Annotated in this window: 36 protein-coding genes (1 of these 36 running past the window's edge); 32 read left to right on the top strand and 4 right to left on the bottom strand. The window is 43.0% G+C overall.

What is annotated here, in order from left to right; translation table 11 throughout:
• The 6 genes from AB5642_RS05650 to AB5642_RS05625 form a co-directional block, all read left to right on the top strand.
• Window positions 1–579, top strand: the end of a protein-coding gene (locus AB5642_RS05650; protein WP_118577679.1) for an L-fucose/L-arabinose isomerase family protein. The gene continues 822 nt to the left of window position 1, outside the view; only the last 579 of its 1,401 coding nucleotides appear in the window; its start codon lies off the left edge, out of view; its stop codon occupies window positions 577–579.
• Window positions 576–1,415 (top strand): transketolase, encoded by an 840-nt coding sequence (locus tag AB5642_RS05645; protein WP_368366228.1) that lies wholly within the window; start codon window positions 576–578, stop codon window positions 1,413–1,415. Before AB5642_RS05650 ends, AB5642_RS05645 begins: the two co-directional genes overlap by 4 nt.
• Entirely contained in the window at window positions 1,408–2,340 is a 933-nt protein-coding gene (locus AB5642_RS05640; RefSeq protein ID WP_148461454.1) for a transketolase family protein, read from the top strand. The genes AB5642_RS05645 and AB5642_RS05640 overlap by 8 nt, the downstream gene beginning before the upstream one ends.
• A gap of 148 nt (window positions 2,341–2,488) precedes the next feature.
• On the top strand, window positions 2,489–3,964 hold the full coding sequence (locus AB5642_RS05635; protein ID WP_173718644.1) for a glycerol kinase: 1,476 nt from the start codon (window positions 2,489–2,491) through the stop codon (window positions 3,962–3,964).
• Between the two features lie 355 nt (window positions 3,965–4,319).
• Entirely contained in the window at window positions 4,320–5,750 is a 1,431-nt protein-coding gene (locus tag AB5642_RS05630) for a sialate O-acetylesterase (protein WP_148461456.1), read from the top strand.
• Window positions 5,751–5,816: 66 nt separating this feature from the next.
• Window positions 5,817–7,244 (top strand): alpha-L-fucosidase, encoded by a 1,428-nt coding sequence (locus tag AB5642_RS05625; RefSeq protein ID WP_148461457.1) that lies wholly within the window; start codon window positions 5,817–5,819, stop codon window positions 7,242–7,244.
• Window positions 7,245–7,314: 70 nt separating this feature from the next.
• On the opposite strand, the gene AB5642_RS05620 is transcribed toward AB5642_RS05625, so the two are convergent.
• Genes AB5642_RS05620 through AB5642_RS05610 form a run of 3 tightly spaced genes read right to left on the bottom strand, consistent with a single transcriptional unit; the run spans window position 7,315 to window position 11,622 of the window.
• Window positions 7,315–8,967 (bottom strand): extracellular solute-binding protein, encoded by a 1,653-nt coding sequence (locus tag AB5642_RS05620; RefSeq protein WP_237925744.1) that lies wholly within the window; start codon window positions 8,965–8,967, stop codon window positions 7,315–7,317.
• Window positions 8,960–9,739, bottom strand: a complete 780-nt coding sequence (locus AB5642_RS05615) for a helix-turn-helix domain-containing protein (RefSeq protein WP_368371488.1) — start codon at window positions 9,737–9,739, stop codon at window positions 8,960–8,962. Before AB5642_RS05615 ends, AB5642_RS05620 begins: the two co-directional genes overlap by 8 nt.
• Before the next feature lie 14 nt (window positions 9,740–9,753).
• Window positions 9,754–11,622 (bottom strand): sensor histidine kinase, encoded by a 1,869-nt coding sequence (locus AB5642_RS05610; protein ID WP_237925749.1) that lies wholly within the window; start codon window positions 11,620–11,622, stop codon window positions 9,754–9,756.
• Window positions 11,623–11,843: 221 nt separating this feature from the next.
• Between AB5642_RS05610 and AB5642_RS05605 the strand changes: the two genes are divergently transcribed.
• The 25 genes from AB5642_RS05605 (at window position 11,844) to AB5642_RS05485 (ending at window position 56,290) form a co-directional block, all read left to right on the top strand.
• Window positions 11,844–12,800 (top strand): sugar ABC transporter permease, encoded by a 957-nt coding sequence (locus AB5642_RS05605; RefSeq protein ID WP_148461461.1) that lies wholly within the window; start codon window positions 11,844–11,846, stop codon window positions 12,798–12,800.
• A 12-nt stretch (window positions 12,801–12,812) separates the two neighbouring features.
• Entirely contained in the window at window positions 12,813–13,718 is a 906-nt protein-coding gene (locus AB5642_RS05600) for a carbohydrate ABC transporter permease (RefSeq protein WP_148461462.1), read from the top strand.
• Window positions 13,719–13,816: 98 nt separating this feature from the next.
• Window positions 13,817–15,526, top strand: a complete 1,710-nt coding sequence (locus tag AB5642_RS05595) for a hypothetical protein (protein WP_237925750.1) — start codon at window positions 13,817–13,819, stop codon at window positions 15,524–15,526.
• Window positions 15,527–15,730: 204 nt separating this feature from the next.
• Complete coding sequence (locus tag AB5642_RS05590; RefSeq protein ID WP_237925752.1) at window positions 15,731–18,277, top strand: alpha-L-rhamnosidase; 2,547 nt, start codon at window positions 15,731–15,733, stop codon at window positions 18,275–18,277.
• Complete coding sequence (locus tag AB5642_RS05585; RefSeq protein ID WP_173734807.1) at window positions 18,261–21,485, top strand: hypothetical protein; 3,225 nt, start codon at window positions 18,261–18,263, stop codon at window positions 21,483–21,485. The genes AB5642_RS05590 and AB5642_RS05585 overlap by 17 nt, the downstream gene beginning before the upstream one ends.
• A 56-nt stretch (window positions 21,486–21,541) precedes the next feature.
• Window positions 21,542–23,914: a glycoside hydrolase family 2 TIM barrel-domain containing protein gene (locus AB5642_RS05580; RefSeq protein ID WP_237925755.1), complete on the top strand. Its 2,373-nt coding sequence runs from the start codon at window positions 21,542–21,544 to the stop codon at window positions 23,912–23,914.
• Window positions 23,911–27,408 carry a glycoside hydrolase family 2 protein gene (locus AB5642_RS05575; protein WP_256144076.1) on the top strand — a complete coding sequence of 1,166 codons (3,498 nt, stop codon included), beginning with the start codon at window positions 23,911–23,913 and terminating at the stop codon, window positions 27,406–27,408. The genes AB5642_RS05580 and AB5642_RS05575 overlap by 4 nt, the downstream gene beginning before the upstream one ends.
• A gap of 28 nt (window positions 27,409–27,436) precedes the next feature.
• On the top strand, window positions 27,437–28,468 hold the full coding sequence (locus AB5642_RS05570) for a hypothetical protein (protein ID WP_237925760.1): 1,032 nt from the start codon (window positions 27,437–27,439) through the stop codon (window positions 28,466–28,468).
• A gap of 69 nt (window positions 28,469–28,537) precedes the next feature.
• Window positions 28,538–31,186 carry a hypothetical protein gene (locus AB5642_RS05565; RefSeq protein ID WP_173718634.1) on the top strand — a complete coding sequence of 883 codons (2,649 nt, stop codon included), beginning with the start codon at window positions 28,538–28,540 and terminating at the stop codon, window positions 31,184–31,186.
• An 89-nt stretch (window positions 31,187–31,275) separates the two neighbouring features.
• Window positions 31,276–33,291 (top strand): beta-galactosidase, encoded by a 2,016-nt coding sequence (locus AB5642_RS05560; RefSeq protein ID WP_237925762.1) that lies wholly within the window; start codon window positions 31,276–31,278, stop codon window positions 33,289–33,291.
• A gap of 27 nt (window positions 33,292–33,318) precedes the next feature.
• Complete coding sequence (locus tag AB5642_RS05555; protein ID WP_237925763.1) at window positions 33,319–35,373, top strand: beta-galactosidase; 2,055 nt, start codon at window positions 33,319–33,321, stop codon at window positions 35,371–35,373.
• 199 nt (window positions 35,374–35,572) lie between these two features.
• Window positions 35,573–36,238: an aspartate/glutamate racemase family protein gene (locus tag AB5642_RS05550; protein WP_237925764.1), complete on the top strand. Its 666-nt coding sequence runs from the start codon at window positions 35,573–35,575 to the stop codon at window positions 36,236–36,238.
• Window positions 36,239–36,285: 47 nt separating this feature from the next.
• Window positions 36,286–38,247 (top strand): glycoside hydrolase family 127 protein, encoded by a 1,962-nt coding sequence (locus tag AB5642_RS05545; RefSeq protein WP_237925767.1) that lies wholly within the window; start codon window positions 36,286–36,288, stop codon window positions 38,245–38,247.
• 88 nt (window positions 38,248–38,335) lie between these two features.
• Complete coding sequence (locus AB5642_RS05540; protein WP_173718631.1) at window positions 38,336–39,763, top strand: four-carbon acid sugar kinase family protein; 1,428 nt, start codon at window positions 38,336–38,338, stop codon at window positions 39,761–39,763.
• 15 nt (window positions 39,764–39,778) lie between these two features.
• The gene (locus AB5642_RS05535; protein ID WP_173769397.1) at window positions 39,779–40,579 is read left to right on the top strand and encodes a 3-keto-5-aminohexanoate cleavage protein; all 801 of its coding nucleotides are present in this window, start codon (window positions 39,779–39,781) and stop codon (window positions 40,577–40,579) included.
• A gap of 14 nt (window positions 40,580–40,593) precedes the next feature.
• Window positions 40,594–43,263 (top strand): alpha-L-rhamnosidase, encoded by a 2,670-nt coding sequence (locus tag AB5642_RS05530; RefSeq protein ID WP_195477162.1) that lies wholly within the window; start codon window positions 40,594–40,596, stop codon window positions 43,261–43,263.
• 33 nt (window positions 43,264–43,296) lie between these two features.
• Complete coding sequence (locus AB5642_RS05525; RefSeq protein WP_195392109.1) at window positions 43,297–45,030, top strand: sensor histidine kinase; 1,734 nt, start codon at window positions 43,297–43,299, stop codon at window positions 45,028–45,030.
• Window positions 45,031–45,064: 34 nt separating this feature from the next.
• The gene (locus AB5642_RS05520) at window positions 45,065–46,135 is read left to right on the top strand and encodes a response regulator (protein WP_195392110.1); all 1,071 of its coding nucleotides are present in this window, start codon (window positions 45,065–45,067) and stop codon (window positions 46,133–46,135) included.
• Between the two features lie 297 nt (window positions 46,136–46,432).
• On the top strand, window positions 46,433–47,737 hold the full coding sequence (locus AB5642_RS05515; protein ID WP_195392111.1) for an ABC transporter substrate-binding protein: 1,305 nt from the start codon (window positions 46,433–46,435) through the stop codon (window positions 47,735–47,737).
• Window positions 47,738–47,893: 156 nt separating this feature from the next.
• Window positions 47,894–48,772: a carbohydrate ABC transporter permease gene (locus tag AB5642_RS05510; protein WP_173715719.1), complete on the top strand. Its 879-nt coding sequence runs from the start codon at window positions 47,894–47,896 to the stop codon at window positions 48,770–48,772.
• 14 nt (window positions 48,773–48,786) lie between these two features.
• The gene (locus tag AB5642_RS05505) at window positions 48,787–49,614 is read left to right on the top strand and encodes a carbohydrate ABC transporter permease (RefSeq protein ID WP_195392112.1); all 828 of its coding nucleotides are present in this window, start codon (window positions 48,787–48,789) and stop codon (window positions 49,612–49,614) included.
• A gap of 4 nt (window positions 49,615–49,618) precedes the next feature.
• Window positions 49,619–50,929: a trehalase family glycosidase gene (locus AB5642_RS05500; protein ID WP_195392113.1), complete on the top strand. Its 1,311-nt coding sequence runs from the start codon at window positions 49,619–49,621 to the stop codon at window positions 50,927–50,929.
• Window positions 50,930–51,126: 197 nt separating this feature from the next.
• Complete coding sequence (locus AB5642_RS05495) at window positions 51,127–52,872, top strand: glycoside hydrolase family 43 protein (protein ID WP_195392114.1); 1,746 nt, start codon at window positions 51,127–51,129, stop codon at window positions 52,870–52,872.
• 281 nt (window positions 52,873–53,153) lie between these two features.
• Window positions 53,154–54,770, top strand: a complete 1,617-nt coding sequence (locus AB5642_RS05490; protein WP_195392115.1) for a DUF5605 domain-containing protein — start codon at window positions 53,154–53,156, stop codon at window positions 54,768–54,770.
• Between the two features lie 149 nt (window positions 54,771–54,919).
• Complete coding sequence (locus tag AB5642_RS05485; RefSeq protein WP_195392116.1) at window positions 54,920–56,290, top strand: MATE family efflux transporter; 1,371 nt, start codon at window positions 54,920–54,922, stop codon at window positions 56,288–56,290.
• A 391-nt stretch (window positions 56,291–56,681) separates the two neighbouring features.
• On the opposite strand, the gene AB5642_RS05480 is transcribed toward AB5642_RS05485, so the two are convergent.
• Entirely contained in the window at window positions 56,682–57,524 is an 843-nt protein-coding gene (locus tag AB5642_RS05480; protein ID WP_195392117.1) for a NifB/NifX family molybdenum-iron cluster-binding protein, read from the bottom strand.
• A gap of 2 nt (window positions 57,525–57,526) precedes the next feature.
• Between AB5642_RS05480 and AB5642_RS05475 the strand changes: the two genes are divergently transcribed.
• A partial coding sequence (locus tag AB5642_RS05475) for a DUF6783 domain-containing protein (protein ID WP_368371489.1) occupies window positions 57,527–57,671 on the top strand: 145 nt, incomplete at its 3' end.

Genomic DNA, 57,671 nt, shown 5'->3' with positions numbered 1-57,671 from the left:
ATTATGCCGTGTGCAGCAAACGCACTTCTCAATGAAGAGGGAATTCCGGTTGTATGTGAGACAGATATTCACGGTGCAATTACCGCTCTTCTTGTTGAGGCAGCAGCACTTGATGACACAAGAAGCTTCTTTGCAGACTGGACTATCCGCCATCCTGACATTGAAAACGGCGAGCTCCTTCAGCACTGCGGACCATGGCCGATCTCTGTTGCAAGAGAGACACCGAAGCTTACTTATCCGCTGGCATTCAGCCATCCGGGAAGCATTACAGCAGAAGCAAAGCATGGCGAAGTGACATTGGCACGTTTCGACGGTGATAACGGAGAATACTCCATGCTCCTTGGAAAAGCAAAAGGCGTTGACGGACCGAAAGGTATGGGAACTTATCTCTGGGTTGAGGTTGAGAACATCAAACGTCTGGAAGCCAAGATTGTAGAAGGACCATACATCCATCACTGTGTAGGTATCCATAAAGATGTAGTTCCGGTACTTTACGAGGCATGCAAATACATGGGAATCACTCCTGATTTATATGATCCTATTGAAGAAGATGTGAAAGCATATTTAAGAGGTGAATGAGAATGGAAAATTTAAAGGCAAAATCTTTTGACTTGAGAAAAGATACTGTAGATATTATCGTTGCCGGAAAGGGCGGTCATATCGGCGGCGACATGAGTGTGATCGATACTTTGATGAGCCTGTATTTCTGCCAGATGAACATTTCTCCGGAAAACATGGATGACCCGAATCGTGACCGTTTCGTACTCAGCAAAGGTCATTCTGTAGAGGCTTACTACGCTGTACTTGCAGCAAAGGGCTTTCTGGACCTGGAAGATATTAAAGCACATTTTTCAAAATTTGGCTCCAAATATATCGGACACCCGAACAATAAGCTTCCTGGAATCGAGATGAACTCCGGCTCTCTGGGACATGGACTTCCTGTATGCGTAGGCATGGCTCTTGCAGGCAAAAAAGACAACAGAGATTACCGTGTTTACACCGTAATGGGTGACGGTGAGCTGGCAGAGGGGTCTGTATGGGAAGGCTTCATGGCAGGACATCAGTACAAATTGGACAACCTTTGTGCAGTAATTGACCGTAACCGTCTTCAGATTTCCGGAAATACAGAGGACGTTATGGGACATGATGATCTCCATGAGCGTATCCGTTCTTTCGGATGGCATGTGATCGATGTAAAAGACGGAAACGATATTGACCAGTTAAATGCTGCTTTTGAAGAAGCAAAAACTGTAAAAGGCAAACCAACCGCTGTAATTGCCAACACTGTAAAAGGCTGTGGCTCTTCCGTAATGGAGAACAAGGCAAACTGGCATCACAAGGTTCCAACACAGGAAGAATATGATCAGATCATCGCGGATTTTGCAGCAAGAAAGGAGGCCGCTCTTCATGAATAAGATTCCAAATAGACAGGCCATCTGTGAAGTTTTGATGGATAAAGCAAAAGAAGACAAAGATATTATGGTGCTTTGCAGCGATTCCAGAGGATCCGCTTCCATGACACCATTTGCAGATAATTTCCCGGATCAGTTTATTGAGACCGGTATTGCAGAGCAGAATCTGGTAAGTATTTCCGCAGGTCTTGCAAAATGTGGAAAGAAACCATTTGCATGCTCACCAGCCTGCTTCTTATCCACAAGAAGCTACGAGCAGGCCAAAGTTGATGTGGCATACTCCAATACAAATGTTACTCTTATCGGTATCAGCGGCGGCATCAGCTACGGCGCACTTGGAATGAGCCATCATTCTGCACAGGATATCGCAGCTATGTCCGCAATCCCGAATATGAGAGTTTACCTTCCAAGTGACCGTCATCAGACAAAGCATCTGATCGAGGCTCTGTTGAAGGATGAGAAACCATCTTACATCCGTGTAGGAAGAAATCCGGTTGAGGATATTTATACAGAAGACAACTGCCCATTTGAAATGGACAAGGCAACTGTTCTGAAAGAAGGAACAGACGTGGCAATCATTGCCTGCGGCGAGATGGTTCGTCCGGCATTTGCAGCAGCAAAGTTACTGGAGGAGCAGGGAATTTCCGCAACTGTACTGGATATGTACTGCGTGAAACCTCTTGACACTGAAGGCGTTATCAAAGCTGCCAAGAATGCAAAGGCAGTGATCACGGTAGAAGAGCACGCTCCATTTGGTGGACTGGGTTCTATGGTTGCACAGGTTGTTGGTGCTAACTGCCCGAAGAAAGTGCTGAACATGGCTCTTCCGGATGCTCCGGTTATCACAGGTAACTCACAGGAAGTATTTGATTACTATGGATTAAATGCTGAGGGTATTGCGAAGAAGGCTGTGGAAGCTCTGAAATAATAATTAAATAAGAAACAAATTTAAGCGTGACTGACAGACTGCAAAGTGCAGATCCGGTCAGGCACGCTTATTATTTAATTACAAAACAGACTTAAGGTACAGAGATGTTGATTTTAGAGAATATAAAAGTTTTAAGAGGATAGTAAACATGGCAAAATATATTATTAGTATTGATCAGAGTACCCAGGGTACCAAGGCGCTCCTTTTCGATGAAACAGGAAGCATTATGCGCCGTACAGACCGCCCTCACAGGCAGATCATCAATGAAAAGGGCTGGGTTTCCCATGATCCAGAGGAAATTTACAGCAATGTTCTGGAGGTTGTGAAAGAACTTCTGGAGGGAGTAGAGAAGGAATATGTAGTTGGTCTGGGAATCAGCAACCAGCGTGAAACCTCTCTTGCATGGAACCGCGTTACAGGCAAACCTTACGGAAATGCAGTTGTATGGCAGTGCGCCCGCGCAGTAGATATCTGTTCCCGCGTGGAAAAGGCCGGCGCAGCAGAAATGATCCGCCAAAAAACCGGGATGAATCTTTCTCCTTATTTCCCGGCTTCCAAGATCGCATGGCTTCTGGAAAATGAAGAGGGTGCAAAAGAGGCGGCAGAACGTCACGAAATCTGCCATGGCACTATTGACAGCTGGCTGGTTTACAAGCTGACAGGAGGCAAAGAATACAGAACCGATTATTCCAATGCTTCCAGAACGCAGCTTTTTAATATTTTTGACCTGAAATGGGATGAGGAAATCTGCGGATTATTTGGCATTGATCCGGTAAATATGGCAGAGGTTACAGATTCCGATGCCTGCTTCGGCGAGACGGATTTCGAGGGACTTCTTCCTCATAAAATCCCGATCCATGGTGTACTTGGAGATTCCCACGGCTCTCTTTTTGGCCAGGGATGCCTGCAGCCTGGCATGATCAAGTCCACTTATGGAACCGGTTCTTCTATTATGATGAATATTGGCGAGAAGCCAATCCTCAGCACCCATGGTGTTGTTACTTCTCTTGCATGGAAAATCGGCGGCAAGGTTAACTATGTGCTTGAAGGCAATCTGAACTATACAGGCGCTGTGATTACCTGGCTGAAGGACGATCTTCAGATTATTTCTTCTCCTGGAGAGACCGGTAAACTGGCGAAAGAGGCCATTCAGGAGGACAGCCTGTATCTGGTTCCTGCATTCAGTGGTCTTGGCGCGCCTTACTGGGACAGCGAGGCGAGAGCTTCTGTTGTAGGCATGAGCCGTACTACCCGCAAGGCTGAGTTTGTAAGAGCGGCACTTGAATGTATTGCTTATCAGATTACAGATGTTGTACAGGCTATGTCTGAGGATGCTGGTGTTCCGGTGAAGGAGCTTCGCGTAGATGGCGGTCCGACCCGAAACGACTATCTGATGCAGTTCCAGAGCAATATTGCAGATGCCGGAGTTCTGGTTCCGGATTCCGAGGAGCTTTCCGCTATTGGACCGGCCTATGCGGCAGGATTGCAGCTTGGTGTCTGGGATGAAAGTATCTTCGGAAAATTGAACCGGGTTTCCTATAAGCCGGACATGGATGCCAAGAAACGAGAACAGAAGTATGCCGGATGGAAGAAGGCTGTGGCTTCGGTGATCACAAATAAATAACAATTGGTATTTAAGATGGTTTAGTCCGTCTCCTATATGCAAGCCCCATGAACAAGCTGACCTATAAAGGGTCAGGACAGTGCTCATGGGGCTTGTCCTATGTCCATAAAATTCTGGTTTCTGACTACTTGTAAGAGGCGCAGGCAGTTTCATTTATCTGAAAAATTTACATAATGGTCTGAAAAATGAATATACCAATGAAATTGAAAAGACTTTATAATGAAAAACAAGACGAAAGAGCAAGCTCCTTCTGATAAACTGCGAAGCAGTTATTCAGTTATGAGCAAGTAGCGAAGCGGACCTGGAATATCCGCTTGATATAGATTATGTAGCTGGAAAGAGAGGTTGAATTAAAATGCATGGAATTACGTTGACGAAGGCTCCTGCAGATTGGGAAATTTTGCAGCAGGAGAATGGTAAGGCATCTGTAGCTTTAAAGGGAAACTTTCAGGTTCATCCGGCAGCAATTGAAGTGGGTGTTGAAAGGGTTACTCCGGTTGTGAGAGTTATGCGTGAGGATGACAATATGACGGTGATTCCCTGGACAAATGCAGATCATTTTACATGTAATGAGAAATTTCAGGGGGAATTTGAGGTGACACTGGAGATTCCGGCCGGGGGACCTTACAGGATTGACACCAGCCTGGAAACAAAGAGCACTGTTCCGGATCTTACATGGCTCTATCGTGGAGATTGTGTGCTCCATCTGGGAGTAGGAAACCTGTTTATTATTGCAGGTCAATCTAATTCAGCGGGATACAGCAGGGATTTTTGCATTGACCCACCTAGCATGGATGTGCATTTGTATCGTAACAGAAACAAGTGGGATATTGCAAGCCACCCTATGAATGAAAGCACTTTTGCCGGATCTCTGGCCAATGAAGAGATGGGTGTGCCGGGAGTATCTCCTTATCTTGCGTTTGGAAAGACTTATGGGAAAATGACGGGAATGCCTGTGGGATTGATTCAGACCTCTCTTGGCGGTTCTCCTATGGAAAGATGGAATCCAAAGGACGGAGATTTGTACTTAAATATGTTGGACAAGATTCATCAGACCGGGGGAAAATATGCAGGAGTGCTCTGGTATCAGGGATGCTCAGACACCAATCCGGGACCGGCAGAAAAATATCTGGAGCATTTTAGGGAGTACGTGGAAGCAACCAGAAAAGAACTGGGATATGAGATCCCGTTTTTTACCATGCAGCTGAACAGACAGATCAATGGAATCAATGACGAGTGCTGGGGAATGGTGCGTGATGCTCAGGCAAGAGCAGCGAAGGAGATACCGGGAGTTTCTGTTTTGACAACTTCCAATTTAAGCCTTTGCGATGGAATCCACAATACAGCACAGGCTAATGTAGCGCTTGGAGAAAAGCTGGCGAAGCAATGTGCCCATGTGTTAAATGGAAAGGAAGAGTATCAGCCGCCTGAGCTTGTAAAGGTTGAAAGAGCAGACGAAGCGGAAAGAAAGAGCTTCCAGCTGGAGGGAAGCGGAATCTGGCTGAAGCTTACCTGCGATCATGTTAAGAATTGCTTCCTGGTTTACTCAGCAGTGGGAAAAGACAGCGGATTTACTTTGACAGACAGTGAGGGTGAGGTGGAGATCCTTCATATTCGCGGAAACAGAGAGAACAAAAATCATCTTTATCTGGAATTGGCACGAGAAGTGGAGGATGAAGCAGAGCTTTCCTTTGTATGGCAGGCAGATCCGGTTAAACAGCCACCAGTGGACGAAGTGACCTTTTTGCCGCTTCTGTCTTTCTATAAGAAGTCAATAAAATTGTAATAAATTCAGCCTGCCCATGGCAGTGCAACAAAAAACGCCTGCGGGCAGAATGGAGTATTGGAAAACATGAGAGAGGTCAATTGGAACAATGTAAAAAGAGAAGCACCAAAGTGGTTTCGAGATGCAAAGTTTGGATTATTTTTTCACTGGGGACCATATAGCGTTCCGGCATATCAAAACGAGTGGTATTCCAGAAATATGTACTGCAAAGGCTTGGAGCAGAACCAGTATCATGAGAAAACCTATGGAAGTCTTCATGACTTTGGCTATAAGGACTTTTATGATATGCTCAAAGGAGAAAAATTTGATCCGGATCAGTGGGCTTCTCTTGTAAAGCGTTCCGGCGCAAAATATGCCGGTGCAGTTAGTGAGCATGCAGATAATTTTTCCATGTGGGACAGCGCAGTTAATCCAATTAATAGTATGAATTATGGTCCTCACCGTGATATTGTGGGAGAATGCACAGAGGCCTTTCGCAAGCAGGGAATTCGTACAGTGGCAACCTTTCACCACCAGTGGTTGTGGGGATGGTTTATGTCAACGGATAATGAGGCAGATGTGTATATTCCGGAAAATGAAAAATATTACGGTCCTGCACTGCCTCTTGAGACAAATCGCTATATTCCTTATCGCTATCCTGACGAAGCATTTTGCAAAATCTGGCGGGATAAGGTGTTGGAGGTTATCGACAAGTATGAGCCGGATGAGGTGTATTTTGACAGCCGTACCTGCATTATCCAGGAAGACTATCGCTATGATGTAGCCGAATATTATTACAACACCAGAGAAATTAAGGACGGAATCATTACATACAAACAGGAGGATTATCCTAAGGATATCGGCGTTTATGATATTGAGTGCGGAAGATTTTCTTCCCCAAAGGACTTCCCATGGCAGTCTGACGACCGGCTGGAGGATAACATTACCTGGTGTATGGTACAAAATCCCAAATATAAATCAGCAGAGCGGATTATCCATCAGCTTTGCGATATTGTTTCCAAGAATGGAAATCTTTTGCTAAATGTAGGTCCATATGCAGACGGTTCCTTCCATCCCGATGCAGTGCGTATTTTGGAAGAGATCGGGGACTGGCTGGCTTTAAACGGTAAGGCAATTTATGAGACAAGGCCATTTAAGGTGGCAGCAGAAGGTCCTACTACAGTAGATGATGCCAATTATGATGTGGGAAAAATCCAGGAGCAGCTTGATAAGGGCGATGCTGTTGATGTGCATAGTGATACTCTTACTGCTCAGGACTTCCGTTTTACCACACATGGCGATGCTCTTTATGCGATTGCATTTGGCTGGCCAGAGGACGGAGAGTTCTGTATCCGTACACTTCGTAAGGGTGGTGCTTTTGACGGTGAGATTAAGAAGGTAACTATGCTGGGAAATGAAGGTGAGCTTGCTTTTTACAGAAAAGAAGACGGGCTTTATGTAAAAGCACCGAAAAAGAAGCCTTGTGACTGTGCTTATGTTTTGAAAATCAAATAAATTTATCTATATAAAATCCCCATCTGAGATTATTGCTGTATAAGCAAAGCTTCAGGTGGGGATTTTTAAATTAATTTTGTGATTTTGCGAAATTTTCATTTTGCCTTTGAATATATTCGTCCAGTCCGTCAGATCGCATTTGCTTTAACACATTTTCCCACATGTCTACGGCATCGTCATTTCCGATAATACAGCTTATGAATTGTTTAAATGCATTGGAGGTGCTAAATTCCTCTGTTGGTTCTTTTGGATAGCTCATGAATGCATAAGGGCGGCTGACCTGCGTAGTGTGCTCCTTGCAGTAATTGGCGGATTCAGAAGCAAGAATAGTTGCAAATTTTCCATAACGGAGGGTATTCATATCATTGACTTCAAAATCTTTCCAGCTTCCGCCCCAGGTTGCAATACCGGAAAACAAAATAGAAGATGGATATTTTCTGGCAAGAGCTGTGGTAAGGCTTTCTCCTTTTGTATCCAGAAGGCAGGAATAATTTCCATCTTTATCCTTTTCATAATCAATTCCCTCTAATCCATAATGACAGAAATCCTGTCCTTCATCAGAAAGAAGAAATTCAAATAGAGCAAGAATGCGCTCTGCTTTTGTATCGTCTACATCTGAGGAAATATAAGATTCCGACCAGAAGATGCTGGAGGAATTACTGTATCGAATCCCGTCTGGTGCGGGAAAAACAGGAAGCACATCCACACAGTCCTCGAAGGACTTATCATTCAAGGCATCCCATCTGTTTTTTAATTCCATAAGTGAAGAAGGGGAGGATTTATATTCCAGGGCACCGAGCCGTCCTGCTGCGAAGTCATCCATAACAGCAGAGGGGGATTTGGTGTAAAAATCAGGGTCCAGACCACCCTCTTCGTACAGCAGGCGATAATCCTTTACTACTTGCTTGAATGCGTCCGTGGACCAGGAAGGAACATAGAAACCGTTATTTTCCGTCCAGGAATAAACATTGCATTCAGGAGCGATGCCAAGAATCACCCATTTTCCAAGTGCATTTATGGAATTAACATTGTAACCGAGCGTATCATCAATGCCATTTCCATCCGGATCATTTTTTGCAAAAGCAATCGTCATGTCTGCAAAATCCTGAAAGCTTTCCGGATTGGAAATCCCAAGGCTATCCATCCAGTCCCGGCGAACCAGCATAGCAGCATCTGTAGCACCAAGAACTGGATCCAGAAAGGAAACACGGGGAATGGCATAATACTTGCCATTTGTATATCGGGTATAGGATACAGAATTCAAAACCTCATTCAGGCGCGGATAGTCTGTCAGATCCTCAGGCAGAGCACGGATGACTCCGGTATTGATAAAATCAGAAAAGGTTGCGGAGTCATTATTGTCGTTGGAAGAAAGTGTTAATGTGGCAAAAACATCAGGAAGGCTTCCGGTAGCACTCAAAATCTGATAACGCTCTTTGTAATTTGACCAGGTTACAGCCATCGGTTCCAGCGTAATATTAAATAAATCTTCAATATACTGAGTCATAGCGTCTGGTTGGGCTGCTTTTTCCATCTCTTCAATATTCCAATAGCCAACACTGATATTTAAATGTTTATCAAAGGACAGATTCTGAATGGATTCAGGAAGTGCCTGACGGCTGATTTTTGTAGTAGTTGAAGAGGAATCACAGCCGGTGGCTGTGAAAATCAAAGCGGCTGCAATGGAAACCCCCAATAACTGTTTAGAAATAAGATCACACATGTTCTTCAGAATCCTTTCGATAAGCGGTAGGTGTGCATCCTTTTACTTTTTTGAACACCTTTGCAAAATAAAAATAGTCACTGTAGCCAACCTGAGTGGCAATGGCAAATACGGTTTGGTCACTGTGTGCAAGAAGCCATGCAGCATGTTCAATCCGCAGACTGGTCAGATAGCTGACAAAGGTTCCTCCTGTTTCCTGACGAAAAATCTGACTGGCATAATTAGGATTGATACTGCAGTATTCTGCAAGATTTTGTATGGAAATATCTTCCTGATAATGCTTTTCTGTATAATCAATCATCATCTGCACAGATTTGTGGGAAGAAACAAGATGCTGAGGATGAAAAATGTTTGGCTGCTCTTCCAAAGAAACTTCTTGATTTTCTGCTTTTTGTTCCTGCTCCTGAAGAAGCTGATAAGCCTTTTTCATGGAATCCATAAGCTCACTTCTGGAAAATGGCTTTAGACAGTATCCGATCGCATTGTGAAACATTGCTTTCTGAGCATATGCAAATTCAGCATGTCCGCTTATCATAATGAAAAGAGTTGATAAGCCTTCCGCATGAGCTGCCTGCAGAATTTCTAGTCCACCCATGCCAGGAAGTCTTACATCCACAAATGCAAGGGCCGGTTGATGAATACGGATATATTCAAGACCGGAAAGGCCGTCATAAAATTCTGTGGTGATTTCAAAATAGTCCTGATTTTTGATGGTAGCAATCAGACTTTTTACAACCCATTTTTCATCGTCAATTACAATTGCCTGATACATATAAATATTCTCCTTTAGATGCCCTGATGAAGGGGTGAACTGTTGTGATGTTTGTGAAAATCATTTGTCTGATAAGGGACCCGCAGCTGAATATTAGTTCCCACACCTTCCTCAGAGTCAATGAGAAGAGTGTAGTCAGCTCCATAATAAAGCACCATACGGCTATTGACATTTAGAATTCCGATGCTGTCGTGATTTTGCGCATCCATTTTTGCCAGATCAGCAGAAGCATCTCCGGTTTTGTCATGAACGGAAGCCGCAATGGAATGGCGCAGTTCCTGTAATTTTTCCGGAGGCATTCCCACACCGGTATCAAAAATCCAGATGGCCAGATAACCGTGCCGGGGATTTCGTCCGGCACCGATCAGAATAGAACCGGGTTTCAGACTTTTTTCCAGTCCATGGACAATTGCATTTTCTACCAGTGGCTGGATGACCATTTTGGGTATCAGGCAGTCATAGGCATCATCAGAAAAATTATATTCAATGGTGAAGCGGTCTGCGAAGCGTTCCTTTTGGATCATCAGATAAGATTTTACGATTTCCAGCTCTTCCCGCAGAGAAACCAAGTCGTTCCCTTTAATGCTGTATCGAAAAATCTGGGAAAGTGCACCTGTAACCAGAATAATCTTATCAGTCATGCCTTCTGCAGCCATACCGCAGATCATGGTAAGCGTATTGTAAAGAAAGTGCGGATTAATCTGGCTTCGCAGAAATGCAATTTCTGTTTTGCGGTTGTTGGCTTCCAATTCATACATTCTGGTATAGGAATCAAAAATGGTATGATTCAGTTCTTCGGTTTTGATCAGCATTTCGTTAAATGCGTTAAAAATATCGTTGATTTCAGTAGACCCAATTAAGCCCTGATGAATCTGGGCACCTTTTCTGATTGCTTTTCTGTTTCCGGCGGAAATACTTTTCATAAAATCGATCAGCTGTTTCAGCGAATCCAAAAATGGCTTGTAAAGGAAGGTTACAAAGAGGAAAACCAGCAGAAGTATAGCACCTGTAGCGAGAAACTGACGCTGGGAAATAGTTTGGATCTGGCTGGTTAGCTGACTTTTGTCTACAAGCACATAAAGGGAAAGTCCAAGCTTGCGAAAGGAATAGCATTTTGCGATATAGGTTACCGGGGAGCTGTTTGCTTTTACTTCGTAGGTGTCTGCTTCAGACTGAGGTGCGGGGGTGCTAAGAACGGTACGGTAAAGGCTTCTTGTTCCATAAATCAGCTCTTGCTGTGCATTTGCAAACAGGATTTCCGGTTCATAAAGCTTCTGGCTATTCATATTGGTCATAGAGTTGCTAAGCAGATGATTAATGTCAATGGCCAGAAAAAGGATGCCAAGGCGCTGGCTCTGTCCGGTACCTAAGGTACAGATCGGCATGGCAAGGATATGGCAGTTGGTTCCGTTTATTAAGGAGGTGCCAACGGTGCAGTAGGGAAACGAGGTTTCCTCAAGCTTATCGGCAAAGGGCTTGTAGCTGAAAGCAGATCCTCCAAGGGAGGCAAAGGTACCATCCTGTCCGTAAACTGCAATATCAGAAATATATGGATTCAGAAGGAAGGTGTTTTCCAGCTGTGTTCGCAGCTCCTGATAAGCTTCATAGGAACTCTGCCTGTTCTTACTGCTGAGAAAATCCTGAACTACAGAGCTGTATGCAACGCTATAGCATATGTTTTTGTAGCTATCGTAGGCTTCCAGGGTATTTTTGGCAAGCTGCGAGGAATAAGAGTCCAGACTGCTGCTAAGAAAGTCGGTCTGTACCCGAACGTAATCCTGAGTGTTGTATAGTGTAATGCCTGCCGTGCAGACAATAAATAATACTAAGATAATAGAAAACTGCCGTCCAAGGGGAAGCAGGATTGTTTTGTGCTTTTTCATATATAATGCCTGTCCTTTCTTAATCATATTTTACAATAAATTCTTTACAGGGTGTCATGGAAAATTATTGGACAAACCTGAGAATATTCCATGTTTAGCGGAAAAACTCTGAAAAAAATGTAAAATATACATGAAAAAATTATGAATCTTCCATTCAAACACTGCGATTTATACAATACAATAATTACATCAGAAACACAAGACCGGAAGGAGAGAGAAATATGGCGAAAAGGTCAAACACCACATCCATTCCATATGCGGCAAAGAAAAAAACATTCTGGCAACTGCTATGGAAACAGAAAGCCCTTTGCATTATGGCACTGGCACCGCTGATCATGCTGATCATTTTCAAATATGTTCCAATGTATGGAATTCTGATCGCATTTAAGAATTATAAAGCATCAAAAGGTGTCTGGGACAGTAACTGGCTGGAGCCTGTACTGAAAAATTTTATCAAATTCTTTAAAAATGTAAACAGTGGACAGATTATATGGAATACGCTGAAAATTGGAGTTCTGAATTTGTTATTTACGTTTCCGGCGGCAATTATCTTTGCTATTCTGCTGAATGAGTTAAGAGGAAAGGTATTTAAAAGTGCAGTACAGACAATTTCCTATATTCCTCATTTCCTTTCTGTAGTAGTTATCTGCTCTATGTTAAACGGATTTGGTTCTACCAGCGGACTTTTCAACGATATAAGAAATCTTTTGGGAATGGCGAGAGTGGATATGAATAATGGAAGTCAGTATTTCCTTCCTTTATATCTCGGTTCGCAGGTATGGCAGACAGTAGGATGGAGTTCCATCATGTATTTGTCTGCATTATCCAATGTAGATGTAACCTTGTATGATGTAGCAAATATTGACGGTGCAAACCGCTGGCAGAAAATCAAAAATATTATCTGGCCGACTATTAAGCCAACTACTACGATTCTTCTGATCATGAATCTTGGAAATGTGCTGAACAGTGATTATACCAAGATCCTTCTGATGCAGAACGACACAAACAGAAGTCAGCTGGAAGTAATCGGAACCTTTGTTTACCAGAAAGGTATCGTGGAAGGTAAATTCTCGTATGCAACAGCCGTAAACCTGTTTATTTCAGTCATTGGTTTTGCTCTGGTATTTGGAGCAAACATGATTACCAGAAAAATCAACCCGGAAAACAGTTTGTGGTAGGAGGAAAAATTCATGTCATTTGGAAAAGCAAAAAAACAGAATAACAAAATACATATTGGCAGCAGAGCATTTGACGTGTTCCTCATTGTGTTCATGATCATTGTAGCGATTATATTTCTATATCCGTTCCTGAATGTAATTGCCACTTCACTGTCTAGCAACCGCATGATCACAACCGGTCAGGTTACCTTCTTTCCAAAGGAATTTCATCTGGACGGATACAAAGCCTTATTCAAGGATGAGAATATACTGGGAGCTTACTGGAATACGATTGTAATTGCAGTGGGAACTATGATTGTCAGCCTGGTTTTGAATTCTCTTATGGCTTACGTTATGATGGCACCGGAATTCGTACTGAGAAAACCATTGTCCATTATCCTGCTGATCACTATGTTTTTCAGTGGTGGTACAGTTCCTGCTTACCTGTTGATTCAGAATCTGGGCTTGTATGACAGCTGGTGGTCACTGATTTTGCCAAATGCGGTAAGTGCTTATAATATTTTCATTTATCGTTCGTTCTATCAGGGAATTTCCCCGGAGATCAGGGAAGCCGCCCGAATTGACGGAGCCAGTGAGTTCCAGATTCTTACAAAGATTTATGTGCCCCTTTCAAAAGCATTGTACGCAACCTTCGGTCTGTTTTCCGTTGTTGGCGTATGGAACAGCTACTATGAAGCACTTCTTTACATTAAGGATCCTGCAAAACAGCCGATTCAGATGCTTCTTAGAAAAATTGTATTTACATCCAATACTTCAAACATGAGTAATGCACAGCAGATGATCAGTAATGGTAACCTAAACAGTCTGAATGTACAGTATGCCTGCGTAATCGCAACCATAGGACCAATCCTTCTGGTATATCCGTTCATCCAGAAATACTTTGCACAGGGCGTACAGGTAGGAGCTGTTAAGGGCTGATATTCAGATTATATGGAAGCTGGGGGACAGCTTTCCTTATAAATAAAAGACACACGTTTACTATTCAACAATGTCTACAAAAGAAAATGGAGGAAATTATGAAGAGAGAAACCACCAAAAGACTTACCGCTATGGGAATGTCAGTAGCAATGGCTGCAGGACTTTTCACAACCATAGGAACAACTGCTGTATGGGCAGAGGATTCAGCACCAAAAGCAACAGCTGCAGATAACGGCATTGAGCTTCCGGAGCTTGAGGACGGAACCTTACATCTGGAAGTAAGCATCGCAGATTATCAGCAGTCTTCTGATGGAACACTGGTTCAGGAAAAATGGCAGGAGGCTATGGAAAATTACCTTGGCTGCAAGCTTGACATCACATGGACAAGAACAGCTGCAACGGACTATACGGCAAATGAGCTGGTTGTACTTCAGTCCGGTTCAGTTCCGGATATTGCCACTGTAACAAAGGGATCAGCTGTCAATGAGTACGGCGAGGACGGAATCTTATTAAATCTTGCTGATTATTCCGATTATATGGTTTACTATCCGGAATATATGAAAGAGACAAACGGTGGCGAGGATTTCGCAAAGAATGAGGACGGATCCATGTATTACTTTATGGACGGCTTCTATAACCCGGATGATATCCAGGGAGCACAGTCCTTCACAGCATTTGCGTATCGTTTTGACCTTCTTAAGGAAAACGGCTGGCAGCCGGCTGCTACACTGGATGAGTTTACACAGCTTTGCTCTGACATGCAGGCAAAGATTGACGATGGATCACTTGATCTTGATTATGTTATTATCAACAACACAAAGGATTACTCCCTGTACCGTGGATTTGTTGGAATTTTCCACACATGGGATTGCCTGTACTACAACGGTGAGGAATGGGTATTCGGACCGATTGAGGATAACTTCCGTGAGTGCCTGAAATATCTGAACAGCTTATATGAGGCAGGATATATTGATCCTGAGTTTGCAACAGCAGACTTCAATCAGGGTCAGACAAAAGCTACCACAAATGTTGGCGGTATTTGCCCGACACTTTGGTCTGGATCTGTAGCGAGCTGGAATACTGCTAAGACAGATGAAAATATGGAATGGGGGCTTGCATATCTTCCGGAGAATACAGAGTATGGTACTGCCTGGAAATGGGGTTCCAGACAGGCTGCAAAATCTCTGAATGCAAATATGGGTATTTATATCAGTGCAGAAACCGAGCATCCGGAATATGCAGTAGCAATGATTGACTATCAGTATTCTGATGAGATGGTAAACCTTATGAACTGGGGTGTTGAAGGCGAAACCTATACAGAAACTGATGAAACTAAGACTTTCGTAGATGATATTTTGAACGATGCAACACCTGCAACAAAATCCGCTGAGTATGGACTTACCTCTTCTAGCGTTTGCAGAACCGGTATTCCATTTAACCCGCTTGATTTCAACGCAATGCTTGAGGTTGCTTGTAATCCGGAGCCATGGTGGAATGCTGAAAAAGGTTACTATGAAGGAAAATACTGGGTTGAGTCTGCTGCCAACGGCGGAGAGGATTCTGTTTCCCCATACGACAGAGCACCGGTTACTTATCTGACTGCTGAAGAGTCTTCTGCAAAAGCAGAGCTTGGATATGACGGAACCTGCGAGACACGAGCAAAAGAGCTTGCGCTTCAGTTTATCACAGGTGAGAACGACATTAATGATGACGATGCATGGGAAGATTACATTGATGACATCAAGAGCCAGACAGATGAAGACTTTGATGAAATCCTTGAAACTCTGAATGAGAAAACTGTTAAATAAGACAAACAATAAAGCTTTAAAAATTCTGCTTTCATAAAGAGAAGCCCTCTTCAGCGGAAAGGCACAGGTTATGTGTTTTCGCTGGGGAGGGCTTTTTAATGTGGGGGATATGAAAAATCTACATAGGAGATATACGTTTTTTCCATTCAAAATATATCAGGTAAATTTTATAATAAATTATCCATAAAGAGGGAGGAATTTGCAATGAAACTGTACGATCTGATGACAGATAATCGCCGGGAAAATATCCTGGTAGGAAGTAAAAAACCTGTATTTAGCTGGAGAGTTGAGACAGAAAAAAGGAATGTGCACCAGGAAAGCTATCGGGTGCAGGTCTGGGATGAGCAGGGAAATTCTGTTTGGGACAGCGGAACTGTAGAAGCTTCCCGGATGGCTGGAATTCAGTATGAAGGAAAGGAACTTCAGTCAGGAAAAAGAATGACCTGGCATGTAAGCTGTATATTTTCCAGCGATGAGGGTGTGATAACTGCAGAGGAAGAGAGCTCCTTTGAGACCGCCTATCATAATCGCGAGGACTGGAAAGGGAAGTTCATTGGTGAGACAAAGGACCATGAATATCACCTGTACCGGAAGAAATTTGGCTGTAAAAAGGCGGTGAAGCTAGCCAAGCTTTATGTGTGTGGAATGGGGGCTTTTGAGTGCTGGATTAATGGAGAAAGAGTGTCTGACCATGTAATGGAACCGGGCTGGACAGATTTTCGAAGGACCTGCTTTTATACGGCTTATGATGTCTCGGAATATTTTGCAGAAGGGGAAAATACGGAGAATATAATTCTGGTAAAGCTGGGTGACTGTATGTTTAATGTTCCGGGAGGACGCTATGTGTATTTCCAGCGTTCCTATGGAAAAGCCAAGCTTCTGTGCCAGCTGGAGCTGGTTTATGAAGATGGCAGCAGAGAATATGTGGTGACAGATGAATCCTGGAAGAGAGCCAAAAGTCCGATTGAATTCTGCTGTATTTACGGTGGAGAGGATTTCGATGGAAAACGGTGGACAAGGGAATATTTAACATCAGAAGCGTCGGAAATCTGGGAAGCTGCAGTGTGTGTAGAACCACCTTTAGGGGAACTGAAACCGGCACCAATGGAACCTTTAAGGGTAAAGGAAATCTATCAACCGGTTAGTGTGAGAGAAGTGGAAACAGGGGTATGGCAGTATGATCTGGGAAAAAATTTTTCCGGATGGGCAAGGATTTTCCTGAAAACAAATGGCAGCAGAGCAGGACAGAAGGTGGTGCTAAAAACTGCGGAAAAGTTGGATGAAAACGGACGGATTGATCAGTCTGTAACAGGAAAAGATTATGCCTGGACATACGTTTTAAATGACAAAAAAGAACAGGAATTTGCACCGGATTTTACGTATACAGGGTTCCGTTATGTGGAGATGACAGGTGCTGTGCCGGGAAAAGAAATTTCTTTACAGGGGGAATTTATTTACCCTGATGTAGATCAAGCTGGTGATTTTTGCTGCTCCAACACCTTGTTTAATCAGATACATAAGATTATTTTGCAGGCAATCAAAAGCAATACAAAAAGTTATTTCACAGACTGTCCACATAGGGAAAAGCTAGGCTGGCTGGAGCAGACACATCTGATCGGACCTTCCATTATGTATAATCTGGATGTGCATAATCTGTATACAAAAATTGAAGGAGATATGGCAGATTCCCAACGGGAAAATGGTCTGATACCGGATATTTGTCCGGAATATGTGACTGGATTTGATAAGTGGCATAAGGGATTTCTGGATTCACCTGAGTGGGGAAGTGCCTGTGTGCTGGCTCCCTGGTATGCATACAAACGTTACGGAGATCTTGCATTGCTGGAAAAATATTTCCCGGTAATGAAGAAATATGTGGAGTATCTTTCGTCTAAAACACACCATGAAGTGCTTCATCACGGGCTTGGAGACTGGCTGGATATTGGTCCTTGCACCCCGCATTCCCAGAACACTCCGGTTCCCGTTGTGGCGACTTGTATTTATTATTATGACCTTCAGATTATGGCAAAAATAGCACAGCTTCTCGGGAAAAAAGAGGTTGCAGAAGCGTATCAGAAGAAAATGAAACTGGTATTTGAGGAATACAATCTGCAGTTTCTGGATGACCAGACCGGACGTTATGCAAACGGCAGTCAGGCGGCACAGGCCATGAGCCTGATCGTGGGACTGGTGCCGGAGGAATATCAGGATAAAGTGGTTTCGCAGCTGAAGGATGACGTGGTAAAAAGAGGCTATGCCATCACAGCTGGTGATGTGGGACATCCGTTTTTGATTGCTGCACTGATGAAATATGGCATGTCAGATGTGCTCAATGAGATGACGAATATTACAGATAAACCAGGATACGGCTATCAGGTCGTAAATGGAGCAACAACCCTTACTGAGGAATGGGACGGACCAGAGCCTGGAAACATTCACGGTTCCCAGAATCACCTGATGCTGGGAAGTATTGAAGAGTGGTTTTATGGATCTCTTGGAGGGATGGAACTGGTTCGCGACGGGCTTTCATTTGAAGAAATCCGAATTCAGCCACACCTGGAAAAAGCCGTGGACTGGGTAAATGCCTGGACCATGCATCCGTATGGAAAAATCAATGTAAAGTGGAAAAAGGAAAATGAGAAAACCAGGGTTTGCTGCCAGATTCCGCCGGGACTTACAGCGCATTTGGAATCACCGGATGGGAAGGAAATCATGACTGTGGGAAGCGGATATTATGAGTATGAATTCTGAGAAAACATTATATAAAAAGAATACAGAACCTGTGCTTACGAAAGAATTATTTCAAAATCCAACCAGTGAATATAGGGGAACTCCCTTCTGGGCCTGGAACTGTAAAATTACAAAAGAGCTGATTGACAGTCAGCTGGACTGCTTTGAAAAAATGGGATTTGGAGGCGCCCATCTGCATGCCAGAACTGGTCTTGAAACGGACTATCTGGGAGAAGAATTTCTGAATCTGGTGCGTTATACGGATGAGGAAATGAAAAAGAGAAACATGCTTTGCTGGCTGTATGATGAGGATCGTTTTCCTTCCGGAGCAGCAGGGGGAATCGTCACAGAGAATGTGGATTACCGTGCCAGATATCTGCTTCTTACCAGGGAACGCAAGGAAAATATGTGTGCTTCCCGGGAAGAATTTCAAAGAGAAGCAGCCAATGGAAAAAAGCCTGCAGGTTATTATGTGTGTGCCTATCGTGTGTTGATTCAGGAAGGATTTCTGAAATCTTATAAAAAAATAGATGGTCCATGTCCCTTATACAACAGTAAAAAAGAAGAACAGGAACAGGGAAAACTGTGGTTGGCTTACATAGAATTAATGCCGGAAAGTCCATGGTTTAACGACCAGACTTATGTGGATGTATTGAATAAAAAAGCAGTAGAACGGTTTATAGAAGTGACTCATGAACGTTATTATGAGACACTGGGAGATGAATTTGGAAAGTCCATCCCAGCCATTTTTACAGACGAACCGCAGATGAAAGGAAGTATGGTATTTTACAACGGAGATTGTGAGGAAGATATTACCCTTTCCTTTACAGATGACCTGGGAGATACCTATAAAGAGAAATATGGAGTAAATCTTCTGGAAGTTGTTCCTGAGCTTTTGTGGGAACTGCCAGGGGCAACTTATGGAGCGTACAGTGTACACCGTTTGCTGTATCATGACCATCTTACAGAACGCTTTGTGTCTGCTTACTGTGATACCATTGCAGATTGGTGTGAAGCTCATAATATTGCCATGACAGGACATTACATGTCAGAACCAACCTTATACTCTCAGACACTGCGCCTTGGAGAAGCAATGCGCTGCTATCGAAAACAGCAGCTTCCAGGTGTGGATATTCTCTGCGGAGACCCGGAATATTCCACAATCAAACAGGCGGTAAGCGTTGCCAGACAAAATGGCAGAGAGGGCGTTGTAAGTGAGCTATACGGAGTAACACATTGGGATTTTGATTTTAAAGGGCATAAGCTGCAGGGAGACTGGCAGACTGCGCTTGGGGTTACGATAAGGGTTCCTCATCTGGCGTTCATGTCCATGGAAGGGGAAGCGAAACGTGACTGGCCCGCATCCATCAACTATCAGTCCCCCTGGTGGGAGCAGTACTCCTATATAGAAAATTATTTTGCAAGAGTAAACACTGCACTGACCAGAGGAAAAGCACTGGTGCGGGTGGCTGTGGTGCACCCGATCGAGTCTTATTGGGCTGCATATGGAAATACAGTGCAAACTGGTGAGATTCGAGAGCAGATGGATGAAGACTTTAAAAATGTGATTCAATGGTTGTTATTTGGCCTGGTGGATTTTGATTTTCTTTCAGAATCTCTGATGCCGGAACAATATCCAGATGGAGAACAATTACCGTATGAAATGGTCATTCTTCCAAATCTGCAAACGATTCGAAGCAGTACGCTTGCTATTTTAAATACTTTTGTAAAAAATGGAGGAAGAGTTGTTTTTCTTGGCAGCATTCCCATGCTGATTGATGGAGTCCCGGGAGATAAGGCGAGACGATTTGCTCAGAAAGTGGAGCAGATTCCGTTTCAGAGAAAGGCACTTCTGGATATTACAGAAGACTGCCGGGATATTGAAATTCGTCTGCAGAATGGCAGGCGAAGTGACAATCTGTTTTATCAGATGCGCCAGGACCATGACTGCAGATGGTTATTTGTGTGTCATGTAAACAGAAAAAGAAACCGCGCAGATCAGGGGGAGCAGATGATCATACGGATTCGGGGAAGCTTTGAAATTGAGAGTTATTATGCACTTGACGGAAGCATTTGCCCAGTGGAAACCTGTCAGAAAAAAGGTGATACGGTGGTAACGCTGACCATATATGGAGAAGACAGTCTGCTGTGGAAACTGATTCCGGTAAAAGCAGAAACAACAGCTTCTTTACATAGGAAAAAAGAAAAACCTTCCGGAAGCTTTGCTATAAAAACGGGTATTAATCATGGAACCTATGGTCTGGTGGCAGCAGCTCCGCCACGTAACAGTGATACTTGCAGAAAGAAAAATTTGCTTACCATTTATGAACCGGAAAGCTATTTGCTGGAAGAACCAAATGTTCTGCTTCTTGATAAATGCAGCTGGAGACTGGATGGAGCAGAGTGGCAGCCAGAGCAGGAAATTCTCAGACTGGATAATCAGATTCGCACCCTTCTTCATTTTCCACATCGTCAGGATGCTTATACACAGCCTTGGAGAATCAAGAATGCTCCGGAAAATCATGTGGTGGAACTGCAGTATGAGCTTTATTCAGAGATAGATGTAGAAAATTTTGCGCTTGCTATGGAATGTCCGGAAAAAGCTGAAATTTATTTTAATGGAGTAGCCTGTAAGCAGACAGATGGTGGATTTTTTGTGGATTCTTTTATAAAAAAAGTACCAATGCATAATTTGAAAAAAGGAAAAAACAAGTTGCTTTTGAAAATTCCTTACGGGAGAAAAACAAATCTGGAAAACATTTTTATATTAGGAGATTTTGGGGTGCAGGTCAGTGGGACATTTGCCTGTATTACCAGTAAGCTGTCTCATTTGTATTTTGGAGATATTACCAGACAGAGGATGCCATTTTACGGTGGAAACATAGTGTATGTTATGAAGTTTGAGCTTAAGAAAAATCAGAAGATCTGTATAAGAGTACCTCATTTTTCAGCTCCGGTTATGCAGGTAATATTGGATAAAAAGCCCAGAGGATTAATTGCATTTTCACCGCATGAGCTTGAAGTTGGTGAGCTGGAAGCAGGCATTCACAGGTTAGAAATCAAAGTATACGGAAATCGTTTTAATAGTTTCGGAACACTTCATAATAGCAATGATGAATTTAAATGGTATGGACCGGATTCTTACAGAACAAGCGGATCTGAGTGGATAGAAGGCTGGGAATTAAAACCATTTGGAATTCTGTCGCGGGTAGAAATTCTGGAAACCTAAGGATATGAAACATTAATTTATAAGCGTAACAACGCAGAGTGTCGGGGGAATAAGCAATGAGAAAACAGGAGCTGATATGGCTGGATACGGTAGAAAATCCAGAGGGACAGATGGAATTAATCATAAAATACAGAGGGAGCACAAATGAAGAAAATGCTGCAGTCCTTCTGGAAATCAGAGATAAAAATAATGTCCTTGTGAAAGAAAAAGATGAGCTCAGACAAGACACTGCCAGGGTGAAAACAGCTGTATTTAAATGCCAGGGAGTACTGTGCTGGACACCTGATAATCCGGCTTTGTACCAGGTGAATATAGTGCTTGAGTTATCAGATAAGAATAATGAGAAGACCTATATAAGGCATGGACAAAAGCTTGGATTTCGTTCTTTGAAGCGGCAAAATCAGCAGGTTTTTTGGAACCATAAGCCTGTAAAGCTTCTGGGAATCTGTTACCGTGAACCAGATTCTAAGATGGAAAATTGGGAGACGGTTTTGCGTCGTGATCTGGAATTATTTAAGGCAGCACACGTTAATTTTATCCGCGGTATTTACTATCCATTCAGTGAAAAAATGTTGGAGCTGTGTGATGAAATGGGATTCTGGGTGGAAAATACAGCTCCTTTCTATGAACTGGGACAGACCAAAAAAAACATCAGTGAGCTGCCACATATGCAAAAAGAATTTGAAACAGCAGCAGAAGAATTGCTTGCAAATGGAAGCCATACCAGTGTACTTCTCTGGTCATTAGGACACGATTGTGCATGGGGAGTAAATTTTGGAATCATTCGTGACCGCATCAGGGAACTGGATGATATTCGCCTGATGACCTTCCATTTGCCAATGTCCATTCCAGAAGAAGAACCACAGATGGATGTATGGCCGGTTCATGATATTGACTGGCGTCTTCCTTTTGACAAGACATATGATCAGATGGTGATTTTCCACACACCCGGGGCAGAAAATGAGATTGGATATATGATTGCAGATGCAGACTATCCAGTGCCTGTACTTCACGAGGTCTGGTCACCGGTAGTATGCCATAACCGGGATGAAATTCAAAGAGATCCTGGAATCCGTGATTTCTGGGGAAAAAGTATTCGTACTTTTGTAGAAAAATCAGCTCGGACTCCAGGGTGCCTCGGTGGAGCAGTGCTGGCTGGCGTGGATGAGGACGGCAGCTTTGAAGGGCTGATGGATTATGAATGGGGAATTCTGGACGCGAATCATAATCCGAAGCCAGAATATTATCACTTGAAAAATGCATATGGAGCAGCTTCAAAAGAAGCATATGCGGAGTTGGAAAATGAGAATTCTGTGGTGGAAACAAAGATAAATTGTTTCAGAAGGCAGAACGAAATCCATAATATAAACTGGAAAATTCAGTGGACAGAAGATGCTCTTCACATAGAAAATGACAATATTTTTTATATTTTTTCCAGAAAAAAATGTCTGCTAAAGGAAGCAGGGCTTATACAAAAACAAGGAAAAAAAGTACTGATAAAAGGCGGCCCGTTTTTGAATACAGCAGGATTCTTACTTGGAAAATGGATAGGGAGAAACCTTGAAATTTGTTCTGTGGATGGGGCAGAAAATGTACAGATAAAGATAAGCGGAACCTATGAAAATACCCTTGATATTTGTTTTTATCTTACTCTTTTTCAGAATGGAATACTGGAAACTGCATATGAAGTTCAGAAGCTATTCCGCCATATGCCACACCGTGTGAAAGCAGAAATCGGCATTTCAAGTGGTGGCTTAGGAGAGAAGGGTGGAGCTTATTATGTAACAGAACCGGATAGAGTACGAATGGTTTCTCAGGGGTGTAAGGTTCGGTTAGAACCGGCACCTGAATTAACAGAAGGAGCTATTGTAAATAATTTGGATCCGCGAATAAATTATGTGGGTAATTGGATAAAAATGGAAGATTACTGTGGAAATCTTAACGGATCTGAAACATTAAGCAATACAGCAGGAGATTACGCGGAACTGAGTTTTACAGGGACAGGAATCACTGTTTATGGATCATGGGATATTTTATATGGGATGTGTAACGTATATTTGGACGGAGAACTCTGGAAGAAAGATGTGAGTCAGTACCCACCGAAAGTGGATTTTCCGGGAATGAGCAGAGGCTATGAAAAACGCTATAGACAGATACTGGCAGAGGTACATGGACTGGAAGAAAAAAAACATACACTTCGCATAGAGGTAACCGGAACAAAGGAAGCAAAAGCGCAGAATACATACACTTCAATTGATTATGCAGTATTGGAAGGAAGCAGTTATACAGGTGGATTCAAAATGAATATTGCAGTAGACTTTAATTATCCCAGAATGGTACGAGGCTGCGTTCGAAGACCTGATGTAAAGCTGATTCCAGGCGTGCGGGAGTCTTTCAGAATACAAATGCTGTTGGAGGAAGACAAATGAATATGACTATAGATGAATTAAAAAATTATCCTATGCCAAGAGTGATTCCCCTTCCAAAATGGAGTAAAGCGGCAGAAAATTCAGTAATCTGCCTGGATGGAAGCTGGAAAGTAACAGACAAAAAAGATGGTGCAGTACAACAGGTTCAGGTGCCCTTTGACATGGGAATTCTTCACAAAAAGGGATTATCACAGCACTACAGCTATGAGAGGAAGATACAGCTTCCAAAGAGAGCGGAAAATAGTCATATTGTGCTGAAATTTCAGGGGATTAATGGTTTTGCTACAGTCTATGTGGATGGAAAACAGGTGGCATATCATGAAAACGGATTTATTACATGGAATGTGGACATTACGGAGGAAGTATGTGGAAAACAGACGTTTTCTCTTGTTATCGATTTGGATGAAGAATCAGATATTGTCAGTGCCTATAGCCATGGCGGGATGCTTCACAGCAGCTGGCTGTATGTATTGCCGGAAGTTTATGTGAACGCACTTTATCTGTCACCATTGTTTGACGAGGATATGGAAACCTGCAGCCTGCGGGTGGATATGGATCTGGCAGATATGCCTGGAAGCATAGATGGGAAGGGGAAAATACGGTCTGCAGAAATGGCTGCCGGGAAGGAAAAAGGTCGGCTTGCTAGTGCTGCTGTATATAAAGCTGAGTTTGTTTTGTACGATCCAAACGGTATAAAAACAAAGGAGAAATCCCTGGTTTTAGACAATAAAATTAAAGGCTATTACACTGATCAGCTGTATGTAGCCAACCCGGTTCTCTGGGATGCAGAGCACCCAAGACTATACAGATTTGAACTTACATTATATAAATTAGATTCTATCTCTGGTACCTGGGAACTACTGGAAAAGGCAGAAAAAAAGGTAGGACTTAGAAAGCTGGAACGCAAGGGTAATCGTCTATTTGTAAACCATAATGAGGTGAAATTACGCGGCGTGTGCCGCCATGAAATCAGTCCAAGAAACGGACGTGCATTGACCCATGAGCTGATTGAACAGGATGTAGCATTATTTAAAGAAGCAAACTGTAATTATATTCGAACCTCTCATTATCCGCCAAGTGAATATTTTCTTGACCAGTGTGATGAGCATGGAATTTACGTGGAGGACGAGCTGGCATTAGCATTTATTGCAAGGACATTGCCCTATACACAGCGCGATCCTAAGGAAACAAACCGTTATCTTAGTCATTTTGCAGAAACAATGGCAAGGGATTACAATCATCCTTGCGTAATTATCTGGTCTCTTTGTAATGAGTCCTTTGGAGGTCATAATTTTGATCTTCTTAATCGCTTTGCGCATTTGAAGGATCCTACCAGAATGACAAAATTCAGCTATCCAATGACTATTCGGGAAGAGCATGAAATGCCGGATATCTGGAGCATTCATTACTCTGAATATAATGCTGATCTGGCAGGAAAAAAGGACAATTTAAGTGTGGGAGGTGCACCTGGAAAAGATATGCCTGTGCTTCATGACGAATATGTGCATGTAGCCTGCTACAACCGTGAGGAGATGCGAAGAGATCCAAACATCAGAAGCTACTGGGGCGAAAGCATCCGTATTTTCTGGGATAATATCTGGAATACAGAGGGTGCTCTTGGCGGTGCAATCTGGGCTGGGATCGATGAAACGGATCTTTATGATGGTGGAAACGGACAGATGGAATGGGGAATTATTGATGTCTGGAGAAGAAAGAAACCGGAGTTTTACATGACCAGAAAAGCCTATTCTCCAATTAAAGTTATTCACAGCGAAGTAAAGGCTCAGGAGAAAAAGATTTTGTTGATTATAGAAAATCGTTTCTGTCACACCAATTTAAATGAGGTTAAAGTGAAATGGAAATGCGGTGATGAAAATGGTATCTGGAAGCTCCCGAAATGTGCGCCGGGAAAGGTGATTAAGGTTTTACTGTCGCTGGAAAATGCAGAGGATCAGTCTCCGGTGACACTGGAATTCCTGGATGGAAATGACTGCCAGATAGATGAAATGAAGGTGTTTTCCCGAGATTATGTGGAAGCTCCGCTGTTTGAGTTAAATGCAGATGAAACAGAAAATATAAAAGCTTTAAAGATTCATAAAGAAAACCAGGAAGTTTTCATAACGGGAAATGATTTTAAGTTTTCTTTCAATGTTAAGACCGGTCTTCTGACCGGCGGCTGGGCAAGGCAGAATAATAAAATTCTGGTTGGCGGTCCAATATTAAATGTCCCATACCTGAAGCTTGGATCCTGGTATATGACCTCTTTTGCAGTAAAAGAAAAACAGAATTTTGTAGAAGTTCGAATCCAGGGCGGATACAAAAAAACGCTATCTATAGAGTGGATAATAGAGATTCAAAATGACGGAACCTTCTACACAACATATCAGATTCTTCACCTGGAAAAGCATCTTCCCAAGCAGATGAAGCTTCGTGTAGGTGTAGATTGCGGCGGGCTGGATGAGCTTGGAATAGCATATATTCTGGATCCATCTGTGGACACTTTATCCTGGAGAAGAAATCTGGATCCGGATCAGGAGGGACGAATTTCTCTTTATCCCAGGGACCATATTTCCCGAAATCAGGGAACTGCAAAGCGCTTTACCAGATCCAATATCTGGGGTGAAATGCCAGTGACTTCCTGGGGAGAAGACATGCGAGATGATATTCTTTTTGGGCGTTATGATGGAGAATATCATGGAAGTAATGATTTCAAAAGTACCAAAGAGGATGTTGCAGAAGCGTATATTTATAATGAGAATCGAACTAAAATACAGGATGCATTTAATAGGGAAAAAGATGCTGATAAAATCGGAATGCTGAAAATATTCGGTGCCAAAAAGAAGTCCGATCAGAATGGAAGTCGGGAAGTCTCCAAAGCTAATATCCGTTTGGAAGTGCTTGATCCAAAAGAAGAAAAAATTCTGGAATCTGATTCGCGAATTGCCTATACCGGAACCTGGTATCAGGTAGTAGATAAGAAAGAAAGTGACCACGGAACGGAGATGTGGAGCCGGGAAAAAGGCGCCGCATTTACCTGTAAATTTCAGGGTACCGGAATCCTATGGTACGGTCCTCAGGATCCTGCTTTTGGAATGGCAGACGTATATGTAGACGGGGAAAAGAAAGCCTCCCATATCAGCCAGAGAAGTGGCGGAGTTGATTTCTCCTGCTGTTCTGCAGGTTACGATAAGTGTTATCATTTGCCGATTTTTTCTATTAAAGACCTGCCTTATGGAGAGCATACGATTCGTATTGAGGTGTGTGGGGAAAAAGCAGAAGACGCCACAGATTGTTACATAGTTCTTGACTATTTGCGAGTACTTGGAAGGAATCATACAGAGCCTATTAAGCTGATGATAAACCAGGATTTTTCCTACCCGCATATATCCTGGGGAAATGTGAGAAAGCCTCCGCTTGTTATGAGAGATGGCACCTGTGGCACTGTTAAGATGAAAATGTGCGCAGTCACTAAAACATGCCAAGTTGATAAATAATAGATTATAAAACAGGAGAATACATAAAATGATCGAATTAACAGACCCGAAAATACAGAAGTATCTGACTCCTTACCGTTATGAAAAACCGGTACTTCATGGATCCGGAATGCTCGGTGCATTTGATGAAAAAGCAGTAGATATTCCATTTGTTTTCTGGCATCAGAACAAGTATTACATGTTGTATACAGGCTTTGATGGCAAAGGATATCAGTCAGCCTTAGCAACCAGTGATGATCTTCTTCACTGGGAGCATAAGGGCGTAATTCTCAAACGAAACCTGGATTCTGACCGTTGGGATCGCATTGGAGGTGCTGCCACCTGGATGATTAAAGAAAATGACGATTTCAATCAGATCCCAAAGCTTGGAAAAGTAGATGGAAAATATTGGCTGGTCTATCATTCTTATCCTTCCACAGGCTATGAAAGTGGCCCCGCTGAAATTGGTCTGGCGTGGACAGAAGACGAAGAGCTGCTGGACTGGCACTTTCCGGATAAGCCTTGCTTTTCCTGGAAAGACGGTGCCGACTGGGAAGCAGGCGGACTCTATAAAGCCTGCATTATCCGCAATAATGACATTTGGTACATGTTTTATAATGCAAAAGACAAAGAAGAACGCTGGACAGAACAGACAGGTGTTGCAACCTCAAAGGATCTTCTTCACTGGGAAAGATATGAAGGAAATCCAGTGATGAAGGTAAACCGGAAATCCTGGGATGAACGCTTTGTATCTGATCCCTATATTGTGAAGGATGGGGATATTTGGGTGAACTTTTACTTTGGCTATGGCAAGATTTATGAGGATGGACACAGTCATGCACAGGAAGGATTGGCCATGTCTGATGATCTTCTTCACTGGGAAAAGGTAAGGGAGCCAATCCTTTCTTTTGGCCCGGAGGGAACTTATTATAGCGGTCATGTACACAAGGCATCTATTGTAAAAAAGGATGACACCTTGTACCATTTTTACTGTGCAACCCGCCCTTGGAAAGAAGGAGATCCTACCAATGCATACGGCGAATACAGAACCATATGCGTAGCAGCAAATAAGAAATTTTGACCTGATTCTGACAAAAATAATCGCACATAAATGAACCAATATTATGATACAAAAGAAACAGGAGAGCGTATGAAACATTTACAAGCTTTGCTTCAGGGAAAGTGTACCAGCCACATTTTGCCATTCCTTTGGATGAAAGGGGAAGATAATGAAACAATCGGAAAAGAGCTGGATAAAATAGAGAAATGCGGTATCCGTGAGGTGTGTCTGGAATCCAGACCACATCCGGATTTCTGTGGTCCTAAGTGGTGGGAAAATCTGGATTTTATTTGTGCAGAAGCTGAAAAAAGAGGGCTTCGTCTCTGGATTCTGGATGACAAAAAGTTTCCAACCGGATATGCTAACGGCGGATTTGAAAAGCACCCGGAAAAGTCAAAGCTGTACCTTGGAGAGCGACATATGGACATTATGGGTCCCTGCCGCAGCGGTGCAGTCCTGGTGGAAAATTTTATTCCTTCAGATGGAAGACTACTGGGAATTCTGGCAGTACCAAAGCCAGATGGACAGACCTTGGCAGTAAGAGGAAGCGACATTTTGGATCTTACAGATACCATGGAAAACGGTTTTGTGTACTTTGATCTTCCGGAAGGAGCTTATCGCCTTTTTATCTTATTTACCACCAGAACCGGGGGCGGAAGAGATCATTATATGAATCTGATCGATTCCTCATCTGTCAAGGTATTGTTGGATGAAGTTTATGAAAAGCATTACGCTCGCTACAGTAAATATTTCGGAAATGTGATTGCTGGCTTCTTCTCTGATGAGCCAGAGCTTGGCAACGTAAAAGACTATCCCTTTGACAACATGTTAGGCCAGAAAGATATCAGATTGCCTTGGAGCGATGAGCTGGAAAGAAAACTAACAGAGACCTGGAAAGAGGAATTTCTCACCAATCTTCCTGCATTGTGGTACGATTCTGAAGAAAAAACCACAAAGGTTCGTACAGAATATATGGATGCAATGACCCATTTGGTACATACCTGCTTCAGCGGTCAGATTGGAAGCTGGTGTCAGGTACATGGTGTAGAATATATCGGACATATTATTGAAGATGACAATGCACATGCACGGATGGGCTGCAGCATCGGACATTATTTCAGGGAAATGGAAGGACAGCATATGGCTGGCATTGATGTTGTTCATCATCAGATTGTACCGGGATTTACACAACCGGTTCATCAATGGATTGCAGGAGACCGCGACGGCGAATTTTTCCATTTCGGACTGGCCAAATTAGGAAGCTCGGCAGCTCATATTCAGAAAAACAAAAAAGACCGTGCGCTGTGTGAAATCTTCGGAAACTATGGATGGGCAGAAGGTAATTCCTTTATGAAATGGCTGACTAACCATATGCTTGTAAGAGGAATTAATGAGTTCACGCCACATGCTTTTTCCATGAAATATCCAGATCCTGATTGTCCGCCGCATTTTTATGCAGGCGGTAATAATCCGGGATTTGAGTGTTTCACCTGGCTCATGCAATACATGAACAGGAGTGCCCATTTTCTCAGCAGTGGAACCCATCTGGCAGATGCGGCAATCCTTTATCACGGAGAAAGCGAGTGGTGCGGCGAAGCAATGTACTTCCAGAAACCAGGCCGTGCCCTTATGGAAAAACAGCTGGATTATGATGTGATTCCGGCAGATATTTTTGCAGAAGCTATTGTAGAAAATGGAGTTCTGAAGATTCTGGACAAGACCTACGCAAGTCTGATTATTCCATATGTGCAGTGTTTGGATGAGCGTGTAGTACAGTTTATAGAAGCCAATCAGAAAAATAAATTAAAGGTTTACATAATTGATAAATTGCCTGAAAAAACTACCAAAGGAACAGAACTGCCAGAAGTATTTTCTAAGTGGGTGGAAATTGTAACATTAGATAATCTGGCCCAAAAAGCTGTGGCAGAAAGTGAAAAGCATAGGATGCGTAAACTTGCAGTTACAGATAACGGTCAGGGAACAATTTCCGAAAACCTTCAGGATCTTCGTATGATCGTGAACCAGACAGAGGAAGGGCTTTGCGCAATGCTATTTAACGAAAGCGTGTTCAGAAGAGCTGATTTTGCTTTGCTTGTACAGGCTGAAAAATTGGATGGACTGACCCTTTATGATTCCTGGTTTAATCGCGCTAAAAGCTTTGATTTGAAGTCTTATCCGGCACAGGCTGAAGGATATGCGTATCAGATTCCGGGAAGTCTGGAGCCTGGAGAGAGCTGCTTTTTGTGCCTGGAATCAATAGAGCATATTAAAGAAGAAGGACAAAAAATTGAGCCTGATATACTTTGTCTTGAGAAACAGACTACCCTCTATATTCCGTGGAAAGTAACAACCAAAGAAGGAAAAACTCTGCAGCTAAAAGCAGATAAAGAGCTTCCAAACATGAACGGAAGGGGCTATTTCCCTGCTTATACGGGAAGCTACCTATATACAGGAAGCTTCACCTGGAAGAAGAACGAAGGAGAGCATTATAGCTTGAAATTCCCGGAAGCGGCGGATTGCCTGAGAGTGAAATTAAACGGAGAAGATGTGGGCTATTTGGCTGGCTTCCCTGCGAAAGTGGAGGTTACAGATGCACTTTTGGACGGTGAAAATCATCTTGAAATAAAAGTGGATACTACTCTTGTCTGGAAGTTGAAAGATGGTGCATCCACTCATTTGCAGATACCTGCGACCGGAATTACAGAAGCACCGGTGATAGAGACGTATATGCGATATTAATTAGATGAGTTTGAAATGCTGTTAAACTTGAAGTTTGCGGAACATGAGAATGCTGTAAATTACAGAAACAATATGAGAGGAAAATTAAGATGAAGAAAGCAGACAGAATATATTATGGCGGAGATTATAATCCTGACCAGTGGGATGATCAGACAATAGATGAGGATATGCGTTTGTTTAAAAAAGCTGGAATTAATTTATTAACTCTTCCAGTTTTTTCATGGGCAAAGCTTGAGCCAGACGAGGGTGTTTATAATTTCGAATGGTTGGACCGAATCATTGATAAAATTTGGGAAAATGGTATTCATGTGTGCCTTGCAACTCCAACTACTGCACAACCGGCCTGGCTGTCCACCAGATATCCAGAAGTACTTCCTGTTGATATTGCAGGAAGAAAAAGAACCCATGGAATGCGCGTGTTCTTCTGCGTAAACAGCTTGAAATATCGAGAGAGAGCAGCTGCAATTGCAGAGCAAATGGCTATGCGTTACGCCCATCATCCAGCACTTGCGATGTGGCATGTTTCCAATGAATATGGAACCTATTGCTATTGTCCGACCTGTCAGGCAAAGTTTCGTGTATGGTTAAGAAAACGTTATGGAACAGTGGATGAACTGAATAAAAGATGGCACACCACGTTCTGGGGAAGAATTGTCAGTAGCTTTGAAGAAGTAACACTACCTACAGAATTAAATGATGATTATCGGTTTAATCCGGCAATTCAGCTAGACTATATGCGCTTTGTAACAGACTCAACAGCGGAATGTTTCCAGAATGAATATGATGTTCTGAAAAAATACAATCCGGAGATTCCTATTCAGACAAATATGTCCGGTTTTATCAAGAAGTTAGATCAGTTCACTATGACTAAGAAATTGGACATAGTAGGATGGGATAACTATCCGTGGCCAGATGATCCAGCATATTTCGTAGCAATGAAGCATGATATTATGCGAGGCTTAAAAGGCGGTCAGTCTTTTGTTCTGACAGAGCAGTCTCCAAATCAGCAGAACTGGCAGCCTTATAATCTGTTGAAACGGCCAGGTGAAGTGAGAAGATTATCTTATCAGGCAATGGCGCATGGAGCAGATACCTGCCTGTTTTTTCAGATGAGACAGTCTGTTGCCGGACAGGAAAAATTCCACGGGGCAATTATTAGCCATTCAGGAAGAGAGGATACAAGAGTTTTCCGGGAATCAAGTGTATTGGGAGCTGAGCTGGCGCATATAGGGGATACTTTTTTGAATGGAAGGACACCTGCAAGGGTAGGAATTCTTTTTGACTGGAATAACTGGTGGGCATTGGAACTTTCCAGCGGTCCGTCCAAGGATATGGATTATCTAAAAACAGTTTCTCTTTATTATGAAACCTTGTATCGTCAGAATATCGGAGTAGATTTTCTGCCATTTGAGGCAGAACTGGAGAAATATGATCTCATTATAGCACCTATGATTTATATGGAAAAAAATAATATTGGCGAAAAGTTAAATGCATATGTGAAAAATGGCGGAACTCTGGTTACTACAGTTATGTCTGGACTTGCAGATGAAAATGACCGTTGCGTATTCGGCGCTTATCCAGGAAAATTAAAGGACATGCTTGGAATATGGGTAGAAGAAACGGACGCTCTTCGCCCGTATGAACAGAATCATATGAAAATCGAAAAGGCGGATATGGTTTCAAGAGAAGAATATTCCTGTGACTTTTTGTGTGATATTATTCATCCAGAAGGTGGTGCGGAAGTTCTTGCAACCTATGAAGATGACTTTTATGCAGGAACTCCATGCGTGACCTGCAATACTTTCGGAAAAGGAAAAGCTTACTATATTGGAACTCAGCCAGAACAGAAATTTCTGGAAGAACTGATGGAAAAAATTTGTAAAGACTGCAATATCGAAAGCGTATATTCCGCAGATGAAGGTGTGGAGCTGACAGTCAGAAAATCCGATAAAGGTAGAATTGTTTTTGTGATTAATCATAACAGTAAAGAGGCAGAAGTTGATTTTGGAACAGATAAACTGAAAAGCCTTATTGATGAGCGGAAATTTACCGGGAAGAATGCGATTCAGCCAGGAGACGTATTTGTAGCCATAGTTGAGGAATAGTTTGGAAGAAAATGGAGAAGTGTTGAAATGGAAAAGAATATTTTATTTCCCAAGTTAAATGGTTTCGTCCATGGTGGAGACTATAATCCGGAACAGTGGCTGGATCGTCTGGACATTTTGGAAGAAGATATCAGAATGATGAAAAAAGCAGGTGTGAACTGTGTTACACTTGGCGTTTTTTCCTGGTCCGTATATGAGCCTAGGGAAGGCGAATTTCACTTCGAATGGCTGAAAAAAATTATGGACAGTTTATATGAAAACGGCATTTATACGATCCTTGCCACACCATCCGGTGCAAGACCTGCATGGTTGGATAAAAAGTATCCGGAAGCAATGCGAGTTGGAAAAAACGGCCAGCGAAATCATCATGGGGTGCGTCACAATCACTGCATGTCCTCACCGGAATATCGCAAAAAAACAGCACTTATAGACAAACTGCTGGCTGAAAAATTCGGACAGCATCCTGGTCTTATTATGTGGCATGTTTCCAATGAGTTAGGCGGAGAGTGCTATTGTCCTCTGTGCGTAGAGCGTTTTCAGAAGTACCTGAGCGAGCAGTTTGATCATGAAATCGACAAATTAAATCAGGCATGGTGGACGACCTTCTGGAGTCATCGCTACAATGATTTTGATCAGATAGAACCACCATTTGCAAATGGTGAAGGCAGTATTATGGGGCTGAATCTGGAGTGGAAACGATTTACTACCTGGAATATGAATGATTTTATGAATTCTGAAATTCAAGTACTCAAAGAGATTACCCCGGATATCCCTGTGACAGCAAATTTTATGATGCTTTACAATGGTCTTGATTACCGAAAAATGGCACCATTTCTGGATGTGATCTCCTGGGACAGCTATCCACAATACAACAATGATTATGAAAGCTTGTATGAAACCATGACAGAAAATGGGTTTCATCACGCAGTGATGCGTGGGTTGAAAAAGGACAAGCCCTTTATGCTGATGGAAAGTGCACCTGGGCTGGTAAACTGGCATCCGTATAATAAAGTAAAAAGACCTGGCGTTCACAAGCTTGCGTGTATGCAGGCAATTGCCTGTGGTTCCGATACTGCTCAGTATTTTCAGTGGAGAAAAGGCCGCGGCTCCTTTGAGCAGTATCATGGAGCTGTTGTAGATCACCTTGGAAAGGATGATACCAGAATTTTCAGGGAGGTGGCAGAGGTTGGTGCTTTGCTCAAAAAAATTGCCCCTGCAGCCGGAACACTGGTAAAAGCAAAAACAGCTCTGTTATTTGACTGGGACAACCGTTGGGCAATCCAGGATGTAAAAGCATTAAGTGAAAACACAAAAAATTATGAAAAAACCTGCATTGGAATCTGGAAAGAATTTCAGAAGCTGGGAGTAGAAATGGATGTGGTTAGTTCCAATGATGATCTTAGTGATTATAAAGTAGTTGTAGCACCTATGCTTTATCTTCTCCAGTCGGGAACCGCAGAAAACCTGCAGAAATTTGTGAAAAACGGCGGTCAGCTTCTAGCCACTTATTTTACCGGATATGTGGATAAAGATACCTTGTGTTATCTTGGCGGTTTTCCAGGAGACGGACTGGCAGAGTTGTTCGGAGTGATTAGTGAGGAAATTGACACCTTATATCCCTCTGATAGAAACAGCTTGTGTTTTCTTGATGGAAAAAAATGGACTGTATATGATTACGCAGAAATCTTACGGGTTCAGGATGCACAGATCCTGGCTTCCTATGGAACTGATTTCTATGAGGGAAGTGCCGCATTAACTGTAAAAGAATGGGAAAGCGATACTCATACCGGAGAAAATGGTCGTGCCTATTACATAGCAGCAAGAGTTGCGCCTGAAGAAATGGGAAGTCTGTTTGAAACAATGCTTGCTAATGCCGGAATTGCAGTTAAGGATCTTCCGGGAGAAGTGGAATACCATCAACGTCAGGGAGAAGACACTACCTATGAATTCTATCTGAATCATGGCAAAGAAAAATCGCTGATAAAGAATGTAACAGGTAGGAATTTGCTCACAGGAGAAGATATTAACGAAACATTATCGCTAGCTGCTTATGATGTGGCAGTGATTTGTAAACAGTCATAACAATAATAAATGTGACACTAAATAAAGAAATTGGACTTGACGATGACTGCTTTGTAATCGTAAAATTTTTGTATAGATTACAAAAAGATGGTATGAATTTATAGGCTTTAATGGGTATAATTCACAAGTGAAAATAGTAAATTCAAAAATCGGAAGGGTTTGAAGACTGTTAAAACAGAAAAAGAAGGAGACATTTGAAATGAAATTAGGAATTGTTTATACTAGCACAACACCAGAACTTATTGAGTGTGTAAACGAAGAAATCAGAAAAAATCTTGGAGATACCCCGGAAATTCTCAACTATCAAGATCCGTCTATTCTTGCAGAGGTAAGAGAGCATGGTTATGTAACTGCAAGTGCAGCAGCTCGCCTTGTGGGAATGTACATGCAGGCTGTTTCTGACGGGGCAGATGCAATTTTAAACTGTTGCTCTTCTGTTGGAGAAGTTGCAGATGCCGCACAGAATATTGGACGCTACACAGGCATCCCGATTGTTCGTATTGATGAGGAAATGTGCCGTGAAGCAGCTCGCCTTGGCAAGAGAGTAGGCGTACTTGCAACTCTTCCTACTACCCTGGAGCCTACCAAGAATACCGTCTCCCGTGTTGCAAGAGAAATGAACAGCCATGTAGAACTGGTTGATGGACTTGTAGATGCATTCGGCGCAGACCAGGATAAATTTAAAGCTCTTCTTTGTGCAAAGGCAGAAGAAATCGCAGATCAGGTAGATGTGGTTCTTTTGGCTCAGGGATCTATGGCATATGCAGAAGATGCAATTTATGAGAAAATTGGCAAACCTGTACTTTCCAGCCCGCGTTTTGGCGCACAGGCACTTGCAGCTGCATTGAAGGCTAAAGGATTATAAGATTAATCATATAGAGAACAAAACTGCACAATTAAAGGAGAACAACCATGCTGACAGATACAACTAGATCCCCATACGCGAAGGTTCATGCGCTGGACGGGATGAAAGTAAAATGGACAGGCGGTCTTTGGAAGGAACGCTTTGATACCTGTGCGAACAGTACTGTGCCTCAGCTGAAGCATATGTTTGACAGCAAGGATATCAGCCATGTAGTAGAGAACTTTAAAATCTGCGCAGGAGATGCGCAGGGAGATTTTGACGGAACTGTTTTCGGAGACGGAGACTTTTATAAATGGATGGAATCTGCCATTTATACGGCTTATCAGACAGATAACCAGCTTCTGAAGGAAGAAATTGAGAATTATATAGACCTGATCGGAAGAGCACAGCAGCCGGACGGCTATCTTTCCACCAAGCAGATCATTGGAGAAAGAAGCGGGAACGGCGTTTCCAGAATGGGAGATATTAACGATTTCGAGGTATACAACTTTGGACATATGTTTACAGCGGCCTGTGTACATAAAAGAATTACAGGCAAGGACAGCTTTCTTGCAATTGCAGCCAGAACAGCAGATTATCTGGAGCATCTGTATGAAGAGGCAGAACGCACAGGAGAGGTTCAGACTGCAGTTTGCCCTTCCCATTATATGGGACTTGTGGAAATGTATCGTACCACTGGCGAAGAGCGTTATCTGAAGCTTGCGAAACAGGCGATCGCGCTTCGTGACAGCGTAAAGAACGGTTTGGATGACAATCAGGATAAGATTCCGCTGAAGCAGCATGAGAAAATTCTTGGACATGCAGTTCGTGCCAATTATCTCTATGCAGGTGTGGCGGATCTTTGTCTGGAAGAGGAAGATCCGGATTATATTAAGGTTCTCCACAAAGTATGGAGAAGTCTTGTGGATAAAAAGCTTTATATTACCGGCGGATGTGGAGCCTTGTATAATGGCGCTTCTCCCTATGGATACTTTTTTGATCATCAGCTTGTTCATCAGGCATATGGCTATGAATACCAGCTTCCAAATATTACTGCATACAATGAGACCTGTGCATCTCTGGGCGGCGTTTTCTGGGCGTACCGCATGTTCCAGCTGGAGCCAAAGGCAGAGTACTTTGATATTCTGGAACGAATGATGTTAAATACCAACCTGGCTGCACTGAGTCTGGATGGTAAGAGATTCTTCTATGAAAACATGTTAAGACGTGCTAAAAAGCTTGATTATAAGCTGATCTGGCCTCTTACCAGAAGCGAATATATTCTCAGCTACTGCTGTCCTCCAAACCTGGCAAGAACCATTGCACAGTCCAGTGAGTATGCATATCTTACCTCTGATAACAGTGTATGGACTGGTATGTACGGCGCAAGTGAAGCTCAGGTGAAGCTGGAAAATGGAGGAGAATTCACACTGGTGCAGTCCACAGATTATCCGTTCGATGGAGCAATCCGCTTCACTGCAAAAGATGTGAAAGTAAATGCTCCTGTTCATTTAAGACTGCGCGTTCCGGGATGGGCTGCAGGCGGTTTCATTAAGGGTACTGGTGCAGACCGTGAGCTGACAGCAGCTGATGCAGGAACCTATTTGGATATTCTTGTGGAAGATCTGCAAAACATGGATGTACAGCTGAATCTGGATATGAAGATTCGCTATACCGTTGCAAACAATATGGTAGAAGAAACAGTTGGACAGGCTGCAATTGAATGTGGACCTCTGGTATATTGCTGCGAGAGTGCAGATACCCATGCATCGACTCTGGATGATATTTATCTGGATCTGAATGCAGAGTTTACTCCTGTGGAATTTGAAATTCAGGGAAGAAAAATGACTGCTCTTGAAACTGAGGAATATACCATTGACCGTTCTGAATTTGACAGAAATGCACTTTATCAGCCGCTGAAATACCACGGTATGAGCAAAAAGTATGTACGCCTGATCCCATATTACGCATGGGATAACCGTGACTATGGAGAAATGAGGATCTGGTTCCCTGTCGCATATACCGTATAATAAATTGAGTTATCAAAAACTGAGATATGAATGTAAAAAATCCTGCCGCTTATATTTTGAACGAACAGAATGGAGAGTTATAGAAATTATGGAATGTAAAGTAATTCCTTTCCATACCGTTGAGGAGAGAAGCAAAACAGATGCCGACAAAGCAGAAGCGCTTCTTTCCCAGGCAATGGAAGGTTTTCATAAAAAATTAGTAGTGCTGGATGATGACCCTACTGGTGTGCAGACCGTTCATGATGTGTCTGTTTATACTGACTGGGAAGAAGAATCTATCCGCAAGGGCTTTGAGGAAAAAGAAGCTATGTTTTTTATCCTTACCAATTCACGAAGCTTTTCTGTGGAGGAAACTACAAAAGTTCATCAGGATATTGCCACAAGAGTGGCGAAGGTTGCCAGAGAGCTGGGACAGGACTTCATGATCATTTCCCGTGGAGATTCCACACTGAGAGGTCACTATCCGCTGGAAACACAGCTTCTGGCAGATGGCCTGACAAAGAACAAGGGCGCTGGTGTTGATGGTGAGATCATCTGTCCGTTTTTCCCAGAAGGCGGGCGCTATACAATGGATAATATCCATTACGTAAAAGAACAGGACAATCTGGTTCCTGCCGGAATGACAGAGTTTGCAAAGGACAAGACCTTCGGCTACAAATCCTCCGACCTTACAGAATACGTAGAGGAAAAAACAGAAGGAAAATACCATAAAGAGGACTGTATCACCATTTCTCTGGACGAACTGAATGCTCTGGATGTGCAGGGGGTCAAGGTGAAGCTTATGACTGCAAAAGACATGGCGAAGATTATTGTGAATGCAGTATCTTACGCTGATCTGAAGGTTTTCTGTGCAGCATTGGTGCTTGCCATGAAAGAGGGAAAACATTACATGGCAAGAACAGCAGCAGCTTTTACCAAGGTAATGGGAAGGATTTCGGATCAGCCCCTTCTTGGAAGAGAGCAGCTGGAAGGAGATACAAGGAATGGAGGAATCGTTCTGATCGGTTCCCATGTGAAGAAGACTACAGACCAGCTGAACTGTCTGAAGGAATTGGACGGACAGGTTGATTTTATGGAATTTCAGGTAAACACTGTATTCGAAGAAAATGGTCTGGAGAAAGAAGTAGAGAAAACGGTGAAGGCAGCAGAAGAGAAAATCCTGTCTGGAAGAACCGTTGTAATTTATACAAGCAGACAGCTTCTTGCACCGGAGAATATGACTCCGGAAGAGAAACTGCAGATTTCTGTAAAGATTTCCAACGCAGTGACCAGTATTATCGGAAAACTTTCTGTGAAGCCGAAATTTATCATTGCAAAAGGCGGAATCACTTCATCTGACGTAGGAACCAAAGCTCTTCGCGTAAAGAAAGCCCGTGTTATGGGACAGGTGAAGAAAGGGATCCCGGTATGGATGACAGGAGAAGAAAGCAAATTCCCTGGAATGCCATACATTATTTTTCCGGGAAATGTGGGTGAAGTAAGTACGTTGAAGGAAATTGTAGAGGAATTGATCTGATTGGAGGTTTACATAATGAAAAAAGTAATTATATCTCTGGCACCTGTACAGGCAGGAACCAGTGTGGATGCAGTAAAACTTGCAGAGGATGTAGAGAAAAGCGTAAAACTTGGTGCTGCTATGTGTCACCTTCACTGTCGTAAACCAGACGGAAGCCTTACACCTGACATTTCTTATATGTCTGAGTGCTTTGACGAGATTCTGAAACGGACAGATGTGGTAGTTCAGGCGTCTACAGGCGGTGTTTCAGATATGAATATCCAGGATCGCTGCAATCCGCTTGACTACCCGAAGGTAGAGAGTGCGTCTCTTAACGGCGGAAGCACAAATCTTGGTGAGGCAGTATATATCAATTCCTTTGATGATATCCGTTATTGTGCAGATGCAGTTTATAAAAGAGGAATCCTTCCGGAAACAGAAGTTTTTGATATTGGAATGCTACATAACATGGCAGTAGTGAAATCTGAGCAGCCATTTGCAGATCCAATGCTGTTCAATCTGGTATTTGGTCACAAAGGCGGCATGCAGCCTACACCAGAAATGCTGGCAGCTTTCCGTTCCTTTGTTCCATCTGATGCACTTTGGGGTGTTACCCATTTTGGCCGTGATAACTGGACATTTCTGGCTGCAGCCATCGCTATGGGAGCAACGGTAGTACGTGTTGGTTTTGAAGACAGCTACTATCTGGCTGATGGTGTAGATGCCGAGTACAACTGGCAGGTGGTTGAGAAACTGGTAAATCTGATACGCGCTATGGGTCTGGAGCCAGCTACTCCGGATGAGGCAAGACAGATTTTGAATTTGAGAAAACGTTGAAAGGGGGAAAGAAAATGCTTGCGATTAAAAAAATATATATGGATTATGAAACAGCCCCGGTTGGTGTTTCCCACATGCCCCAGTTTGCATGGGAGCTTGTAAGCGATAAGAAAAATGTAAAACAGAAATCCTACGAACTTCAGATTGCAAAAGACGCTGATTTTACAGATCTGATCTATAACAGCGGAAAAACAGAGTCTGAGGAATCTGCACATGTTTATGCAGAAGGTGCTTCACTGGAGAGCGGCAAGCGCTATTTTGTCCGCGCAAAAGCCAGTGATGGTCAGGAAGAAACGGACTGGAGCGAAACCGCATCTTTTGTAACTGCCCTTGCAGGAAAAAATGGTGAGTGGGAGGAAGGCGCACCAGCATGGAAAGCTCCTTTTGTATCCGCCGAAACTGACGATTCCTATAAGAACGTTTCCAAAGGAACCTATGTAAGAGGAACCTTTGAAATCAAAAAAGATATAAAAGAAGCCTATGCCTTTACTACAGCCCTTGGCCTGTATCAGTTTTACCTGAATGGCAAAAAAGTTGGTGAGGACGAGATGACACCGGGCTGGACATCCTATAGAAGACATCTCCTCTATCAGACCTATGATGTAACGGAATATCTGCAGAAGGGCATTAACGGTGCTGGAGCAATGCTGGCTCCAGGCTGGTATAAAGGTGTTATGGGGCTGACAAAAGCCCGTAACAACTATGGTGATCAGACGGCTTTTACTATGGAACTTCTGATTCGCTACACCGATGGAACAACAGAATCTGTTTATACGGATCCATCATGGAAAGGCTGCGATTCACCGGTGGTATTTGCAGAAATCTATGATGGTGAGACTTATGATGCAGCCCTTGAGATTCCGGACTGGTCAAAGGCAGAAACCACAAAAGGCGACTGGAAGCCGGTTCAGCTTGTATTCTTTGATACACAGGTTATGCGCGCGCAGTACGCTGCGAAGGTTCGTGTAATGGATCGTATTCCAGCGAAACGTATTTTCAAAACACCGGCAGGAGATACAGTTATTGATTTTGCCCAGAATATGGCAGGACGAATTGAAGTAACTGCAGCCGGAAAACCAGGCGATGTGATCGAACTTCACTGCTTCGAAGTTCTGGACAAAGATGGAAATGTATATCTGGACAATCTTCGTGCAGCCAAAGCAACGATGAAATATACTTTTGCAAGGGAAGAGACAGTTACCTGGCATCCGACTTTCACTTACATGGGATTTCAGTATGCGCTGATTGTTTCCTATCCAGGCGAGCCGAAAGCTGAGAATTTCACAGCCTGCACCCTTCACTCCAACATGGCTTCAAACGGAAGTCTGGAGTGTTCGAATCCGCTGCTGAACCAGCTGCATCACAATTTCCTGTGGGGGCTGAAGAGTAATTTCCTTGATGTACCTACAGACTGCCCGCAGCGTGATGAGCGTCTGGGATGGACTGGAGATGCGCAGATCTTCTGCCGTACCGCCACTTATCTGATGAATACATATACGTTCTATAAGAAATGGCTCCATGATCTGGAGGTTGATCAGACACCAGAGGGCGGTGTACCGCATGTTGTTCCGAACATTGAGGAAGGCCGTACAGATGGAAACTGGCTTCTCCGCCAGGGACCTCATTCCGCAGCAGCCTGGGCTGATGCAGCCATCATCAATCCATGGACCATGTATCTGATGTATGGTGATAAAGATATTCTGAAAAAACAGTACAACAGTATGAAGGGATGGATTGACTTCATGCGTGCCCATGCTGTTGATTATATCTGGAACTACAAGCTGCAGTTTGGTGACTGGGTTGCTCTTGATGCAGAGGAGGGCAGCTATTTCGGTGCAACACCAAATGACCTGACCTGTACTGCCTATTATGCATACTCTACCGGACTTTTTGTCCAGATGGCGAAAGCCCTTGGAAAAGAGGATGTGGCAGCAGAGTATGAGGAGCTTTATCATAAGATCGTAAAGAAATTCCAGGAGACCTTCTTCGACGCAGAAGGAAATATGACAGCACAGACACAGACCGCACATATTGTGGCGCTGTATTTCCAGCTGACTCCTGAAAAATATATCACAAAAACGGTAGAAGGTCTGAAGCGCCTTCTGGACAAAGAAAACGGACATCTGGTTACCGGATTTGTGGGAACTCCGTATTTCTGCCATGCCCTCAGCCAGAACCACGCTCTGAAGGAAGCCTATGACCTGCTTCTGAAGGAAGACTTCCCATCCTGGCTGTATCAGGTGAAAAAAGGTGCCACCACGATCTGGGAGCACTGGGATGGCATGAAGGATGACGGAAGCATGTGGAGTGCAGATATGAACTCCTTTAACCATTATGCTTATGGTGCTATTGGTGAGTGGATGTACCGTGCAATGGCCGGAATTGAAGCTGATCCGGAACATCCGGGCTTTAAACATGCGATACTCTATCCGCGAATTGGTGGAAATCTGAAGTACACTGCCGGAAAATATCATAGCATTTATGGTGATGTTGGTGTAAAATGGGAAGTCCAGGGGAAACAGATTACTTTAACTGTTCAGATTCCGGTAAATACAACAGCAGAGATCCGTCTGGATCAGGCGAAAGCTGTTCTGGAAAGCGATGGACTGACATTTACCAGGGAAGCAGACTATATGGCTGCTGAAGCGGGAAGCGGTACATACCATATCGCATTTGAACAGTAATCATAACGCAGAATGCGAAAGGGTGATGAGAATATGGAAAAGAAAAAAGAACCTTCAGGAATACAGAAAGCGTGGAGACAGCTGAGTATTCAGAATCAGATTTTTTTATCCATGTTTCTTATCACCCTTTTGGGTGTGGGCGTTTTGATGAATATTGTATACAAAACCTCTATTGATGCGATTGAACAGAATTACAGGGCATCTTATCAGTCTACGCTGAAGAATTCCAGCCGCGTTATGGATATGAATCTGAAGAACATTGTAGACGTAGGCCGAAATTTTCTGAATGATGAAGCTCTTCAGCAGATTCTGGAAAAAGGCAATGAATACGGAGGAAGCAAGTTTACATCCACAGACCGTGTGAAGCTTCGTGTGATTGCAAATGAAATGGCAAGTCAGCAGGTGTGGGTGAATTATATAGTATTTACGGATCTTTATGGTCATGTGTATCAGCTGAACAATGTGAACCAGGGTACTTATGATTTCTATAATTATTATAGTGATAAGGATATTCTGGAAGAAAGCTGGGTGAAACAGGCAAAGTCCGCGCGGGGAAAGGAAATTTTTTTCCGTGACAGTATTTTAAAAGCAGGAACAAAGAAAGGATTTTCTTATGCGAAATATATGATCAATCCCTCTGACGGACAGGGAATGGGCTATATGGTGGTCGGACTGAGCCAGAAGCTGTTGGGAAAATCCTTTGTCATGGGCAATGAAAGCTTTGATTCCAGTAATTTTATGGTTGTAGATGAGGATGATCAGCTGGTTTATTTTGTGGGAAATGAGGAAAGGGAGAATGCAATTATGCAATCCTATTCTAATCCGGGAGAGAACCATCTGTATCTGTTTTCTTCTGTCACCAATTCTACTACAGGCTGGCATATTGTAAACGTAGTGGAGAAAAATGAGATCAGTGAAGAGAGTAAAAATATCCGTCTGACCTCGTTTCTGGTAGCAGGCTGTGTTCTTGTAGTGGGTTTTCTCATGGCACGAATCATTTCCAGAACCATCAGCCATCCCCTGAAGCAGCTGGAAAATACCATTGCACAGGTTGGGGAAGGAGAGCGTCACATTACAGAAGAGTTTGACTACAGTGAGGTTGGCCGGATCGGACAGAAATTCAAGGAAATGGTCAATACGAATCTGGAGCTTTCCGAGCATCTTATGGCGGTGAAGCTGAATGAACGGGAAGCAGAGCTGCTTTTGCTTCAGTCCCAGATCAATCCCCATTTTCTTTATAATACACTGGATTCTTTGTACTTTGTTGCAATCATGCATGGGGATGACCAGATGGCAGAAATGGTAGAGGCACTTTCAGATAACTTTAAGCTGGCGCTGAATAATGGAAGCAAATATATTAAAGTTGTGGATTCTGTGAAATGGATGCAGGGCTATATGAAGCTTCAGAATATGCGCTATAATAATCGTTTTGAACTGTTCGTGGATATCAGCAGGGAAATTCTTCAGCGTGAAACGATTACCTTTATTTTTCAGCCATTTATTGAAAATGCTATGTATCACGGTCTGGAGCCGAAGATTGGAAAAGGAAAGATTTCCCTTCGCGGCTGGCAGGAGCAGAATAATATGATTTTCACTATTGAAGATGATGGTGTGGGAATTGACGATATGTCCAGACTGGAGAACGGTTATGGAGTGCGCAATGTAATAGAGCGTATAAAGTTGAATTATGGGGAAAAATACGGTGTAACATTTGAGAGCAGCCCAGGCAATGGAACGAAGGTAACGATTGTGGTTCCAGTAAGATAAGGGATAGGGAAATGCAGATACAAGGAGGATTTTCATGTATCGCTTAGTGGTAATTGATGATGAATATATAGTTGTGCAGGGAATTAAGGCTTTAATTTCCCGCCTGAAGCTGGATTATGAGGTAGTAGGGGCTGCTTATGACGGAATCCAGGGACTGGAAGTGATCCGAAGTGAGAAACCGGATGTAGTAATTACGGATATCCGAATTCCGGGGCTGGATGGTCTGTCTGTGATCGAGGCAGCGAAAGAAGAATGTCCGGATACATATTTTATTGTGATCAGCGGCTATTCTGAATTTGTGTATGCGCAGAGGGCGCTTACTCTTGGAGTAAAAGACTATATTGATAAGCCGGTTACAGCAGATAAACTGAAAAATGCCCTTACCAGAATTGAAGATGAATGGGCGAAGACCCGTCATGAGGATAATCGTAAAGCACAGGCTAATCGTGAGAAATTTCTGGAATTGGAAAGAATTTTTGAGAGCAGTGTAAAATGTATTACAGACTGTGATGCTGCAGCATTTCGGGAAGAATGCAGGCGGGCAATCAGATGCCTGCAGGAACTTTACCCGGAGCTGCAGGATTTTCGCAGGGAATTTTACAAGCATCTCTGTGTGCTCAGCGATGTACTGATCGAAAGCCAGAAGCAGGTGGAACGAAGTTCACTTGTCTCTTTTCAGGAGATGGAAAAATGTCAGAGCATAGAAGCAGTACAGGCCTATGGGGAAAGCGTTCTGTCTGATATCAGCAAGCATCTGACTGCGGACCAGACCGGAAGCAAACACAGAGTTATCCTGGAGCTTCTTACTTATCTGGACGAGCATTATGATCAGGATATCGGGCTGAGTGAGCTTGCAGACAGAGCCGGAATGAGCACGGCGTACTTAAGTGTTCTTTTTAAAACAGAGGTTGGTACATCTTATGTGAAATATCTGACGGATCTTCGCATAAAAAAGGCGAAGAAGCTGCTGCAGGATGGATATAAGGTGAATGAAGTCAGTGAAATGGTGGGATATAATAATTACAGATATTTCTGCGATATTTTTAAAAAACACGAGGGCATGACTCCCAATGAGTACAAGGGAAACGTGTGGAAAGCAGAATGATAAAAATAGGATTTGCAAAAATGCACATATTCGAATTGCTGAATATGTGCATTTTATATATTTAGCACAATTGAATACCTGAATAAGCAGAATTTTTTATAAAAAACAGTCTAAAAAAACTGTACATTACCAAAAAAATTAGGCACTGGTAAAAAAACAGAACAATGGTATTATATAACCATAAGATATTTCCCGGGGATACAAAGAAACAAATTAAACGTGACCGAAAAGTAAATGGCTATCAAGAGTAACTCATAACAAAATTCAATAATTTTGAAAATTCTGGAGGAATTTATAATGAAAAAGAGAGCATTAGCTATTTTAATGGCAGCATTAACAGCAAGCACCATGTTTGCAGTTCCTACATTTGCAGCAGACTACTCAGGAGAGGATCCACAGCTTGAGAAAAACGTCAAAATCCTTACTATCTGGGCAGAAGATAATGACAATGGTATGCTGTTAAACAAAATCTGCGAAGACTATCAGAAAAATGTAAACCCGAATTTCACATGGGAATATGAGATGGTTGCTTCTGACAACCTTCAGCAGAAAATTGCTACACTTGCAGCATCCAACGATCTTCCGGATCTGTTCGCTTACGAAGCAGGTGCTCCGCTCAGCGTTCTCATCGATTCCGGAAAGGTTAAAAATATTACAGAAGCTGTTGACGAGATCGGAACAGCAGATTATTTAAACAGCGGTGCTGTTGAGCTTCTGAAAGGATTATCCGGAACAGATGATCTTTATGATCTTCCTCTTGGACTGAACGTAGAAGGCTTCTGGTACAACAAAGCCCTGTTCGAGCAGGCAGGATGCGAAGTTCCTACTACATGGGATGAGTTTGAAGAGGTTCTTCAGAAACTTTCCGATGCAGGTATCCAGCCTCTTACAACCGGCGGATCTGACAAATGGGGCGCAACCCGTCTGATTAATGCATACGCAGTAAGAACCGCAGGAAACGACATTATGACAAAAGCAGCTGACGGCGAAGTTCCTTATACAGATGAGAAGCTTGTTGCAGCAGCTGATAAGATTGCAGAGTGGGCAGAGAAAGGATACTTCGGAGAAGGTATCACAACAGTTGATATGAACACAGCTGGTTCCATGCTGATGAGTGGAAAAGCAGCCATCTTCTACAATGGTTCCTGGTTTACACAGAACCTGACAGATGATGCACAGAACCCGGCAGGCGAGGACGGAATCGGATTCTTCAACATCCCGGTTGCAGATGAGTCCATCAGCTCCGCTACTTCTTACTCTATGAACTGTGGTAACATTCTTGCACTTGACAATGACAAATATGATGAAGCTACAGGCTGGTTCCTGAAATACTTCATGGAGAACATCGGAAACGTAGCTATGGAAGAGCAGGGAACTGTTAAAGGTTACACATATGATGTTACAGCAGATGATATGGATAACTACACCAAGCTTGTTCTTGACGAGATTGACAAATCCACAGAGGGATTTGCATGGTGGGAAGCAAAAATGCCTAGCGAAATCTCCAAGACAGCTCAGGAAAATGTACAGCCTCTGCTGAATGGCGAAATGACCGGCGAAGAATATATGCAGTCCATCCAGGATGTATATGACATGCAGTAAGTAATAGCTTTGGCAATATAAGCTTTGAATTTCAAATGGGAGTGTTTGCCAGCAGACACTCCCATTTTTATGTTAAAAGGCAGGGCGTTAGATGCGGGAGCGCCAAAGGCGCAGAGTATCTGACTTTCGTATTGAAAACAGAAAGGAAGGAATTTTATGAACAAGGTATTAGGTAATAAGAAAGCGATATCCCTTTTCGTAGTTCCGGCATTAATTGTTTACACCATCATCGTAATGGTACCGGTTATCTGGTCGTTGTATTATTCATTTTTCAGCGGCAGTCCGGGACTTCAGTGGGAATTTGCCGGATTTGACAATTATGCAAGACTTTTCAGAGACAAGAACTTCTTAAATGCATTAACAGTAAACTGTAAATATGTATTAGTAGTAACCGTTGGCCAGGTTGGAATGGGACTTTTACTTTCCCTGATGTTTAAATTCTGGCTGAGAAGATGCAAAACCATCGTAAGAACTCTGGTTTTCTTCCCGGTAGTACTTCCTACTGTTGCAGTAGGCCAGCTGTTTGCAAAGATCTATGAGATCCAGCCAAACTATGGTCTGTTAAACTCATTGCTTGACTCTCTTGGTTTTACAAACCTTGTTCAGCCATGGATCGGCCAGTCCAGCACAGCTCTCTGGGCGTTATGTGTAATGGATATCTGGGTTGCCATGGGCTTCTATTCTGTAATTTTTTATGGTGCACTTCTTGATATCTCTGATGATATTCTGGAAGCAGCCAGAATCGACGGCTGCGGCGGATGGCAGTTATTCAAAAACATCCTTCTTCCGCTTCTTCGTCCAATGGTGATTACCAGTCTTGTATTCAGTTTCTCCGGAACTGTAAAGATGTTCGAGTCTGCTATGGCTCTTACCAAGGGTGGTCCTGGAAGCGCAACAAAATCACTTTCCATGTATATGTATGATGTTGCATTTACCTACAATAAGGTTGGTTACGCCAGCGTTATCGCCATCGTGATCTTCCTGATCTGTGTAGTTGGATCTCTTGTTATCAACAAATTTGATGTGAAAGACTGAAAGGAGGAAATATTATGAAAAAAGTAAAAGCAGCTTTTCGAGGAATTGTAATTTTCCTTCTTTGCGTAATTGAGATCTATCCGTTATTCTGGATGCTTACTGCATCCTTCAAGAAACAGGCTGAGTGGAGTGAGAAGCCAGCTTATGCGTTAAATGATGGCTTTTATTTCCAGAACTATTCTGATGCATGGACAAGGGGACATATGTCCACCTTCTTTAAGAACAGTTTGATCACTACATTAGTAGCACTTGTATTTATTGTATTTTTCTCAGTAACTGTAGGATTTGCTGTAACAAAGATGAAATGGAAATTCAGAAATGCAGTTGCACAGTATTTCCGTTTCGGTATCATGATTCCGGTAGCAATTGCTTTGATCCCGCTGTTCCAGATTTACAGCAGATCAAACCTGTTAAATACCAGAATATGTCTGATCATTACGTACATAGCATTTGGTCTGTCGCTGTCCATTTATCTGGTTCAGGGATATCTTCGTTCCTTCCCGGATGATATTATGGAGGCAGCCGTTATTGATGGCTGTGGTATTTACAGACTGATGTGGCATATTGTAACACCACTTATGAAGAACTCTATTGTAACCGTGCTGGTTCTTCAGTTCTTCTTTAAATGGAACGACCTTCTGTTTTCCATGACATTCATTAGTGATTCTGCGCTGAAGACTGTTCAGACAGGACTTCTGTACTTCTCTGATGAGTTTGGATCCAAGAACTGGGGTGCAATTTTCGCTTCTGTATCCATGAGTGTATTCCCGCTTCTGATTCTGTACATGGCACTGAATAAGAAACTGATGGAAGGTATGACAGCCGGAGCTGTAAAGGGTTGATTTTATGGAAGATAAAAGGACAGAGCAGTATAGACAGGAATTAAAAGAATTTGTAATGTCTCATACGGAGGATGTGCTTAAGAATCCGCGAAGCTTTATCCGTTACCCGTTTATTGATCCGGGCTCTGTTTACGATGGAAATGTATGGGACTGGGATACCTACTGGTCCGTATATGGCTTTCTGAATTTGGCGGATTCCTACCAGGATCCGTCTGTGAAGCCAAGAATTATAGAGCATGCAAAGGGAAATATCCGCAATTTCTTCGACCATCAGCTGGAGGATGGATATATTCCCATGATGATCGAGGTGGCAGACTGGCCGGAGCCTTATCTGAATATGAGGCATAAGGAAGGCAAGATTATGAATATGCATAAGCCCTTTCTTTGCAGTCAGATGTGCCTGATCAGTGATTATACTGGTGACTATGCCTGGACGGAAGAATTTCTTTCAGGCGTGGCGAAGTATTTTGAATGTTATGATCACTATTATTTCCATGAAAACAGCGGACTGTATGTATGGCAGGATGATATTATGATTGGTATGGACAATGACCCGGCTACTTTTGGCCGTCCGCCATTTTCCACTGCCAATATTTATCTGAACAGCTTTATGTGTGTAGAACTGGAAGCTGGTGCCAGATTATACAGACAGTTTGGCAAGGAGGAAGCGGCAAAGAGACTTCTGGATAAGCGCGAGGCACTGATCGGTGCTATTCAGCAGGAATGCTGGGACAAACGTGATCATTTCTTCTATTCAGTTGATGTGGATATTAAGACAAGGAAATACGACTGGTTCCACCAGGGACTGGGAGTCTTCTGGAAGACATTGCCCATCAAAGTACGTGTATGGTCTGGCTTTATTCCCATGTATGCAGGAATTGCCACAAAAGAGCAGGCGGCAGATATGGTGAAACATATTTTTGATCCCGATACCTTTGGTTCTGACTTTGGTCTGACCACGCTTTCAAAGGATGAAAAAATGTTTGACCTGTCTGTTACCAATAATCCGTCCAACTGGCTTGGCCCGATCTGGCTGGTTGCAAACTATGTGGTATTCCGCGGACTTTTGAACTACGGATACCGCATGGAGGCGGAAATTATGTATAAGCGCACCATGCACCTTCTGGGAGAGGACCTGGAGAAAACAGGATGTCTTCATGAGTATTACAATCCATTTAATGGAGAACCGGTTATGAATGGTGGCTTTATTAACTGGAATATACTGGCATTGAATATGGCAGATGAGCTGGAAGGAAAGAAACCAATGTGTCTGCCAGAATTGCTGGAAAAACAGGCAGAAAAGCAATCGTTATAATAAGATTTTTCTGCTGTGAGGTAAGTAAATACAGGAAAAGGATTGCAGAATACGTGGAATTTTGCAGTCCTTTTTTGGTTTGACCGGTAAAAAACATCTTTCTGAAACAAAGTGTGTACAAAAAAATTTAAATAGCTTATACTTAGAATGTGTTTTAAGTTTATTTTGTAAAATGAAACAGATAAAGGAGCAAAAACATGATTCAGAACCCGATTCTTCCGGGATTTTGCCCGGATCCGAGTATCATACGTGTTGGAGAAGATTATTATATTGCAAATTCAAGCTTTGAATGGTGGCCAGGTGTAAAAATCTATCATTCTAAAGATCTGAAGCATTATGAACAACTGCCATCGCCGCTGAACCGAATGAGCCAGCTTAATATGGTTGGTGAGGGTGATTCCTGTGGCGTATGGGCGCCGGATATTTCCTGGGATGGGGAATACTTCTGGCTGATTTATACGGACGTAAAAACCCGTACCGGAGGACTTTTTAACACCCATAATTACCTTGTGAAATCTAAGGACATCCGTGGCGGCTGGTCTGAGCCGGTTTATCTGAACAGCTCAGGTTTTGACCCATCTGTATTTCATGATACAGATGGCAAAATGTATATTGTGAATATGATCAACAATTTCAAGGGAATTCTGGTGCAGCAGTATGATCCTGAGAAGGAATGCCTGGTAGGAGAGGCGAAAAATGTCTTCCCGGGAACCGGACGCGGCTATACAGAAGGTCCACATATTTACCATATTGGAGAATATTATTATCTGCTGATGGCAGAAGGTGGAACCGGATATGAGCATATGGTAACTATGGCGAGATCCCGTTCCATCTGGGGACCATACGAGGAAGATCCAGGCAATCCGGTACTTACCTCTGATGTGGATAATCCAGAGAAACTGCAGAAATGCGGACATGCAGATCTTGTATGCACTCAAAACGGGGAGTGGTACATGGTACATCTTTGCGGCAGACCGCCGAAGGGCAGCAGACAGTGCGTGCTTGGCCGCGAAACCGCAATTCAGAAGATGGTATGGAACGAAGAGGGCTGGCTAAGATTGGCCTGCGGTGGAAGATTTGGACAGTGGGAGACAGAAGAGCCAACTGGAATTCAGGAGTATCTTTTCCCGGAGGAAGAGGGGAAAGATTATGGAAAAGAAGACTTTGATTTAGAAATTGCAGACAGTGCTGGAAATAATGAAACTGCAAAGAATGCGGACATTGCTGAAACTCTTTCGAAAACAAAAGAGTATCTGAATGAGAAGAATGCTGTGGACGAAGAATGTAATAAAAAGTTAAGTATGCCAGTGAAGAAGACCTCTGCGCTCTTAGATGTGCGTTATACTTCCCTGCGCCAGCCCTATGACAGCTACACCAGCCTGACAGAACGCCCCGGCTATCTCCGCCTCTATGGTCAGGAATCCCTGAATTCCTGCTATAACGTAAGTCTTGTGGCACGGAGGCAGCAGGAGCGCCATGTTCAGGTGGAAACCTGTGTGGAGTTTACTCCGACCTGCAGAGAACAAATGGCAGGACTTGCCTATATGTATGACACTGGCAATTTCTACCTTCTGGTAAAGACCAGAGAGGAAGAGTTTGGCTCCCAGACACTTGATTTGAAAAAGTCTGCAAGGCTGCGCCTGATAAAGAGCGATCACTTTGATGTAGAAGATGTGATTCCGGCAATCTCCATCCCGGAAGAAGGCCCTGTATACCTGCGCGTAATCACCACCCAGGAAGGACTTTACGCAAAATTCTTCTACTCCCTGGATGGAAAAGACTATCAGGAACTGGCTGAAGTCCCCACCAACATCCTCACCGATGAGCAAAGCGATGGATTCACCGGCGCTCACTTCGGAATGTACTGTCACGATATGACAGGGGGGAGACGGTATGCGGATTTTGATTATTTTGAGATTGTCAAAACGCGTAAAGAACAATAGAAAAGGCATTTAGCCACTTTTTCAAACACGCTCTGGAGAGATTAAAAATTCATACATTTTCTTAATAAAGTAACGTTGCAAACCCCATGTTTTCTGACGTATTATGATAGTAGAAAGCATGGGGGATTTTTATTTATACGGGCAGTAAATCAAAGTCTGCATCCTCATAAAATGTCAGATGTGGCAGTGATATCGAGACAAATCCGCAGCGCGTATTTGGAGTTTTGAAAGAGAGATATATAAAATATAAGAGATCTAAAATGGAGAAGGAGACAAAAAAAATGAAATTAAATTATGCAAAAACAATAGAAAAATGGGGCGTCTTTGAAGTGACCGTAAGCGGTCCCAAGGAGGGGAATCCATTTTGTGACCAGTGGATTAAAGGTACTTTTTGTTGTAAAAATGAGAAGAAAACGGTAGATGGGTTTTATGATGGAGATGGTACTTATAGAGTAAGATTTATGCCGTCTTTTACAGACGAGTATACCTTTGAAATTGAGGCTTCCTTTGATATTAACGCGGGGGAAGAAGTGCCGGATGAAGAAGCGCCTGAACATAAGCTAGGAACTGCTGATGGTGGGAAGGCAGCAGAAAAATGTGCTGTCAGAAATATACTGACCGGAAGTTTTACTGTAACTTCTCCTTCAGCAGACAACCATGGTCCGGTTCGTGTTGCAGGTACCTATTATCTTGCCTATGAGGATGGAACACCCTATCACTGCATTGGAACTACATGTTATGTATGGAATCTGCAGAACGAAGAATTGCAGAAGCAGACACTGAAAACTCTGGAAGAAAATGCTTTTAATAAGATCCGCTTCTGTATTTTTCCCAAGCACTATGACTACAACCTTCATGAGCCAATTACCTATCCTTATGAGGGAACACCCTGCGACAGCTCTGTGTTAAATGAGAATAATTTCGCGGAATATAATGGCTGTGCTCCGGGCAATGACTGGGACTTTACCAGATTCAATCCAGCCCATTTCCAGCATATTGAAAAGTGTATTCAGGCACTTATGAATCTGGGAATTGAGGCTGATCTGATTGTTATGCATCCATACGACAGATGGGGATTCTCCATGATGAAAGCAGAGGATGATGACCGTTACTGGAAGTATGTGCTGGCACGTTTTTCCGCATACCGAAATGTATGGTGGTCCCTGGCTAATGAGTATGATCTGATGCATGAGAAGACTCTTTCTGATTGGGAAAGATATGCCGGCATTATCTGTGAGAAGGATCCTTACCATCATCTCAGATCCATTCATAACTGTAAGGCATATTACGATTATAACCTGCCTTGGATTACCCACTGCAGCATCCAGAGAACAGAGACATACCGTTCCTCCGAGCTGGTAAATGAGTGGCGTGAGAAATATCATAAGCCTGTAATTCTGGATGAAATCTGCTATGAGGGCAACATTCAGTTTGGCTGGGGAAATATCAGCGGTGAGGAAATGACGAGAAGATTCTGGGAGGCATTCTGCCGCGGAGGATATCCGGGACACGGTGAAACATATCTCAGTCAGGATCGTATTCTCTGGTGGTCTCATGGCGGCGTTCTTCACGGAACCTCACCGGAGCGTATCAGATTTCTTGCAAAAATCATGGAAGAAACACCGGGACTTGGTGTGGAACCTATGCCCTGCAAATGGGATGAGGTTGCTTGCCGTGCTGCCGGTTTCCCGGCAAGGAAAGATTATTTTATTTACTATTATTCCTTTATGCGGCCGGGCTTCCGAGACTTCTACTTTGATGATACTACAGAGTATCAGGTGGAAATAATCGATACCTGGGAAATGACTATTACCGATGGTGGAGTTCATAAAGGAAAGTTCCGAGTAAAGCTGCCGGGGAAAGAGTATATGGCGGTGAGATTGCGAGTAGCGAAGTAATAACCATATTCATACAAAAAGCTCAGTTGTGTATGCAGCTGGGCTTTTTGAGCATAAATATCTTGAATCGTTTTTCAGAATTTGTTATGATTCATAGCAGAATTTAAATGAAATAAACAGAATTATTTTAACGCAAGGGAGGAGATTTTTTGGAAGAAACAAACATCAGTCAGGAGCAAAATCCCCTGGGAGCAGCTCCAGTGGGAGGACTGATATTGAAATTTGCAATTCCGGCAATTATCAGTATGCTGGTCAGTGCAATGTACAATATTGTGGATCAGATTTTCATCGGCCAGGGCGTTGGGATGCTGGGAAATGCTGCTACTAATGTTGCATTTCCTGTAACAACTATTGCAACGGCATTGGCACTGCTTCTGGGAATTGGAGGCGCCTCCAATTATAACCTGGAAATGGGTGCCGGAAGAGAGCAGAGGGCAAGTTCCATAGCAGGAACTGCGCTTTCCACACTGGTGATTACAGGTGCAGTTCTTGCATTGGTAGTGCTTCTGTTTTTACGTCCGCTGCTAGGTCTATTTGGAGCAACAACAGATGTTATGCCTTATGCTGTAGACTACCTTGGAATAACTGCAGTAGGACTTCCGTTCTATGTTTTGTCCATTGGAGGAAATCATATTGTCCGTGCAGACAGAAGCCCAACATATTCTATGACCTGTGTTCTTACAGGTGCGGTTATCAACACAATTCTGGATCCTCTTTTCATTTTTGGATTCGGATGGGGAATCAAGGGGGCTGCCTGGGCAACTGTGATCGGGCAGGTGGTTTCCGGTATTCTTGTGATTATATATTTTGGAAAATTTCGTAAAATGTATCTGGAGATACGCATGTTAAAGCCATCTTCAGAGTGCCTGAAAGCCATTATTTCTCTCGGAATGGCATCCTGTATCAATCAGATTGCCATGGCAATTGTACAGATTGTGATGAATAATATTTTACGTTATTATGGCGGATTATCTGTTTATGGAAGTGATATCCCCATTGCCTGTGTAGGCGTTATTTCAAAAGTAAACCAGGTGTTTATGGCGATTTGTATTGGAATTTCACAGGGTTGTCAGCCAATTTGGGGCTTTAATTATGGGGCGAAAAAATATGACAGGGTAAGGCTTGCATACCGCTATTCTGTGACTGCATGTACTGCGATTGCAACCGTATTTTTCCTTTGTTTCCAGTTATTTCCCCACCAGATTGTAAGCATTTTCGGAACCGGAAGTGACCTTTATTTCCAGTTCGCAGAACGTTATCTGAAGATATTTATGTTTATGACTTTTGCAAATGGAATTCAGCCAATGTCCTCAGGATTTTTTACATCTATCGGAAAAGCAAAGCTTGGAATCGTCATGTCCCTGACCAGACAGGTGCTGTTTCTTATGCCTCTGATCGTTGTTTTCTCATTGATAATGGGAATTGACGGAGTTATGTATGCAGGACCGATCGCAGATGCAGCTGCATTTGCACTGGCAATATTGTTCGCAAGAAGAGAGCTTGGAGCTATGAAGAAATAAAGGTGTTTTACAATGAAAGTCCCGGATAGCAGCCATGAATGAGCCATATTTGCATGAGCAAATTCATGGATATGATCCGAGCTGGAGCGTGTTTAAAATAAAATTGTATCTATCGTATGGAAAACAATATTTCCATGGGAAATTCCAGGGTTTGGTAAAAAGGCGTTTAATAAGAGAAATTTTGGAGAGAAACAGGAACTAAAAAGAGATGACAGGGATATGGCAATGTCACCGGCAGGCGACATATCCGCTTGGTGAACCAAGCTCACAAAAAAGACTGATATAAACAATACTTTACTTCAGGAGGTTGTTGTTGGAGTCCGGTATGTTATATCAGTCTTTTTTTATAAATACAGCCGATTAACCGCTCAGGTCAAATCTGTGTCAGCAATTAATGGCAGGAATGGCTTCCACAGCCATGATCGCCGCAGCTGTGTCCTTCTCCATGATGGTCGTGATGATTACAGTGCACATCAGGATCATAGCCAAGATTTCCTGCAAGCAGTGCGTTTACAGCTTCGTCTGCATTTCCTGAAACTCCGCCGAAAAGACGGATTCCAGCCTGAGCAAGTGCATTCTGGGCGCCGCCGCCAATACCGCCGCAGATCAGGGTATCTACGCCATGTGCGACCAGGAATCCAGCCAGTGCGCCGTGACCGCTTCCATTGGTATCGACTACTTCGGCACTTACAACCTTGTCATCTGCAATGTCATAGATCTTGAATGCTTCTGTGTGTCCAAAGTGCTGAAAAATTTCTCCATTTTCATAAGTAACTGCAATCTTCATAATGATATCTCCTTCATTTTGTAAATTTGATTTAGGAAGTGAACTATTAGATCGGTCAGCGGCTGGCAATTCCTGTGAAAGGTCTAAGCTGGTAAGCAGAGTCTGTTTAGATTCCTTTCGGCAGCAGCATTTCCCGCAGCGCGTATGCTCCCGTCCTTCGCAGAGCCGGTAATTTCCCCCGGCTATGACAAGGCGCTGTCCAAGGACGATACACCGGGCAATTTTTTCCCGGGCAGTTTCATAAATTTCTGTGACAGTTGTCCGGGAAATGTCCATCTGGGCAGCACATTGTTCATGAGTTTTCTTCTCCAGATCTACAAGACGGATGACTTCATATTCATCCAGAGTCAGAGTGACAGAGTCCGACTCTCTGGGACATTCTTCCGGGGAAAAAGTTTCATATTGTGGTGCCTGGCAGATTCTGCGGCATCTGGGCGGTCTGGGCATATATGTCACCTCCCTGTTTTCGACATATGTCGATTATAAACCAGAAGAAGAGAAAATTCAATACTAGAGTGTGTTTGAAAAATCATTCCCGCAATCTGCACGCCCCACTTTGCGGGAGATTTCACCCGAATTCGGTTGCCGTAGCCC

This window comes from Ruminococcus sp. 1001136sp1_2201st1_G3_2201SCRN_220225, from assembly GCF_040924365.1.
Lineage (GTDB): Bacteria > Bacillota > Clostridia > Lachnospirales > Lachnospiraceae > Blautia_A > Blautia_A faecis.
Note: the sequence above shows the minus strand (reverse complement) of the source record. Positions and strands in the feature narration are given on the sequence as shown.

What these genes read in the sequence shown, in the direction of transcription:
- AB5642_RS05645 (WP_368366228.1), top strand. Translation starts at nt 576, where the DNA reads ATGAGAATGGAAAATTTAAAGGCAAAATCTTTTGACTTGAGAAAAGAT.
- AB5642_RS05640 (WP_148461454.1), top strand. Translation starts at nt 1,408, where the DNA reads ATGAATAAGATTCCAAATAGACAGGCCATCTGTGAAGTTTTGATGGAT.
- AB5642_RS05635 (WP_173718644.1), top strand. Translation starts at nt 2,489, where the DNA reads ATGGCAAAATATATTATTAGTATTGATCAGAGTACCCAGGGTACCAAG.
- AB5642_RS05630 (WP_148461456.1), top strand. Translation starts at nt 4,320, where the DNA reads ATGCATGGAATTACGTTGACGAAGGCTCCTGCAGATTGGGAAATTTTG.
- AB5642_RS05625 (WP_148461457.1), top strand. Translation starts at nt 5,817, where the DNA reads ATGAGAGAGGTCAATTGGAACAATGTAAAAAGAGAAGCACCAAAGTGG.
- AB5642_RS05620 (WP_237925744.1), bottom strand. Translation starts at nt 8,967, where the DNA reads ATGTGTGATCTTATTTCTAAACAGTTATTGGGGGTTTCCATTGCAGCC.
- AB5642_RS05615 (WP_368371488.1), bottom strand. Translation starts at nt 9,739, where the DNA reads ATGTATCAGGCAATTGTAATTGACGATGAAAAATGGGTTGTAAAAAGT.
- AB5642_RS05610 (WP_237925749.1), bottom strand. Translation starts at nt 11,622, where the DNA reads ATGAAAAAGCACAAAACAATCCTGCTTCCCCTTGGACGGCAGTTTTCT.
- AB5642_RS05605 (WP_148461461.1), top strand. Translation starts at nt 11,844, where the DNA reads ATGGCGAAAAGGTCAAACACCACATCCATTCCATATGCGGCAAAGAAA.
- AB5642_RS05600 (WP_148461462.1), top strand. Translation starts at nt 12,813, where the DNA reads ATGTCATTTGGAAAAGCAAAAAAACAGAATAACAAAATACATATTGGC.
- AB5642_RS05595 (WP_237925750.1), top strand. Translation starts at nt 13,817, where the DNA reads ATGAAGAGAGAAACCACCAAAAGACTTACCGCTATGGGAATGTCAGTA.
- AB5642_RS05590 (WP_237925752.1), top strand. Translation starts at nt 15,731, where the DNA reads ATGAAACTGTACGATCTGATGACAGATAATCGCCGGGAAAATATCCTG.
- AB5642_RS05585 (WP_173734807.1), top strand. Translation starts at nt 18,261, where the DNA reads ATGAGTATGAATTCTGAGAAAACATTATATAAAAAGAATACAGAACCT.
- AB5642_RS05580 (WP_237925755.1), top strand. Translation starts at nt 21,542, where the DNA reads ATGAGAAAACAGGAGCTGATATGGCTGGATACGGTAGAAAATCCAGAG.
- AB5642_RS05575 (WP_256144076.1), top strand. Translation starts at nt 23,911, where the DNA reads ATGAATATGACTATAGATGAATTAAAAAATTATCCTATGCCAAGAGTG.
- AB5642_RS05570 (WP_237925760.1), top strand. Translation starts at nt 27,437, where the DNA reads ATGATCGAATTAACAGACCCGAAAATACAGAAGTATCTGACTCCTTAC.
- AB5642_RS05565 (WP_173718634.1), top strand. Translation starts at nt 28,538, where the DNA reads ATGAAACATTTACAAGCTTTGCTTCAGGGAAAGTGTACCAGCCACATT.
- AB5642_RS05560 (WP_237925762.1), top strand. Translation starts at nt 31,276, where the DNA reads ATGAAGAAAGCAGACAGAATATATTATGGCGGAGATTATAATCCTGAC.
- AB5642_RS05555 (WP_237925763.1), top strand. Translation starts at nt 33,319, where the DNA reads ATGGAAAAGAATATTTTATTTCCCAAGTTAAATGGTTTCGTCCATGGT.
- AB5642_RS05550 (WP_237925764.1), top strand. Translation starts at nt 35,573, where the DNA reads ATGAAATTAGGAATTGTTTATACTAGCACAACACCAGAACTTATTGAG.
- AB5642_RS05545 (WP_237925767.1), top strand. Translation starts at nt 36,286, where the DNA reads ATGCTGACAGATACAACTAGATCCCCATACGCGAAGGTTCATGCGCTG.
- AB5642_RS05540 (WP_173718631.1), top strand. Translation starts at nt 38,336, where the DNA reads ATGGAATGTAAAGTAATTCCTTTCCATACCGTTGAGGAGAGAAGCAAA.
- AB5642_RS05535 (WP_173769397.1), top strand. Translation starts at nt 39,779, where the DNA reads ATGAAAAAAGTAATTATATCTCTGGCACCTGTACAGGCAGGAACCAGT.
- AB5642_RS05530 (WP_195477162.1), top strand. Translation starts at nt 40,594, where the DNA reads ATGCTTGCGATTAAAAAAATATATATGGATTATGAAACAGCCCCGGTT.
- AB5642_RS05525 (WP_195392109.1), top strand. Translation starts at nt 43,297, where the DNA reads ATGGAAAAGAAAAAAGAACCTTCAGGAATACAGAAAGCGTGGAGACAG.
- AB5642_RS05520 (WP_195392110.1), top strand. Translation starts at nt 45,065, where the DNA reads ATGTATCGCTTAGTGGTAATTGATGATGAATATATAGTTGTGCAGGGA.
- AB5642_RS05515 (WP_195392111.1), top strand. Translation starts at nt 46,433, where the DNA reads ATGAAAAAGAGAGCATTAGCTATTTTAATGGCAGCATTAACAGCAAGC.
- AB5642_RS05510 (WP_173715719.1), top strand. Translation starts at nt 47,894, where the DNA reads ATGAACAAGGTATTAGGTAATAAGAAAGCGATATCCCTTTTCGTAGTT.
- AB5642_RS05505 (WP_195392112.1), top strand. Translation starts at nt 48,787, where the DNA reads ATGAAAAAAGTAAAAGCAGCTTTTCGAGGAATTGTAATTTTCCTTCTT.
- AB5642_RS05500 (WP_195392113.1), top strand. Translation starts at nt 49,619, where the DNA reads ATGGAAGATAAAAGGACAGAGCAGTATAGACAGGAATTAAAAGAATTT.
- AB5642_RS05495 (WP_195392114.1), top strand. Translation starts at nt 51,127, where the DNA reads ATGATTCAGAACCCGATTCTTCCGGGATTTTGCCCGGATCCGAGTATC.
- AB5642_RS05490 (WP_195392115.1), top strand. Translation starts at nt 53,154, where the DNA reads ATGAAATTAAATTATGCAAAAACAATAGAAAAATGGGGCGTCTTTGAA.
- AB5642_RS05480 (WP_195392117.1), bottom strand. Translation starts at nt 57,524, where the DNA reads ATGCCCAGACCGCCCAGATGCCGCAGAATCTGCCAGGCACCACAATAT.